The organism is Paenibacillus sp. FSL R5-0473 (assembly GCF_038004565.1).
GTDB classification, from domain to species: Bacteria; Bacillota; Bacilli; order Paenibacillales; family Paenibacillaceae; genus Paenibacillus; species Paenibacillus amylolyticus.
Genome location: NZ_JBBORL010000001.1, coordinates 5,709,470 through 5,767,140 on the forward strand (window position 1 = coordinate 5,709,470; position 57,671 = coordinate 5,767,140).

Consider the following 57,671-nt stretch of genomic DNA (forward strand, 5'->3'; position numbering starts at 1 on the left):
GTAGTTGCTCCACAGAAACGCTTTGGGCAACCCGGCCACATCACCGCTGAAAATCTCACTGTTATCCTTCAGGGAAAACAGCGCCAGCCAGATGAGCGGGTAGATCTGCACAATCGCGACGAGGATCAGAAACGCTTGCAGGAACACTTTCCCGATCGGTCCGGAGATGGACCTCGGCTTGGGCTTTTTATGCAACATGACTTCTACGGTACTCATGCCTTATGCCTCCCTCTACTCCGTTTTGAACAATGAATTAATGAGGATCGTACACACCAAACACTCCACAATAATAAAGACCGAGATCGCACTGCCATATCCATACCGGAACGTATCAAAAATGGTAGCGTACATCAGCGTGCTTGGCACTTCAGTAGTGTAAAATGGCCCGCCACCTGTCAGCACATAGATTAGGTCAAACACCTTGAATGCACCGATAACCGAAAAAACAAGGCTTACCTTCAGAATCGGCTTCATCAGCGGGATCATGATGGACCACGCCGTGCGAATACGGGAAGCACCATCCATTCGAGCCGCTTCGAGTACATCCTGAGACACGGACTTCGCACCTGCATACATCAGCAGCATGTGATACCCCACGTACTGCCACAAGGTTGGAATAAAAGATGCCGCCAGCGCGGTGTCCTTCTGCCCCAGCCAGTCCTGCGCCAGGCTGGATAAGCCGATACTTTGCAGCAGCACGTTCAGCAGGCCATAATCGGCATTGTAGATTTTTGACCACAACTGGGCAATAACCACCGTTGAGATCAACACCGGGATGAAATACACGGTCCGGTAGAAGCCTTCCCCCTTGACGTTGGACGCCAGAATCAGTGCGAGCACCAACGAGATCGGCAGTTGAATGAACACCGAAGCACCCGCGAATAACAGGGAGTTTTTGATCGAATTCAGCACTCGGGTATCCTTAAACATCTCTACATAGTTGTCCAGGCCGATAAATGTACCCCTGCCTACGCCGTTCCAGTCCAGCAGACTATAATAACTGGAGACAAAGATTGGAATGAGCACAATGCCGCAGAAGAGAATCAGTGTGGGTAGTACAAAGACGGCTATCGTGCCTTTATTGGAAAATACAGAGTTCATTATTGTTCTCCTCTCAAAGGCGTGACCGGGATACACCGGACCACGCCTTGTTTGGGTTCATCTTCATTGTTAGCAGGCTTCAGCTTGGCATGCTCACGAGCATACACGTGTAAGGATTGCGTGCATATTAGCCTGCGCGACCTATAGACTCAGCTCTGTTGGTTTGAGCTGTGCCATCTGTTTGCAGAACTCCTCAGGTGTTACATCGCCGGCAAGCAGCTGGGCAATCAGGTTTTTGTGCGCTTCGGCAGACTCCGCTGGCAGAATGTTATCCCACCACGCGATGAATGAGGTCGCCGTTTTCATAATATCTGCCGCAGACAGATCCAGGGAGGACAGGCTGGACGTGTCGAGTGCATCTGTTTTCCAGCTTGGCAGACCCGCTCCAGCCAGGAAACCTTGTGTACCAAGTTGCTCGCTCAGATACATGAGGAATTCCACGGCTTCCTTCGAATGTTTGGTATTCTGGTTGATGTAGAAACCATCGACGGCTCCGCCGAAGATTTCGGTATTTGTGCCTTTGCCATCCTCAAACACTGGGAACGGAATCACTTTCACTTTGCCTTTGACTGCGGAGGAAGGGTCCTCAATTCCTGCATTTACCCAGTTGGCCTGGAACATCATCGCCCCGTTGCCTGCATTAAATGCCCCAAGCATCTCGTCATAGCTCATGCTGAACATGCTGCTGTTGAACGCTCCTGCTTGCGCGAGCTGCTGCATCTTAGTCGCAGCGGCTACAAAGTCGGGCGAATCCCATTTCGACGGATCTTTAAAGGCTTCCATCACCGCAGCATTGCCTGCCTGACGCATCGCAATAATGTCGTACCAGTACATGCCCGGCCAGCGGTCCTTCTCTCCAATCACAGCCGGTGTGATTCCTGCCGCTTTCAGCTTGGAGACTGCATCCAGTAGTTCGTTATAGGTGGTCGGAATCTTGGCACCCGCCTGCTCGAACAGTTCTGTATTCACGTAAAGATTGGCGATATGTGTGTACACGGGCAATGTGTAGATTTTGCCGTCCATATTAATGGCCTCAGCCATTCCCGGGCCCATTCGTTCTTTGATATCGTCCGTCAGGTAACTTGAGATTTCCAGCACATTGCCGGATTTGATGTACGGCTGCATGAAGCTGCCGCCACCCATGCCATAGAACAGGTCTGGCGCCTCACCAGCCGCAATCGATGTTTTGACTTTGGTTTTATACTGTTCTCCTGTCGTGCCCGTACGTTCAACCTGGATGTCCGGATGCTCGCTGTTCCATTTCTCAACAATCTCGGGCAGCAGCTTGGCCGAAGGATCGGTATTGCCAACCGATTGATCCCATAGCGTCAGCTTGATCTTGCCATTACTTTCCCCCTGTGTACCACCGGACGAACCGGATGAACATGCCGCCAGACTGCTTACAATTCCCAGAGTCAGAATTAGACTTGCTGATTTTTTTAATAGCGCTTTCATCTCTATGGACCTCCCTATGTGTTTTAGTTCGTTCTAGCCCATATTTTAGGTGAACTGTGCGTTGTTCTCCATTTAGAAAACAGGCATCGATTTGTAATATTCGAACATATGTGGAATTGGAGAGGGGGTGCGCTCACACCTTCTCTGCACTCCCCCACACTCCCCATTTTTGCATTCTCGTTTTTCAGGTTTTTACATTCCGATACTCATTCATGGATCGGCCGATATGTTTTTTGAACAAGACGCTGAAATAATGTGGGTCCGGGATGCCTACCTGCTCCCCAATCTCATACCCTTTCATATCCGTCTGTTTCAGCAGCATTTCAGCCTTCTTCATGCGGAGTTGAGTCAGATATTCCACAAATGTCTGCCCGGTTTCTTTTTTCATCAGCCGCCCCAGATGGCCCGAACTTACGTAAAAAGCAGCCGCGGTGCTGGAAAGCCCCACTTCCGCATTGCCCATGTTCTCTTCAAGATAAGCGATCACCCGGTCGATCAGATTGCCTTCCTTGGCCTGTCGCTTGGCTTGTATGACATCCGATACGGTGCGGACATGCTGCTCCAGCATGCTTTTTAGTTCGGGCAAATGATCTGCTGTAAAAATGGCCGCAACGGCCTCTTTGTTCAATGCGTGCTCTCCCTCAAGCTGTTGCTCTATGGCAGCACGCTGGCACTCCGTAACCACATCCATGGCTGCCATCCGAAACTGTGAAACGTCCGAGAACGGCACAGACAGCATACGCTCCAGCAACAATACGGCTTCTTCCCCCGCACCAACACTGACGTAAAATTGCAGTTGTTGGAGCAGCTGAGCATCCGAGTGGTACCGGCTTTTTCCGCCTTCGATGACCAGATCCTCGAAGCAAATGACCTGATTTTTCCCCACAAACGCCTGATAATCGAGTGCACGACAAGCTTCCCGGTATCCCACACAGGCCCTTCCCCATCCTGATTGCCATTGGCCAATCCCTACGGTCACATCAACTTCACACCCTTCGAGCTTAAGTGTATGTTGAAGTTCTTCCTGAAGCTGCTGCACCTGATTGGCAAATTCCGTATCCTCACCAAATGAGAGCACAACTATCCGGTTATGCGGGTCCATGACGATAATGGTTTGCGAATCCTGCGGATAAAATGCCTGCACCTGCTTCATGCCTACCATTCGCAGCAAAATATGTATTTCCTCAGCGGGTTGTCGATGGGCTTCTGTTTGATGCTGGCTTAATTGGGGCTGACCATGTTGTTGTTGGGATCCTCGATGTGCTTCATGTGTTTGGTGTGCTTGGTGTGTTTGGAGTGTTTGGTGATATGGTTCGGACAGATGTGGATATACCTCTGGTGCAGCTATCTTCGCTTGCGGTACAGCAACCTCCACCTCCATTACTGCGATGCGTGATCCTGGTTCACCAGATGAGATAGGAATGCCAAAGAAACGCGCCTTCTCTTGTAGTTCGTCCTCAGGCATCACATCACTTAACCATTGATTCACAAACCTCTCCCTGAGATAAGGCAAGCTCTGCTTCATCTCCTCCCGCAGCTTCATCAGCTCGTACTCACGCCCCATCTCCTGCTCGATTGCCATTCGCAGCTTCGTCGTAACCTGTAATAACTCAGAAGCACGGATGGGTTTCAAAATAAAATCGGATATGCCCAGCTTCACACTCTGACGAGCATATTCAAATTCATCATGTCCCGTCACAACGACGATTTTTATGTTTGGGTAACGCTCCATGAGGATGCCGCTCAGTTCAATGCCGTCCATCTTTGGCATGTATATATCCGTGAACACAATGTCTGGACGCAACAGCTCAACCTGATTCAAAGCCTCTTCAGCATCGGAGGCCTCGCCAATGATGCTCATGCCTTGCTGCTTCCAATCGATACGCATACGCAGCAGATTTCGGATGAGGTACTCATCATCCACAATCAATACCTTTAATGGTTCCACAGTTAATTCCATGATTCATCGGCTCCCTTCAGGATCGTTATGATAATGGTGGTTCCTTTTCCAACTTCGCTCTGCAGCTTGAGTCCATCTTCTCTGTCATAGAAAATGCGAAGCCGCTCCATCGTTCCCCACAAGCCAAAGCTTGGATTGTGTTTAGAGTTATGAGTAGGATTAGAAGAGTTAGAAGTGTTAGATGGGTTAGATGAGTTCGAGCGATTAGACCTGTTCATTTCTGTTCGTTGAATCTGCTTCACTTCTTCCTCGGACATGCCGACTCCGTCGTCAGTGATCGTTAGAAGTACTCCCTCCTTGGATCGACGAGCTTGGATGCGTATCGTGCCCGGGCTGCCTTTGGGACGAATACCGTGATACAGCGAATTTTCCACCAACGGCTGGAGCACAAGCTTGGGAATCATCACTCGTTCACAGCCTGAATCGATATCGTACTGCACCTCAAATACACCGGGGTATCGCACCTGCTGGATCGTCAGATAATTGCGTACAATCTCAACCTCCTCGTGCAGTGTAATCAGTTCACGCCCTTTGCTGACACTCAGCCGATAATAACTTCCGAGCGCTTCTAACAGCTCACATACCTTTTCGTTCATACCCGACATTGCCAGGGAGGTAATGGAATCAAGTGTGTTATATAGAAAATGTGGCTTGATCTGCGCCTGAAGTGTATTCAGCTCTGCTCGGCGGATCGTCTGCTGCTCCTGAATGATGCGTTTCAGCATCTGGTCAATCTGCTCGATCATCTGGTTGTAACCTCCATATAGCTGTGCGAATTCGTAACTGTTCAGCTCAACCGTCACTTTGCGGAAGTTGCCACTTGGCGCTTTCTGCATGGAGCGAAGCAGCTTGTGAATCGGCTTAATGACGCTGCGCGAGATGATGAATGAACTGACAAAAAAGACAGTCCCGTTTACCGCCAGTAGGATCAGCGCAAGCAGCACCATGGATTTATTGCGGGTATCGGTAGCCTGGTATGGGCTCATGCTGATGAATTTCCACTGATCATCACCAGACGAACGATAGGTCACAGCATATTCCTGACCACCCGATTGCAAGGTGATGAAGCCGGAGGATTGCTCTTGAAATGTTTGTTTTAACTTGGCCTGATTGGCCTCTAACATCTCGTACATCCCTTCCTGTTCAGAAGCCACAGACATGGATTCGTCGGATACAGCAGGTACAGCCTTCTTTCCATCGGTTGCGTTCGTTGCGATCACCCGCTGATGCTCATCCAGAATGGCGACCTGAAATGAATCCGGTGCAGATAGGTTAGCATAGGCTTGAGCGATGGATTTGCCCTTGATGTTCATGACCAAAAACCCAAGCGGAGACGTATCATCCAAATCCCGAATGAGGCGAATAAACGAGACCACCTCTTGCCCATCATTCACCCCCGTCGCCGAAACTCCGCTGTCGTTGTTGCCACCATTCAGCCTGAGCAGATATCTTCCGTTGTGCTTCAGTGCCTGTTCGTACCACGGCGCTTCCTTCACATTTGCTTCCATAAACGTGGGCCATTCCTGTGTACCAACCGAGAATCGGTGCCCCGAATTATCGTAAATATATACTGAATCGATAATTGGAACCGCTTGCATAAGATTGGTCAAATACGCGCTGACCTTGGACTGTGTCTGTAAATTGGAGTACACATTGCCCTGCCGCAGCAGGTTCTGCAAGTTGGGATCAGAGAAAATCATTTTCGAATAATTGTTCACGTTCTCGATCATCAGATTAACGTTGGTCTCAATGGATGTAATTGTCTGCAGTGATGCTTCATTGATCTTTCGTTGCGCGTCATTTTCCGAGATTCGATTCAAAACCAACGCACTAAACGCCACCGTTAGCAGAATAATGACAAAGTAGGCAAACGGGATTTTAAAAGCCAGCGTCTTGGGCTTGCGTTGAATGAACGCTTTGAAACGGGGAGTCCAATTCGTCTTCATTGCGCTGGTGTTCGCTTTTGCATTTGCGTTTGCTTCTGCATCGCTCTCAATATCTGATTGGGCTGTTGCTTTCACTTCTATTTTTCATCCCCTTCTGTTACTTCTCTTGCTCCTTCATCTGTTGTTGCATCTTTGGCTCTTTGATTCAATGTGACCTCCTTTGGTTCCGATGTGTGATGGGTTTATCGGTTGTGATCGGATGACCTGTTGTGATATCCACCACTCTCTCGGATTTTATACAATTGTATATTATAGGACTGTGCATGGAGGAGGCTCAACTCTTTTTATCGCTTGGATATAGCTTGACTGAGTGAAGTGAAATGAGGCTTTGGGGATCTGATCGTGGTGAATGCTGCGGGTAGGGGCCCCTAATTGGAGCCGCAAGAAGTACTGCTTTATAAAATGTTGGAGGTACAGATAATAAGTTGGGGTTTGTGCCGGGTGGAGAGAGAAGCGGGGGAGAGACGGAGGATCTGAGTACACAAAAGAAGATGGTAAACGTCTACCTTGATATGGCATACTTTTGAGCAAGATTACAATATCTACGGGCATAATCTTACTACTTACAGAGTGTTGATCGAGTGGTTAAGGCTGGGAAGTCCAATTATGGTTTTCTCGTATGATGAATTTAAGTGGGAAAAATGTCGGGAGCATACTGCCCTAGTGCAGGACAAGCATAGCGTTCGTTATGGTAAGAAACAACGAAGCGTGATCAAAGCGAGAATTCGGTAACGCCTTTTTTGGAGGCATATTTCAGCGTGTAGCTTCCTTCTGTGCCATATGGCATCGTAGCGATTTGGATGCGGGTGTAATCCAGCCGACTCTCTCTCAGCACTTTTTTAACTAGCGCTATGCTCCGATCTTCGTCCGTTACCACACAGAAAATGTTCATTACATATTCCTTCGGATCAGCCACACGGCTGCCCAGGTCACATCCATCCACCTCTCCCAACTCCGCCTGGGTCAGAACGGTTTCCAGATATTCCATCACCTTTTCCTTCAACCAATGATCTCGTTTGCTGCCCTGCGCGCTCTTCAGTGGATATTGAACCACGAGCCAGTATTTTTCATTCATTCTGCTTCACCAACCAATCTATATATGATAGGACACTACGTTATGTGCGGGCACTTGAACGATAAGGTGCATATGTTATGCCTTACATCCCTTCAGCTCAAAATGGGCTAGATAATTGACCTTACTGCTTTTTGGAATTGTACTGCCCTTCCATTTGCAGGATGAGGAACATGGTGATGTTTAATGAGATGGTAGCTTAACGTGTCTGCTGACTTTCTGCCAATAGCCACGATCTGAGCATCAGGATTCAGTTGCATAAGCTGTCTGGCAAATGGCAAACCATCCCCCAACTCTGCCAAAGTCGGCGTACGATTCGTCATCTTGTTTTCAGAAGATTGATAAGGATGAAAGGGATAGATGTTCCAGAATATAAAGTCCGTTGGTTTCCACCTTGAACTGGATAACACTTCAGCCCATATGATGGATGCTGTTGGCTCTGCGAAACCAAACAGCGCCTGACTCCGGTTAGGTTTGGCGATATTGGGCAGGCTTGTTCGAACACCCGGCTCACCGGAAAAAATCATCTGGTGATTCACCAGCGAGTGATTCCCGGTAACCATTCGCTCGGACGTCAAGGGTACGCCGGAGAACCTCGCCCCTTGATATCCCACAGCTTCAGCAATAAAAATGTACCGAGCCTTGGACATTCTCGGTTCCAAATACCTGACCAAATGTTCCGAACGAATCTTCACCGCTTCGGGGCCGATATCATAGCCCGTCACATAATCTCTCCAAGGATTAATCACATTTACGGGCGAGACATATGATTGTATCCCTGCAACAAAATCGCGAATCTCTTGCTGCGTTTGGCTCATGCTTCTTTGCCTCCTTTGGGAGATACAGAGTATATCGGGCTAGCATCAACTTATGTTACAAAGATTATAGCATAAACAGAAAAACCACCAACCAGACCGCTGGTTGATGGTGGATAGAAACTGTAGAAAACTATTGCGGTATAACTTCTTCCCACTGACCATTGGTGGTTTCTTTGTAGGTAAGAAGGTTTCCATCATACTTTCCCTGAATAAAGTTAGAACCCGCTTCTTTCCATTCCTTAGTAACAGATATCACAACTTTAGAATCCTGTGAATTTATTGGAACATACTTTCCTCTTGATAAATTTATCTCAAAGGCTACTGGATAAAAATCGTACCAGAATAGTTTGTCTGATTTCTCTCCCAGTATACCCGCATCACCACCTTTAGAGAAATGAGGACTGATGACTCGAAACCTGAACTCTAACCACTTTCTGGGATCTAAAGGAAATTCATAATGACTATCGGGCTCCACTATAATGTATGACTTTTCAGGAACCGGGTGTTGAACTTGAACTTTATGCTCGATTATTTCTTTGGATATTATTCGAAAAACTAAATATACCAATATGAATAGTATCGAAGTAACTACGGGTAATTTAGGCTTGTTCCTCAAAAAAACACTCAATCCAAGACCAATAATTAATGGAAACCATATCCATGGATCTCCCAATGTAATGGCTCCCATAATATATGACTTATCGCTAAGGGGATAGAATGCTGGTAAATCATGTCCCATATAGTCTAAAAATAAGTGTCCAAACAAGACAGACAAAATAGAAGATCCCCAGATTAATTTGAAACTTGTCTTTTTATAGAACAGTTTTGTCAAATATGCTATTCCTAAAGCTAAAAGGGGTGTAAACAATATAGAATGAGACCACGGAGCTACACTTCTATCCCCAAAAATATCAGGAAATATTCCACACAGTGCACCCGAACATAGACATATCATAAGATTTTTCCATGTATCCCTTGGCAAAAAGCAGTATGCAATTACCGCCCCAAGAAGAGCATGTGATAGAACATGAAAAAACAAATATAAGTACGGATCCAAAATAACTACTCCTTTACTCTGTTATAGAATCAACATTGTGCTATGTAATGTTACACACTATAAAATTAGTTTTTCATAAAATAGACCCTGAGAGTCAAGCCTCTTCCAAAGATCTGCGGGGAGTAGTCTCAGTATGGATGTTACCTAATCTAATTTCTTAATACTAAATTCGAGCACAAATCAACGTAGGCTCCACAAAATAGAATCAACAAGCTATTAAAAATCCTCATAACAATGGATGGCCCGTATGTATTTTCTATTATCATAATTTGGTCTAGTTAAAGCAGGCTATAGATACCTATATACGTTTCAGAACCTAAATGTACCTGATATACTTTCTTAAAGCTTTTCGACCTACATATACCTCGATTCCCTCCATTTATATAATTTAGGTTATTATATCATAAAATAAAAATCCACCAACCAGAACAATGGTTGGTGGATTTTGCTTACTCTAATGGAGGTGAGGGGGTATCGAACCCATGTCCGAAGATAACGGAACAAAAGCTTCTACGGGTATAGTCACTGTTGTGATGTCCCGTGTATCAGTAACCCACAAGAACAGGATTAGCCCAAGCAGGTATGGACTCAACACAATAGATCAAATCACCCTGTATGATTTCAGCAACAATTAAAGGCTCGTATGTATTATCAATGATGATAACCCGATCTGCGATAGATAGAGCCGGTTTAAGGTTCTTCAAAGACTGACCATATCGATAACGAATGTCTTCTTCTGCAATCCAATGTCCACCTTGTTCAACACGAGAGGCAACACGATCTATATGCATTTGCACATCCTCAAGGCCGATATAGTATACGACAATTTCGTAACTGTTTTCTTTTGCAATTTCCATATGTTTTAAAACAAATGATCCGGACAATGTCGTTTCAATAGCGAAGTTTACACCACTTTTAATGAGAGATCGGATTCTTTTCACAGCTTCCCTGCCAGCAGACAGGTCAGCACTGCGCGGATTCTCTGGCTTCAACTCTCTTGCAATTTGATCCGGATCAACCAGTTCACCAAGCCACCCTCTCATTTGCATACTGAGTGTACTTTTCCCTGCTCCATTGGTTCCAGCAAATACCGTCATGACTGGTCTGATTTCACTCATGATACTCAAACTCCTGGCGTTTCCCAGTAACATCAAATATAATTTCAAACTTATTTCCTTCAGCATCTTCACGAACGCGTTTGTTATTCTTTATATAATATATAGAGGCACCTGATTCTTTAGCTTGTTTCCGTGCATGTTGATTTGCTTTATTTAAAATTTCTTGGAGCTGTTCTCGATTTGTAAACATTCTCAGTCCCCCTCCAGTTTAAATTATCCCTATTATAGCACAGACTGAATACCACCAATCAGAACACCGATTGATGGTGTTATATAGCTAAATAGTTATCCATTTTTTCTTTCATCTAATTCATATATCGTTCCATTCTCTTTTCGTGTAAATTTCGCTTGTATTTCCTCATTCTTTTTCCATTTTTTAATTAGCTCTTTTGAGTAATCCCAGTAATTTTTCACTTCCTCTGCTTGAAAAACTCGATGGCCATTAATCCATATTTCAGGGCGTATCTCTTTATTATCGTTTATAAAAAGAAGTGCCCTCTCAGGTAAACTACTAAGTCGATACCTTATAGTGAATCCCTAGATCGCTTCCTTAAATTATCTACTTCTCTCCATGCTTCAAAGTTAAAATAGGTGAAATGACTTCGCTCCTCAGAATGAGTGTAACAATCGCCACACCCTTCACAAATTAACTCAATTGCATTGTCTTTTTTATAACTTAGTCCGGTACAAATCCTAAATTTATATGTTTGATTGCACTTATTGCATAACAAGCAATCATCAGCTACTTCTTTTAATATACTCAAAAAGTCAACAATTCTCTGCTGTGTGAAGTCTGCTCCATTATCAGCAGTTAACTTTCGTATCATTTCAGTTTGAAATTTGAATAACGAAAACAACGATCCTCCCCTGACTATTTCTCTAACTAAATTCTTATAATCTGAAATGTGAATATGGTTTTCCTTCTTAATAGTCATTAAGGTCAATGTCCTCACTCCAAATCTATTAATATAGTAATTAGTATTACCAGAATAATAGATTGATATACAAAAACAGCCACCAAATGGTGGCTGTCACTGATACTACTAATGGAGGCGAGGGGAGTCGAACCCCTGTCCGAAGATAACGGCACATAAGCTTCTACGGGTGTAGTCACAGTTTTGATGTCACCCGAGTATCGCCCCGTAACCGGCTATACGTTGGGTCAGCCTGATTGTCTTCTTCAGCACACCCCAGGCGGAGATGTGACAGCGTATCCCACTACTAGTTAGCCCCTATCCCTGTCACATGGGCGATGCAGGGTAGAAGCACGCACACAGTTTCTTAGGCTGCGAAAGCGTAGTTTGTTTGTTGTTTGCCGTTTAATAGGCTTTAGCGTTGATAAAGCGGACGCGTCCCCACTACCCGCTACCCATGCTCGAACTATCCCCGTCGAATCCATAAACGCCCCCTCAATGAAGAAGGGCTCCAGGATTAATCCGTGAATACGGAGCAAAGGTGCTACACATCTTTTTCCTCCAAGGTAAAAAGATGCTTCTTTCAAACTCGGCATTCCTGTCTGCTATATGAGTAATCATAACACAGGACACATCACCGAAATAGTACAGATTGCTGGAAGACATTCCAGCAGGCTGAGCATGTGTACAAGGTTATCCAATACAACAAGCTCAATCGTCTACATATTATACCGCGTCACTAATCGGAAGTAAAGTTTCCCAGATCGGATCACGAACAACTGCACCTAAGTATTTTACCCACGTTTCAGGCAAACTACGCAAAGGTTAAAAATTTAGATTCATCAACGCGCCAAGCGCCAAGCTCCATGCTCCTACCAATTTCCCTTCAACTATCAAAGGAAATCACCAAATAGTACACTTGAGCTATTCGCATCACATCCCCTCTCCACTAAAAATAAAAAAGCCCCAAGCTTGCCCATTGCAGGACAAACCTTGAGACTCCTTAACTCATACATCAAAGCTTCATCACAAAAACTAACTTATACACCTAAAGTAAAGCCGCCCAGCGCTCCACTTAACGCGCAACCTTCTGCTTCTCGCGCAGTACCCGTTGGATATCACGTTGTGCATCGCGCTTCGCGGCAGTTTCACGTTTATCATACTGCTTCTTACCTTTACCCAGTCCGAGCAAAAGCTTTGCATAACCATTGCGGATATAGATTTTCAGCGGAACAATGCTGTACCCATCCTGTTTCGACAGCCCGAGCAGCTTGTGAATCTGCACTTTATGCATCAACAACTTGCGCGTACGTGTTGGATCAAGCGGATTATTTCGGTTCCCTTGTTCAAAAGGACTAATATGCATATTGTGAATATGAATCTCACCGTTCCGAATCGTGGCAAATGCATCACCAATATTCGCACGGCCGTTACGAAGAGATTTGATCTCCGTTCCGGTAAGCACCATGCCCGCTTCATACGTATCTTCAATGAAGTAGTCATGGGAAGCCTTTTTATTCTGTGCGAGCACTTTACTCTGTCCATCATTCTTACCCATGTCCTCACTCCTTCTCCGTAAAATAAGCCGGTACCATGCTCTATAGCAGCGCACCCAATGTTGCACCAAGGTACCACGTGCCAGACCCTAATTGTAGCAAGTACGGCTGTTAAAATCAAGAAAAGAGGCGACCTCTGCCGCCCCTCCTCATTACACCACTTTCAGACAATGCGAAACAACACACCGGCTGAAGTGACTATTTCTCTAACACTTAACCGGAGGAACCAATTGTAATCCATCTCTCCAAAGTTACGTTAGCTTTATTTTTTCTTTTTCCGTACAAAAGCTGCCGTGCCGTTACCAGCTGCACCTTTGCTCTTCTTCCGCTTGCGTCGTGGTGCTCCGCCTTCCTGAGCGCCACCAGGAGTTGCATTCTCTCCAATAAATACGCCGCTTGGCGAAGTGTTTTTGCGTCCACTTCCGCCTTTGCCACCTTTATTGCCGCCCTTGCCGGACTTAAAGCTTCCTTCACCGCGACCGCTGCCGCTGTTCAGGTCACTTCCTTGTCCACCGGTTGAATTACTATCCGATCCACCCGATGTAGAGCTATATCCGCCTTTACCGGAGCCAAAACCAAAGCTCACCGCGCCTTTGCCCCGGCCAGTTGATCCTCCAGCATCACCAGCACGACGCTCACCTTTTGGTTTGCCGCTGCCTTTACCTGCGTAGCCACCAGATGAGCCTGCGCCCGCGCCTGAACTCGCTGCTCCACCGCGACCGCCACGTCCACCTTTGCTGCTTTCTTCCGTTGATCTGCCACCACGGCTGGCTCCAGCAGCGGATGAGCCTCCTTTGCCGCCACGTGAACCGCTGAAACCACCCGGTCCACCCTTGGCACCGCCGCGACCGCCACCACTTGCTGGGCGTCCACCTTTACCGCCACGTCCGCCACCGAAGCCGCCAGGACGTTCACCGCGAGGTTTCATATCGACCATTTCAAAATCAATCGTATACTCTTCCATGCTTACACGTGCCACACGGATCTTCACTTCATCACCGATGCGGAAGACTTTCGAGGTACGTTCACCAATCAGAGCCATATGCTGATCGTCAAAATGGTAATAGTCGTCCGTGAGTGCGCTCAGGCGAATCAGGCCTTCAACCGTGTTTTCCAGTTCAATGAACATACCAAAGCTGGTCACACTGCTGATCATGCCTTCGAACTCTTCGCCTACTTTGTCGAGCATGTACTCGGCTTTTTTCATTTTCTCCGTATCCCGCTCAGCTTCTACCGCCACACGTTCACGTTCAGAAGACTGCTGCGCAATATCGGACATACGTGCTGCCAAATACTCCTGACGGTTCTCCGGCAATGCACCATTATTTTCAATGACTTCGCGAATCACCCGGTGAATGACAAGATCGGGATAACGACGAATTGGAGACGTAAAGTGACTATAGAATTCTGCCGCGAGGCCAAAGTGACCCGACATTTCAGAATCATACTTCGCCTGTTTCATCGAACGGAGCATCATCGTACTAATCACAGTTTGTTCTTTCGTTTCTTTAATATCCTCAAGCAACGATTGAAGCGCCCGTGGATGAATCGCATTGCCACGTCCTTTGACCTGGTGTCCAAAATTCGCCGCAAAGGCGAGGAAATTTTGCAGTTTTTCCTGATCCGGGTCTTCGTGCACACGATAAATGAAAGGAACCTTCAACCAGTGGAAATGCTCTGCCACTGTTTCGTTCGCTGCCAACATGAATTCCTCAATAATTTGCTCCGCAATCGAACGCTCCCGTTTCACGATATCTACCGGTTTGCATTCTGCGTCCACAATGATTTTGGATTCTTCAAAATCAAAGTCAACCGCACCACGGCGCATACGCATAGCACGCAGCTTCAAAGCGATCTCTTTCATCAGATGGAAATCATCTACCAGATCCTTATAACGCTCGAGCAATTCCGGCTCTTCACCTTCAAGGATTTTACGGACGTTGGAATACGTCATCCGCTCTTTGGTTTTGATTACACTTGTGAAAATGTCATGTTTTACAACCTTCATCTGGTCGTTAAACTCCATCTCACAAGACAGTGTCAAGCGGTCTACCTGCGGGTTCAAACTACAAATCCCGTTGGACAGACGCTGTGGCAGCATCGGAATAACCCTGTCCACCAGATACACACTGCATCCACGGTTGTAGGCTTCCTGATCAAGCTTGGAATTCTCCTGCACATAATAGCCAACGTCGGCAATATGAACACCCAGACGGTAGTTCCCGTTAGGCAGTTTCTCTACATTTACAGCATCATCCAGATCCTTGGCATCTTCGCCATCAATCGTGACAATGTTAAGTCCGCGCAGATCACGGCGACCCTGTTGTACAATCTCTTCATCCGTGATGGAGTCGGGTGCTTTTTCCGCCTCTTCTACCACTTCATCAGGGAAAGCTTCAGGCAACTGATGCTTGCGAATGACGGACAAAATATCAATACCCGGCTCATCCTTATGACCGAGAATCTCGATCACTTCACCTTCGGCAGCCGCACGGCCCTCCGGATAGCTGACGATCTTGGCTACGACCTTCTGTCCATCAACCGCCCCAGCAAAGTTGGTACGTGGGATGAAAATATCGCGATTAATCCGTTTATCATCCGGAATGACAAATCCGTACACCTCATGGCTCTGGAACACACCAACGACTTGTGTCACAGCACGAGTAACAATACGGACGATCTCACCCTCCAAACGACCACCTGAAGGTCCTTGAGATGTGACTTTAACCAATACCGTATCACCATTCATCGCACTTTTCATATCATTGGCGTGAATGTACACATCCGGGTGCTCCCGATCCTCAGGGATAAGGAAAGCGAAACCTTTGGCGTGAGCCTGTAAACGTCCACGTACCAAATCCATGCGCTCTGGCATGCCATAGCGATTGTTACGGGTCAGCAAAACTTTACCGGATTCCTCCAGCGTATTAAGCATAATCAAAAAGGCTTTGAAATCAGCTGCATCTTCAATAGCGAAGTGCTGTTCCAACTCCTGATAAGTCATCGGTTTATAAGCGGTTTCCCGCATGAAGTCGAGCAATTGTTGTTCTGTTATCATTAATATATTCACCTCGGGAAACATAAAAGTGTAAGCAAGTCTCATCTCTTTATGTATCGGAATTCTTACCATTTTCATGCAATACAATATCACTGTTGTGAAGAGTGTAGTAGTGCAACCATACTATCTCATACCCTAGTATACACGAATTCAATCCGGCCCATCCGTACTACGCAAAAAAACCGCGGTCGCCGGGCGCTCCTCTAATATCACGCTTTCACATATCTCTACAGACATTTTATGCGATACACGTGCTGTGCGCATCTGGAAAAGGACTACATCCGGAAATTTTCTGTACACATGACATTCATTATAGGGAGTGAGTTCGCGTAACGAATAAGCGAGGGACATACCATACATGATAGGGGTGTGTTGCATGTTAAGGAAGGAAAACCAAACAGAAGTGAGAAGAAGACCTAAAATCATGGAGTCTATAGATTAAATTCTTGGAAAAGTTTGGACGCGTAAGAATTTATTAAAAAACCCCCGTTTCTTCACGAAACGAAGGTTCATCAATTAAGCCATTAGCTTAAGCTATTCATTGAACAGCAGTTCCAATTCTTACTTGGAAGCCACCGTAACAACAATAGACAAAATCATAAATCCTGCACCCAGTACCACCGTTGCACGTTGCAGGAAGAGATCCAATCCGCGCGCTTTCGTTTTACCGAAAAGATGTTCCGCACCACCGGAGATGGCACCCGCCAAACCAGCGCTTTTCCCGTGCTGCAGTAATACTACAGTGATTAGACCGATCGAGAAAACAACGAGCAGCAATTTCAAAGCAATATCCATTCTTTCCACCTCCTACCCATGTGGGCATACATCTCACCATAAAAACAGTTACTTTAATTGTAACATAGCTATGGTTGTACTACAAGTAGTACAGTTTATACAATGCCCTAAATTTCACCATTTGCTTGAACCTTACGTTATACCATTACTTCGTTGCAATAAAAAAGACAAGCCGGTTACCCGGCTTGCCCGTAAAAGCTGGATATCCAGCTTATTTTTTAAGGTTGTAGAATCCTTTAAGACCATTGTATTGAGCCAGTTCACCCAGTTGATCCTCAATGCGGAGCAATTGGTTGTACTTCGCGATACGGTCTGTACGGGAAGGAGCACCCGTTTTGATTTGACCAGCGTTAGTTGCAACAGCGATATCAGCGATAGTGCTGTCTTCGGACTCACCGGAACGGTGAGATATTACAGCTGTGTATCCTGCGCGTTTAGCCATTTCGATTGCATCAAATGTTTCAGTCAATGTACCGATTTGGTTAACTTTGATCAGGATGGAGTTACCGATACCTTCGTTGATACCTCTGCCCAGACGCTCAGTGTTTGTTACGAACAGGTCATCACCAACGAGTTGTACTTTGTCTCCCAATTTCTCAGTGAGCAATTTCCAACCATCCCAGTCATCTTCGGACATACCGTCTTCGATTGTGATGATTGGGTATTTCTCAACCCATGAAGCCAGAAGGTCAACATACTCAGCGGAAGTGTAAGATTTACCTTCGCCAGCAAGTGTGTACTTACCATCTTTGTAGAACTCAGTGGAAGCAACGTCCATACCCAAGAATACGTCAACGCCTGGTTTGTAACCAGCTTTTTCAATTGCTTCGATGATTGTAGTGATTGCTTCTTCGTTCGAACCAAGGTTCGGTGCGAAACCACCTTCGTCACCTACAGCTGTGTTCAAGCCTTTGGAGCTCAATACGGATTTCAAGTTGTGGAAGATCTCTGCACCTACGCGAAGAGCTTCTTTGAAGCTTGGTGCTCCAACTGGAAGAACCATGAACTCTTGAACGTCGATGTTGTTGTCAGCATGCTCACCACCGTTGATGATGTTCATCATTGGTACTGGCAATGCTTTAGCGTTGAATCCGCCCAGGTAAACATACAATGGCAGGTCCAGAGCGTCAGCAGCTGCGCGAGCTACTGCCATGGATACAGCCAGGATTGCGTTAGCGCCCAGTTTACCTTTGTTTGGCGTACCATCCAAAGTGATCATCAATTTGTCGATACCCAGTTGATCCAATGCATCCATACCGATAACTTCTGGAGCGATTGTTTCGTTTACGTTTTTAACAGCTTGCAGAACGCCTTTACCGAGGTAACGGGATTTGTCACCATCGCGAAGCTCAACAGCTTCGTGGGCACCAGTGGATGCACCAGATGGAACGATTGCGCGTCCGATTGCGCCGGACTCCAGGTATACTTCAACTTCTACTGTAGGGTTACCGCGGGAGTCGAGGACTTCGCGAGCGTACACGTCAGAAATAATAGTCATTTGTGATAATCTCCTTTAAATTTGAAATTTTATTTTAATACGTTCAGAACAAACATGTTTCACCAAGCCACTCCGCGTGCAGTACCGTCCTTCGATCGCTGTTATCCCCAAATTCTTTGAACTCCTTATAAAAGGTGAGAATTAGGGGATAAAGGCGAGCGCTTCGCTTCTCCAGATCGGTTCTGCCCGCTTCGTTAAGGTGTAACTTAGGTCTTATTCGACAACCTATTAAAATTATATTATTTACGAGTAGCGATGACGGATGTACCTGTCATCTCAGCCGGTTTAGGCAATTGCATCAGGTCAAGGATCGTTGGCGCGATATCCGCCAGGATTCCGCCTTCACGCAAGGTTACATTGGCATCCGTAACGATGAATGGAACCGGGTTCGTAGTATGAGCTGTGAACGGACGTCCTTTCTCATCGAACACCATATCCGCGTTACCATGATCCGCCGTGATCAGTACAACGCCGCCTTTGGCAAGTACTGCATCCACAACACGGCCCATGCACTCATCTGTTACTTCAACCGCTTTGATGGTAGGCTCCAGCATGCCGGAGTGTCCAACCATATCAGGGTTAGCAAAGTTCAGAATGATGGCGTCATGTTTGTCTGCTTCGATCTCGCGAACACATGCGTCAGCTACTTCATAAGCGCTCATCTCTGGTTGCAGATCATACGTTGCAACTTTTGGTGAGTTGATCAGTACACGAGTTTCGCCCGGAAGCTCCACATCACGACCGCCGCTGAAGAAGAAGGTAACGTGCGGGTATTTCTCAGTTTCTGCAATACGCAGTTGTTTTTTATTGTTCTGTACCAGAACTTCACCCAGGGTGTTGTCGAGGTTCTTCGGCGAATAAGCCACATAACCTTCAACCGTCTCGCTGAACAAAGTCAAGCATACAAAGTGCAAGCCCACAGGGAACTTCGGACCACGATCAAAACCGCGGAAATCCTGGTTCGTGAATACTTGCGACAACTGGATCGCACGGTCAGGACGGAAGTTGAGGAAGATAACGGAATCGCCGCTCTCAACCAAACCTACCGGCTCACCATCCGCTTTAACGATAACCGTTGGTTCAACGAATTCATCAAATACGGATTTATCATACGATTCTTCAACCGCTTTGAGTGGGTCAGTGTATTTTGGTCCATCTCCATAAACGATGGCACGGTATGATTTCTCAACCCGTTCCCAACGTTTGTCACGGTCCATCGCGTAATAGCGACCTTGAACCGTTGCGATTTTACCTACACCGACTTCTTCAATCTTAGCGATCAGTTTCTGCATGAAGTCTTTACCACTGTCTGGCATAACATCACGGCCATCCATGAAAGCATGAATATATACATCATTCATTCCTTCTTTTTTGGCCAGATCCAGCATAGCAAACAGGTGGTCGATGTGACTATGTACGCCGCCATCAGACAACAAGCCGTAGAGATGAAGTTTTTTGCCGCTTTGTTTCGCTTCGCGAACGGCTTTGACAAGTGTTTCATTGTCGTAGAACTCGCCGTCACGAATGGATTTGGAGATACGGGTCAAATCCTGGTATACGATCCGGCCGGCACCAATGTTCAGGTGACCTACCTCGGAATTTCCCATTTGCCCTTCTGGCAAACCTACAGCTTCACCGCAAGCAGTGAGCGTTGTATGTGGAAATTGGCTCATGAAACGGTCGTAGTTCGGTTTCTTGGCTTGCGCTACCGCATTGCCTTCCACCGTGTTACGCAGACCAAAGCCATCCATGATGATCAGTGCTACAGGTTTTGGAGCTGTCATCTTACTTCGCCCCCTCAACAAGCGCGATGAACGAAGCCGGCTGCAAGCTGGCACCGCCAACAAGTGCGCCGTCGATGTCGCTTTGTCCGAGGTATTCTGTTACGTTCTCTGGTTTAACACTGCCGCCGTATTGAATACGAACTGCATTCGCAACCGTCTCGTTGTACAGATCCTTCACCAGCGTACGAATGTAAGCAATAACTTCATTCGCATCTTGGGAAGTGGAGGATTTGCCTGTACCAATCGCCCAGATTGGCTCATAAGCGATAACAACTTGTGCCGCTTGCTCTGCAGACAGACCTGCAAAAGCAGCTACTGTTTGCACTTTGCATACGTCTTTTGTTTGGTTCGCTTCACGCTCTTCAAGCGTCTCACCAAGGCAGAAGATTGGAGTCAATCCGTGACGGAATGCTGCATGCAACTTTTTATTGACAGTCTCATCGGTTTCCGCAAAATATTGACGGCGCTCCGAGTGACCAATAATGACATAATCCACACCCAGGTCTTTCAGCATCACGCCGCTGATTTCACCTGTGAATGCACCGTTATCTTCAAAATGAAGATTTTGTGCACCAATTTTGATGTTTGTGCCTTTAACAGCTTCTACCAGGGATGGCAGATTTGTAAACGGTGCGCAGATTACAGTTTCCACGCCTTCAACTTCCGCTTTTCCTTTAACTTCCTGAATGAAGTCATTGGATTCGGAAACCGTTTTGAACATTTTCCAGTTACCTGCGATAATCGGTGTTCTCATGGGTTTCAACTCCTTCATGCTATAGGCTACTAAAACTTACTTGTCGTTCAATGCCACTACGCCTGGAAGTACTTTACCTTCCATGAACTCGAGCGATGCACCGCCACCTGTAGAGATGTGGTTCATCTTGTCAGCCAATTTGAACTTCTCAGCTGCTGCTGCGGAGTCACCGCCACCAATTACAGTGTAAGCTTCTGTCTCAGCGCAAGCTTCCGCTACTGCACGAGTACCGTGGGAGAATGGCTCGATTTCAAATACGCCCATTGGTCCGTTCCACACAACCAATTTGGAGTTTTTGATTACATCAGCATAGATCTCACGTGTTTTAGGACCGATGTCGATACCTTCCCAATCTGCTGGGATACCATCGATGTCAACGATTTGTGTGTTTGCTTTCGCACTGAAATCGTCAGATACTACGATATCTACCGGCAGGTAGAAGTTTTTGCCCAATTTTTTCGCTTTTTCGATAAAACCGAGAGCAACATCAAGTTTGGAATCATCCAGCAAGGATTGTCCAATTTCATGTCCTTGTGCTTTGAAGAACGTGTAAGTCAGACCGCCACCGATGATTACGTTGTCTGCAATGTTCAGCAGGTTGTCGATTACATCGATTTTGTCCTTAACTTTGGATCCACCAATGATAGCTGTGAAAGGACGCTCAGGGTTGGAGATTGCTTTACCCAACACTTCAAGTTCTTTCTCCATCAACAAACCGGACACTGCTGGAAGCAAGTGAGCGATTCCTTCAGTCGAAGCGTGTGCTCTGTGAGCCGCGCCAAACGCATCGTTAACGAAAACGTCAGCCAGTTCAGCGAATTGTTTTGCCAGTTCCGGATCGTTTTTCTCTTCGCCTGCGTGGAAACGAACGTTTTCAAGCAACAATACGTCGCCGTTGTTCAGTTCAGCGATTTGAGCTTTAACAGCGTCACCAACAGAACCGTCAGCTTTAACAACTGTTTTACCAAGCAATTCAGACAAACGCTCAGCTGCTGGAGTCAAACGCAAAGATTCAACCACTTCGCCGTTAGGACGACCCATGTGGCTTGCCAAAATGACTTTAGCGCCTTTTTCAATCAAGAAGTTGATTGTAGGAAGCGTTGCACGAATACGTTTGTCATCTGTAATTTTACCATCTTCGAGCGGCACATTGAAATCTACACGGACAAAAGCCCGTTTTCCTGTCAATTCGATATCGCGTACACTTTTTTTGTTCATCTGTATTTCCTCCGCACCCATGTATTTGGTGGACCAATCAAGAGCTAAAATCCCTCGTCAATCCTGGTGTTTTTGAGAAATTTGCAAAATGTAGATATATAAAGAGCGGAAACAATATAGCATCTGTTTCCGCTCTATGTTATTACAGATATTACTTAATCATTTTTGCAAAGTGCTCCAAAGTGCGAACCAATTGTGCAGTGTAGGACATTTCATTGTCATACCAAGCTACAGTCTTAACCAATTGTTGGTCGCCAACAGTCAGAACTTTAGTTTGAGTTGCATCAAACAGGGAACCGAAAGTGATTCCTTGGATATCGGAAGATACGATTTCGTCTTCTGTGTATCCGAAAGTTTCTGGATCGGAAGCTTCTTGCATAGCTGCGTTAACTTCTTCAGCCGTTACTTTTTTGTTCAGAACAGTTACGAGCTCAGTCAGGGAACCAGTAGCTACTGGTACACGTTGAGCTGCACCATCAAGGATGCCTTGCAGTTCTGGGATTACCAGACCGATTGCTTTAGCAGCACCAGTTGTGTTAGGGATGATGTTTTCAGCTGCTGCGCGAGCACGACGGAAGTCACCTTTAGGGTGTGGAGCATCCAACGTGTTTTGGTCGCCAGTGTAAGCGTGAATTGTAGTCATCAAACCTTGAACGATTCCGAATTTGTCTTGCAGTGTTTTTGCCATAGGTGCCAGGCAGTTTGTTGTGCAAGATGCACCGGAGATTACAGTTTCAGTACCGTCGAGGATTTCATGGTTTACGTTGTAAACGATGGTTTTCATGTCGCCAGTAGCTGGTGCGGAGATAACAACTTTCTTAGCTCCACCTTTCAAGTGTTTCTCAGCTGCTTCTTTAGTTGTGAAGAAACCAGTACATTCCAGAACGATATCTACGCCCAGGTCGCCCCAAGGAAGTTCTTCCGGGTTACGGTTAGCCAATACTTTAACTTCTTTGCCGTTCACTTTGAAGAAGCCATCGTGTACTTCAACATCGCCATCGAAGCGACCTTGAGTTGTATCATATTTGAGCAAATGAGCGAGCATTTTAGCGTCAGTCAAGTCGTTGATTGCTACTACCTCGATGCCTGCTACATTTTGAATACGGCGGAATGCCAAGCGTCCAATACGTCCAAAACCGTTAATACCTACTTTAATCATGAGTAAGTTCCTCCCAAGTTTTGATTAATTTTTTATGAAACTTATATATTCAAGACAGACGGTGAAGTCCGTCAAGACAACAATAGTTGTGATGCAAAGTAAAACCTTATTCCATTTCAGCAACAATGACTTCGGCAGCAGCCTCATCAATAATCAGAATATCTTCCTGACCAAATCGTAACACGGAATGTATAGCAGCAGCTTTGCTTTTGCCACCTGCAATTCCAATCACAACATCGGTTCGTTCAATATCCTGAAGTCGCATACCCAGTGTAAGCATGGTATGTACCACCTTACCCTGATCATTAAAGTAATAACCGAAAGATTCAGATACGGCCCCTTGCTCCTGAAGTTCATCTATAATCTCCGTCGCAAGTTTGCGTCTTTTGGCCATCTCTACGGCATCACCAATTCCATGAATAACAATCCGTGATTGCCTGATCAGCTGCAGAATCTCCTGAACACTAGGGTCCTGGATTAATGATTCATAGGCATGATCACTGAGCAAATCCGGTACATGCAGGAGTTTGTATTGCGCCCCTACCCGTTTTGCCATTGTGGATGCGATCGTATTAGCCTGAATTTCAAGGCTTTCTCCAAGTCCACCGCGTGCCGGTACGAACCAGACACCTTTGAGCGATGTTGGCGGATTTAGTTGTTCTGCGACTTCGGCCGTTGTTGAACCGCCAGTAACGGCGACAACGTCGTTGTCACTCATGATATTGCCGAGAGCCTTCGCTCCGGCTCTGCCCAGTTCCCTTTTGGCAAATGGAGAAACGTCCGAATCGCCAGGAACCACAACTACCTTTTGCAGACCGTAGGCTTGCTTGATGCGCTCTTCCAGCTCGGATAATCCGAACAGCTCTTTGGCTACGGGCTCTAACTGCTGCAGCAAATCATACCCTGCCTCACTGATCTTCATTCCTGCACTGTCAATTTCAATAAGTCCCTGAGCCTTTAACAGATCGGTCTCAGCCCTCAGAACCCGCTCGGTCATCTGCATGGAATTAGCTAACGTTCTCCGTCCGATCACATCCGATAACATGATCTGTTGCAGAATCGTATACCTCTTTTTCAAGATATCCATGAGATCAGGCAGAAGCTGCTTTTGTACTTCTAAAATCGTTCGCATGCTTTCCACTCCCGCAAGTTCTCGTTCTAAGCTCTCTTTCGTGGCCCTAAAACGTCCCGGGTTAACTTTTTAAGTCCCACGTCTATTCTACCTAAAACTGACGCGACATGCAAGTGTTTCAACGTGTTATTTCGACACGCATTCAGCGTTTGTACGCGCCTATTTTCACAATCTTAGACTTCCATGATCTAGGACTAGCTCACGCATACCATATATAGAAGAAACAAATGAATTCCATCTACATATCGCTTAGAATCACATTTCATACGGCATGTCCAAAACCTCTAATAGCATTTACTTAAATGCACTCTTTATCCACTCTTCTTCATCATGATCATTTTTAGCTCAATCCAAACCAACATACATAACGAACTGCTTGCAATTAAATATTCCATGAGCTATAATCATTATTGCTGTCACATAATGTGCGCCCGTGGTCCAATGGATATGACGTAGGCCTCCGAAGCCTGAGATCCAAGTTCGATTCTTGGCGGGCGCGCCATTTTTATTTAACAGCTCATAACCCATTTAACCAATGAAACCGGAAAGGTTTCTTTTTTTTGCAAGTTAGTTTGACTTTCTTTGACTTTTTGTTTGGAATTGTTTATTATGTGGGTAATACGGTAACAGTTTAAGTATAAACACCAATAACATTTACATTCCAAGGAGGTTTTTCACGTGAGTTTTATTCCAATGGTCGTTGAACAGAGCAACCGGGGTGAGCGCGCCTACGACATCTACTCCAGATTGCTGAAGGATCGTATTATTTTCCTTGGTAGCGATGTTAATGACGTAGTGGCTAATGCCATTATGGCACAGATGTTGTTCCTGGCTGCGGAAGATCCGGAGAAAGACATTCACTTATACATCAACAGCCCAGGCGGATCGATTACAGCCGGTATGGCCATTTACGATACAATGCAATTCATCAAACCGGATGTATCTACCATCTGTGTAGGTATGGCGGCTTCCATGGGTGCATTCTTGCTGAATGCCGGTGCAAAAGGTAAACGTTTTGCATTACCAAACAGTGAAATTATGATTCACCAACCACTTGGTGGTGCACAAGGTCAGGCTTCTGACATCGAAATCCGTGCTCGTCGCATCCTGAAAATGCGTGATACGTTGAACCGCATCATCTCTGAGCGTTCAGGTCAACCGCTGGAGCGGATTGAGAAAGATACAGATCGTGACTACTTCATGAGTGCTGCTGAAGCCGCCGATTACGGTATCATTGATAAAGTCATCGAAAACGTAGGATCACAAGGCATCTAAGTGTGACGTAGACCACGGTCTATGCGTTAACATAATCAACACCTAACGTAATCAGCAACATATAATTGTGTTGTCTATACGAGAAGAAGCCCTCATCATAATTATGATGGGGGCTTCTTTTTTCATTTTATAAGGAAGAAAACTTAAGAGTGCATAATAATGATTCTTTATTTGGTTCCATTTACATTATTGAAAGGTTCCGTGCCTTTAGGGAGAAGCTCTTTGTACGTAAATGGCATTTCAGGGAATCCCTCTGCGTACGCCGTATACTCATACAACTGGAAGAACACAACTACACCCGTTGGTGTCACATAGAAATCTTGATCTTTATTTAACCCTTTATAACCGTCGAGGTATCCACCGCGGGCTTTCAGTTGTTCACCCACTTTTTTACTCAACGTCTCGCGCATGGTTTTGTTATTTTGCAGCACATCATCTAACGTAAGCTCCTTACCTGTGTCCAGTGCAAAGGTGTGGCCCGTACGGTACGTCATACCATGAGCGCCAGCATAATCTTCGTATCGTTGTGTAATGAGTCCCAGCACGCCTTTTTCGTTGTACGTCACTACATAGGAGCTCTCAAATGCATATGGACGGTTGGCTGTTGCACCGCCGAATTCAGATGTCTGTTTCTTGAAGTCAGCTACATACGCATCCACTTCGTCTTTCAACACTTTGTTGATCGCCGCTTCAGCTTCTTTGCTGGCAAGTCCACTCACTTGCGGATATTGAACATCTACTTCAGCATTTTTTACAGTAACATTAACTGTTGCCGCTTTAATTTTAACGTTATTTTGTTTCACTTTGCTGAGTGTCAACGTTTTGGTTTTGCTATCCCAATTCCCCTGTACACCCAGATAATCTCTCATTGCCGAGAATGGGATATATAATCTGCCGTTGATCAGCTTTGCGTCCACTTGAGGATAATAGTTGTTAATTCGAACACTCGGCTCGCCATCCAATAGGCTGATCGTCATTGTGTTATTGGCTGCTGTCAAAGCGTACTCTTTGGTTTTCGCATCATATTTCAGCGTTCCACCTGCCACATCTTTAACTGCCGTAAGAGATACCCAAGTTGAACCACCTTGAAGAAGTCCTTTTTGAGTCAGTGTTTTTCCACCCGACTTCAGGGTCACCTCAGCTGTGGTTGTCACTTTCGAGGATACCGATGCCGCCTGAACCGAACTGTCCTGCCACACCGAACCGCTACCTACAATAATTCCTGCTGCGAGCAATGCACTTGTCCATTTTTTCCATGATGTCATATATAAAACTCCTCTCCGAATTCACAATTAGGGATCATTGCGTATGTAATCCTGACCTGATCGCATATCTCATACGCTCACCTCTCTATTATAATTAACCCGATTTCGGAAAGGTTTACAGCTCGAGTTACAATGTTGATGAATATCAGTAGGAAAATATATGGGGATATGACCTTTTTGTCACGAACAACTATACAAAAAAGATACCAATATACAACATTTCATGTTGCTTCGAATAAAGTTCCCTCCTATCTAACTTCATCAAAGTTTGCTTTTCCAACAAAAAAAGACTCTGTCCACAGGACAAAGTCTTTGTCATTATTTCGTTGTACCCTTCAAATGACACTTATAAAGGTTACTTGAGCTTACAATCCTTAGTTCACTCTTGTTTATTTCATTTCATACGTGATATTCAGGATTGTGCTTACTTTAACCTGGCCTGTTTCAATCTCAGTGCCACCTGCTGTATCTTGTGCTTTGGACATCAACGCCTCGCTTGCATAGAATACAGGCACATTGGCATCACCTTGGCTCACGGAAAGAACAGCACCCAGTTGACGTTTAACTGCTTTTGCAATGGCGCCCGCTTTCACATCTGCATTGGCAACAGCTTTTTCAATCACTTGGGACTCATAACTTTCCGGATTTTCTACAGTAAAGCGCACGTTTTCAATATTGTTGGCACCCGCACCCGAAGCAGCATCGAGCAACTCGCCAATCTTATCCATCTGACGATATGTGACTGTCAGCGTATGATGCGCTGTATATCCTTTAATTTGTTGTCCGTCTTTTTCGCTATACGTATAGTTGGGTTGTACAGAGAACTGACTCGTTTGAATGTCGTCTGCACTGATCTTCCACGTATTCTTCAGCAAGTTGGATACCTTTTGAACTTTGGCAGCATTCGCTTTTTGAGCAGATGCAGCTGTCTCTGCAGTACTGTTCACACCAATGGACAGATAAGCGATATCAGGCTTCACCTGAATCTCACCTTTACCCACAACATTAATCACATTCTGTTGTACACCCTGAACCTCTGCAGCGTAAGCATAGTTACCTGGTGCAACCCATGCTGTTCCTCCAATAAGCAACGTACTTGCCACCAGCACCGCACCAAACGGTTTCATCCATTGTTTACCCATCACAATAGCCTCCTTATGTGTTAACATCTCAAACTTTAAACGATTTGATACCTTAACAGACGGGACAAATTCCATAATGTTGCACTTGACGATAGCAAATACGTCAATAACGCAAAAAAGCCCCTTTCGGGACTTCTTCATTGGATTGATCATATCTTATTGGTTTTCGAGCTCTTCCTTGCTTACCAGACTAACTAAAGCGTTTACAGCCTGTTCGGCATCCGCGCCTTCTGCACTAATCTGGATTTCCGTACCTGTGCTAATTGCAAGGCTCATGATCCCCATGATACTTTTTGCATTAACTTTTTTGTCGTCCTTCTCGACGAACACTTCAGACGAGTACTTATTCGCTTCTTGAACGAACAGTGCCGCAGGTCTGGCATGGAGACCCGTTTTCAAACGGACAACTACCGGGTGCTTTGTCATGGAAACTTACCCCCTATTATGAAATCTGGACATTAAATACACAATTATATTTAAACAACATTATACCATTAACCCGTGCAGGACACTAGAAGAAAAAACTCAGGGTGCTTTGGAGGACCTTATCTTGCCCTAATTTCATCTTTTGCACAGCGCATCCAATGACCTAAGTAAGTCCCCTAGTTCCTTAACGGTTGACTTTCCCGACTTTTCTGTTCAGCAGAAACAGCCGACCTTGTTACTTTACCCTACTCCGTCTCAACCATAACGTTCTGTGCGTACTTTCTCAGCCAGCTCATCAATTTTACGAAGCCGATGGTTCACTCCCGACTTGCTGACTGTACCTTTAAGGAGCTCGCCAACTTCCTTCAAGTTGATATCCGGATGAGCGAGTCGAACTTCCGCCACTTCGCGAAGCTTCTCAGGCAAAGATTCCAGACCAACTTCCTTTTGTAACAACCGGATATTATCGATTTGCCTCACCGCCGCTCCGATGGTCTTATTCAGGTTGGCGGTCTCACAATTGACAATCCGATTAACGGAGTTACGCATGTCGCGCATAATCCGTACGTCTTCAAACTTGAACAAGGCCTGATGAGCACCAATGATGCTGAGCAGCTCAATGATTTTCTCGCCTTCCTTAATGTATAGGATGAATCCTTTTTTCCGTTCTATACACCGGGCATTCAGATGAAATTCATTGGCCAGGTCAACCAGTGCCTGACAGTGCTCTTCATACATGGACGCAATCTCCAGATGGTACGAGGAACCTTCCGGATTATTAACCGATCCACCGGCCAGAAATGCACCGCGAAGATAGGCCCGTTTACAACAGTTTTGTTGAAACAATTCCGTACTGATCCCTGGGGTAAAGAGAAAGCCCTCAGATACAATATGAAGACTATTGAGAATCTCCTGTACCATGGTTGGAATACGAACAATATATACATTGTTCTTTTTCAGCCGCATTTTTTTGCGGACCAGTAATTCCGTATGCACTTGAAAATGCTTTTTAAGCAGAGAGTATGCCCGTCTTGCAATCGCGGCATTCTCCGTCGAAATATCCAAGATCACTTTTTTATTCGATAACTGCACTGCACCAAGCATACGGATGAGGGCTGAAAGTTCCGCCTTTTCGCAGCACGGTTCGCTCTCGATCATGGTTAATTCTTTTTTGGTCTGTGCTGCAAACGACATGGGACTTCACCTCTTCCGTAACATCCAATTTTGTACCAGTTGGTAGATGTGATGACTTAACTTGTCAGCATCATGACGCAGATAGGTTTTGAACAGAACAAGGGTATCTGCAACCACCTGATAACCGGCACTTTCGAGTACATTCATATCCAGTACAACCGGTTTTGCTCCTTTTTCCGCATACTTATTTTGCACTTGCAGCGGAATATCACCATTATTTACGATAACATAGTCGAAGAGCTGATGACCTATATGCTCGTGTACCGCCTTAAGGTGGTCACTTACCGTATAGTTATCTGTTTCTCCCGGCTGTGTCATCACATTACAGATAAACATCTTCACCGCATCAGCCTCTACCACAGCTTCTGCAAGCTTAGGTACGAGTAAATTGGGAAGGATGCTTGTATAGAGGCTGCCTGGCCCGATCAGAATAGCATCAGCTTGACGAATGGCCTCTACTGCCTCTGGCAACGGCTCCACGTGATCCGGTTCAAGGAAAACACGTTTGATGCGTCCACCCGCCTCAGGGATTTTGGACTCACCTGTAATAATTGTCCCATCTTCCATCTCGGCATGCAACACAACGGCCTGGCCTGCGGCTGGCAATACCTCACCTCGAACGGCAAACACGCGGCTAAGCTCCCGCACTGCGGTCACAAAGTCGCCCGAAATATCCGTCATTGCAGCCAAAATCAAATTTCCCAAGCTGTGGCCTGCAAGCCCCGCGCCTGTATTGAAACGGTACTTCAACATATCTGAAAGCAATGGTTCTACATCAGCCAGTGCCGTAAGCACGTTGCGAATGTCGCCCGGAGGCGGCATCTGTAGCTCATTGCGCAGGATGCCTGAACTTCCACCGTCATCTGCAACTGTGACGATGGCCGTGATATCCAGCGGCTTCTCTTTCAAACCGCGCAGCATCACGGATAATCCGGTTCCGCCGCCCATTACAACTATTCTCGGACGTTCTCTTCGTGGTCCGGCCTCTTTCATCCCTTCACCCTCTTCAATGACGGTCCCGGTCAGCGTCGCGATGGCTCACGGTAACAGCTTCTGTCTCGCTGCTTCCCAACATCTTGCCCAAATATTCCGATATTGCTACCGAACGATGCTTGCCTCCGGTACAGCCGATTCCAATAATAACCTGGCTTTTGCCTTCCTTCCGGTATTGCGGAATCAGGAAATGCAGCATATCCAGCAGCTTGGTCAGAAACGCCTGTGTCTCTGGCCACTTCATAACATATTCGTACACATCACTATTCTGTCCCGTATTCGGTCGCAAATGATCAATATAATGTGGATTCGGTAAAAAACGTACATCAAACACCAGATCAGCATCAATCGGAATCCCATACTTGAATCCAAACGATGTAATATTCACCGACAGCATTTGGCTCTCGAGATGAGAAAAACGGGATATGATACGTTCTTTCAGTTGAGCAGGCTTCATTGTACTTGTATTCAGTACCTGAGTCGCAGAGTTTTTGAGTTCCTCCAACATCTTGCGTTCCAGTCGGATGCCATCCAGCGGCATGCCCTCAGGAGCCAGAGGATGTCTGCGCCTGCTTTCTTTGTAACGCTGAACAAGTACAGAATCTGTAGCATCCAGGAATAAAATCTCGCAATGAATGGTAAAATGATCTTTAATATAGTTCAAAGACTCGGACAGAGCCGTAAAGAATTCACGCCCGCGCAGATCGATAACCAATGCAACCTTACCAATCTTGCCGTTTGACTGTTCAATTAGTTCCGCAAATTTTGGAATCAATACCGGCGGCAGATTATCCACACAGAAGAAACCCAGATCCTCCAGGCTTTGTACTGCAATGGTTTTACCTGCTCCGGACATGCCCGTAATGATAATGAGCGTGGCGCCTGTGCCTGGTGATCCTTCACCTTCAAGCATAAATGTCCCCTCCTTATCATATTGCTGTCTTCATATATTGTTACGAGGATACTAGGAACGCAAGAGAAGACCTGCTGCACCCACAATACCTGCATTATTACCAAGTGTAGCTTCCAGAATCTGAACCCCATCTTGCAACGGTTCTGGCGTCAGCTTAGCAAACACAGTACGGATTTCATCAAACAAGAAATTGCCCGCTTTGGATACGCCGCCACCGATGATGAACATCTCCGGGTTAATGACAGCTGCTACAGTAGCCATGGACTTGCCCAGGTAAAAGGCCGCACGATTCACAATGCGCTGTGCCACTTCATCGCCTGCCTTGGCAGCATCAAATACTTCTTTGGCTGCAATCTTGTCGACGAGTGCCAGTAACGTATGATCCCCGCGCTCTACGGCATCCTTTGCCATACGGATAATACCCGTTGCAGACGATACTGTTTCTACACATCCCATTTTACCACAACCACACTTGATGGCTTCCAGATCAGGTACAACACTGATATGACCCAGTTCTCCCGCCATACCGGAGAAACCCTGATAAATGTTACCATTCAGGATCAAACCTCCGCCAACACCCGTACCGAGTGTATAACATACGCAGTTGTCTACGCCTTTACCGGCACCTGCCCAGACTTCACCCAGTGCAGCCACGTTTGCATCGTTATCTATTTTGATTGGCTTGCCCAGACGTTCTTCCAGAATCGAACGAATGGCCACATTCCGAAATCCGATGTTAGGGGCATGAACGATAATTCCCTCGCGTACATTCGTGAAACCGGCCACTCCAGCACCTACACCCTCAAGCTGTTCCCAACTGTAAGGTGATTCGGCTACGATATGTCGGACATACTTCTCGATGTTGGCGATGACCGTGTCTACGCCCTTATCCACTTCAGTCGGTCCTTCATACGTATGCATTAGCTGACCTTGTTCATCGCATATACCGACCTTGATTGCTGTTCCGCCGAGATCGACCCCAACGTAGATTTTCTCAGACATGCTGCAAGCCACCTTTATCTATCTAAAATAGTTTAAGTCCTACGTACCAACTATAATTGAAGGATACGCCTGGGTCAAGACGAGAAGACCTCTAGTACCTCCTGCTCCGCCGGGGTTGTGAACCACATCACGCACCGTTTTTGAATACGTATACATCCTCATTACCTTCATTTATAAACGCACGCTTTATTCCTTCCTCCCCATAACAGAGGAAGCCTCAACTCATGATATTGCATCTTCACTCGTTCCATTCATAAAAGATCAACATCGTCCCCTCAGAGTGGTGACTCGTCTTATGCACCCCGCCACCTGCCATTCTCATGAGAAAGTTATCTAATGACGATATTGCCAACAAAAAAAGAGCCTTCCATCCACAGGAAGGCTCCCTTACTTTTATGAAAATCAGAAATTGTAGAAATTGGGCTGACTCAGTTGATTTTTCTACGTTATAACTTCGTTTCCACACGTACCGGCTCTTCCGTCTTCTCCATCTTGTTCACATCCAGAATATCGAGCAGGAAGACAAAGATCGGAATACCAATGATCAGTCCCCAGATCCCCAGGAAGTGTTGCGACAGAATTAGTACGATAAAGGTGTAGAACATTGGCAATTTGGTCTTGTGTGCCATCAGTTTTGGATTCAGGAAGTACGTCTCCAAAGCATGAATAACAATAATCATGATGATCACAATAATGCTTAATTTCAGTCCACCCATCTGATACCCAATCAGACAGAGCGGTACAAGTGAGATGATAACCCCCGCAACGGGAACCAGACTGAGCATGAACACCAGAATGGTCAGAGCGAACAGATACGGGAAACCCAGAATCCATAAGCCCAGTATCGTCAGTACCGTATTAAACACCGCAATAAGAAGCTGTGCCTCAATGACTTTACCAAAAGAAGATACGAACTTGTCTCCCAGATAAGCAACTTCATTGTAGAACCATCCAATTTTACTTGTTTTGAACTTGGACGTGAACTTGGATATCTCCTGCTTCTGCAACAAGAAGAACAGACTCAGAATGATGACGAGCAGAATAAACTCCAGCCATTTGCTCAAAGCGAAAATATATTTCAATGCATCATTGGTGTAATTTTTAATATCGAAGGATTGAAGATAACCCGCAATTTTGGACGCAAAATTATCACCGTCTGCACTATCCAGAAATTTCATAATCTCGTTCGTCAACTGAACGACCTGATCCACGATCCGTGGTGAATATCTGGAAATGCCAAGCACAATGACTGCGATCACAATCATATAGAGTAGGATGACTACAACTTTATAATTGATTGGAAACAACCGATTTAAACCACCTGTAATGAAATGCTGTAACCTGTTCATGACATACGTCACCAGGAACAACAGCAGAATCATATGCAGCATACTCCCCATACTGAACAAAATTAAACAGAACAAGAGCAGGATCAAAAATCGTCTCACTGTCGCATTCTGTAACCAATCTTTTATCATTTCCCCCAAAATCTTCACCTCACAGCTAATATGCCCTATATGTATACGATCTCATGCCCACTGTAGTTTCAAAAAAAGAGAAGCCCTCCGGCTTCTCTCATTTCATGAGACTTCCCGTTGTCTCTTATTCCCAGCATATGCCTAACCTCACGCATGTAATGCTTATTTATCCAACGTTTCGCTCCAATCATGGACAATGCTTCCTTCAAGGAACTTCTCACAATCCATCGCCGCCATACATCCTGATCCTGCAGCCGTAATAGCTTGACGATATTTCGTATCCTGAACATCACCACAGGCGAATACACCCGGAATATTAGTCTCCGTTGTTCCCGGTTTAACGACAACATAGCCATGTTCGTCCAGTGCGATCGCATTACCCAGGAATCCGGTATTCGGTGTGTGACCAATGGCAACGAATACGCCATCTGCTTCAAGCAACTCTTCCTGCCCCGTCTCGTTGTTGCGCACTTTCAGCCCTTTGACACCCAAAGCTTCTGGTACGACTTCGAGTGGAGTACGGTTCAGCGCCCACTTCACCTTTTCATTGCTGCGAGCCCGATCCTGCATAATCTTGGATGCACGCAATTCATCCCGGCGGTGAACCAATGTCACGTCTGTTGCAAAACGAGTCAGGAAACTCGCTTCCTCCATCGCGGAGTCTCCACCGCCCACGACCACGATTTTTTTGCCACGGAAGAAGAAACCGTCACATGTCGCGCATGTACTTACACCACGTCCCACATTTTCCTGCTCGCCCGGAATACCGAGATAACGAGCGGAAGCACCTGTGGAGATAATGATCGATTCAGCTTCCAGTTCACCGATTCCTCCAACTTTGACCTTGAAGGGCGGTTTGCTGAAATCAACCTCTTCCACCCAACCGTTTTTGAATTCCGCTCCAAAACGTTCAGCTTGCTTACGCATGTTGTCCATCAGTTCCGGACCCATGATACCTTGCGGGAAACCGGGGAAATTCTCAACTTCCGTTGTCGTCGTTAATTGACCACCCGGCTGAAGACCTTCGATAACCAGTGGTTTCAGATTAGCACGAGCCAGATATATCGCTGCTGTCAGACCCGCAGGTCCCGTTCCGATCACAATCGTTCTGTATTTAGACATATAGATACAGCCTCCTTAATTAAGGTGAGAATGTGTTGTACTAGCGATGAACTTGCCAAGATGATATCCTACAGGCGTTTACGAAGCCCATTCGTTAAGTTTACCCGTTTTCCCGGTTGTTGTATCCTTCACCTGATGATGTCTTTCTGAAAACGAGTTGAAGCGAACTTTCTATACAAGTGGTGGCTTGCTGTTACAAACCGAATGAATCTGTTTAGCATACTTGCTAACCGTTGATGCCGATATCCCATACCGCTCAGCAATGCTTTGATAGGTAACGGGCCGACTGTGATTCTTCGCTGCCAAATATTCAAGTCCTGCAGCCCAACCCTCAATCTGCTTCGTACCCGGAACCTCCGGATGTACCCGGGATACATAATCCGTCCAGAGCCGTTCCATCTCTTGCTGCAACTCAGCCTTTGCTTCAGACATCTGTAACGCACGATCAACAACAGCCTGCCAATGGGAAGTTGAACCAGTGTCCAATTGCTCTGATGTGGATGGAACCTTCCCAATGGACTTCAAGGCTACAGGAGAAAAGGGTCGAACCACCTGAGAATTCCGATCCTCATGTTCAGCCGATTTCAATCCGTTCAGTACAGTTTGTGCTGCCTCAAGCAGATCCTTTTCTTCTCCAGTCTCTTCAATAAAGGATTGCAGAGCCTGCTGCACCTCATAGTCACCGATCATCCCAAGCGCATGAATAACCTGTAGCTTGGTTGCCCGATCACCATGACGCAATGCCCAGAAGAAGGATGAGCGAATCAGTGGATCATTCTTCATTTCTTCAGGTATGCCACTACCATAGTTCTCCCACTGTCTGAACTGCTCATCAAATGGCAGATGATAGTGATAACTCAGCTTCTCTGGCTCTTGCTCGCCTTGTTTTACAGCCTCAAGACCTGACAGATAATACCGGGATACTTCGGAACCCGGATCAAGCTTGGACACATGATGCCATAAACGCTCAGCAGCATCATAACGTTCTGTATTATAAGCCGCCACGGCTGCATAGTGAGCAAGTGCCGGATCAGCAGCTGTCTCTTCGTCCTTGAGCAAACGCCGGAAGTGAACATAAGCCGTATCGTGTTGGCCCAGAATCCCCATCGTTGTCGCCAGTTTGTAGACTTGTTCGTGCTGGAATGGCACGATGACCCGCAATTTTTTGATCAGAAGCAGCACTTGATCAGCCCGGTTCTCATTTTGATGGAAAATGGCCAGATTACAGAGTGCATGCAGATTACCTGGTTCCTGTTCAAGCACTTCGGCAATAGTCTCTTTTGCTTTGGGAAACAGACCCATATAATAGTAGGCGAGTGCCAGATTGTTACGGGCAGCCAAGTAATCAGGATAATCAGAAGACATGCCTTCGAGCAATTCAGCAGCCTGTGCAAATTTCCCTTCTTCCAGCAGTTCCCGTGCCTGATCGTGCTCCACTACACCTTTGCGTGATTTGATTCGATTCAGTTTAGTCGGACGATCCAGCTCATAATACAGAAGCTCCATCATCTCTTCGGCTTCCGTCATGAACTGACCTTGAGTGTCCTCCTCCAGATAGGTAACAAGTGCTTGCTCGGCTTCCTCAAACCGATCCATATTTGCATAATTGTTCGCCATATAAAAATAACATTCCGTCATCGACGGATCTACCACTTCCAGCACGTTAGCCAGAATGGCATTGGAGGCTTCGTAATCCCCCTTCTCCGATAATATACCCGCCATATTACAATGATTTACCGGATTTTCCGGTTCGTATTCAACAGCTTTGCGAAAATATTTTAATGCCTTGTCGACATGATTACGGTCCAGCGAGCGGACAGCTCTTTCAAAGAAGAAAGAAGCATCCAAGTGAATCGGTATAATATTGGCAAGGTGTCCCTCAGCCCGCACTAGCTTGCCCTTCATCTTCCAAGGCACCTCCTCTTTGCATTTCATTCATACTCTTCAGTATACCACATCTTAAGGCCCACTTCTCAATATGTAGTTTCATGTCGTTTATGAAAAAAATGCAAAAGAAGATGATATTCCATTTTGCGGAAACCTATCACCTTGGAGCGTTGTTTATTCAAAGGAAAACCATGTTTACCTAGAGACTCCTACACTCACTTGCCCTAGACTCTCTTTGTAGTATTGCATTAGTACATTCTTGTCGGTTACGCGGCGTCTAACTGGATTCTGACCGGTTATAATGAGATGAGTGGCCTATGGTATTATTATCCTTATTGTCCTTTTTAGTAGTTTATCTCCATTAAAAATCAAACAACGTATATTAGCTCTGACGGTCAGCCTCTTTTTCGCGTATGTAATAAAAAATAAATATTTTAAGGGGATGCTATATTGAGGATCTCAAAGATAAAACCACTTATATTCATCTTAATCTGCTTGTTTGCTTTGAATGGATGTTCAAAAGATATAGAAAACATAGAAAATAAGTTCACATTAGAGGATGTACTGAGCGCGCTCGAGTCTCAAGAACTGGATTTAGTGTCCTTTGGTATCACCGGGTATCCTTTGAAATTAGATGATGTTATACCTGAGGTGTACTCCGTTGAAGTGCCCGTAGAAGAAGAACCATATAGCCCTGAATTTATACATTTTTATATTTTCAATTCTGAAAAGGATCGCATCAACGGGACAAAAGACTTCAATAAACACATGGAAAGCGCCCAATTTACAACATTCCCTTTTCTATATGAGAAAGGAAATGTTTTTATCGTTTACTGGAGCAAAACCAAAGATGATCCTCTGTTCACTAAACCAATCGAAACTGCGTTAGAGCAACTGAAATGATCATAGTTCATACATTACTGGACTGAGCTGGACAGTGGGAATATCATTTTAGAACGTTAATTGCAGTCATTCGTCGTTCGTAAAAAAAGAAGACCGAGCATTTGGGCTCGGTCTTCTAACTATTATGGCTTAAATATCTAATAAATCTAGATCTTCGACGCCATCGAAGGAGAAAGTGAAATTTGAAGGGTTTTATCAAACGGCGTCATGAAATTGACCAGCACAACCTTACACTTGTCCGGCAGTTTTGCCTCACGTACCGTTGCCGCCAGATGACCCAGTTCGCCCCCGGTGATCTCCAGCCAGTCTTCTCCGCAGGTATAGCGTAATGTACCGCCTTTCCACAAATAGTGACCCTCACTCGTTTCAATCGCGTCCTCACAGGTCAGCTCACCTTCGCTTCCGAATACAAAGGATAACTGCATCATAATGTGCTCCGGTTCCTGTCCAGATAGATGCATGTTCCATCCGTTTTCCGTTGGCTGTAATTCTGCTCCTACACGGAATGTCTGCTCATGAGTAAGCTGACGACTCTGATGAGGTAACAAATACCATGGACTTATATCTGATGCAGCCGATTCTGGCAGCAGGTTCGCAGGGATTGGGCCGTAATAACCTTTTTTCTGCTCACCAGTTAGTCGATAGCCTTCGGACAGCCTCGTCATTTGCTGCATAGGTACATACCCTGGATTAAAGTAAGAGGCCAGTTGCACAGCCAGCAGGCGCACCTTGCCATGACGAAGCGCGAAGAAAGAAGGAACTTCTGTCATCACAGTCACACTTGTAGCACCATCCCGAATTCGGGCTACCGGAGCACCAAAATCCGTATGCATCCGACTGTGCGAAATACGACCGTGATGCCCTACTGCGTCCATCTGCTCCAGATATTCTCCCCGTACAAAATGTTCATTCAGCATGACCTCATACTGTTCCGGTAATGCATCACGTGTGTCATTGGTCTGTTGAAGCTCCGGCTCAAGCATTAATCGAATGAGCGTATTCACCGAACATACTCCCGGATCTGTCAATGTATCTCCAGCCCAGGCTGCCATACCGGCTAAGAGTGAATCACCGTCCAGCCGAGCCAAAATGGCATAAGGCAGATAGTAAGGAGACAGATCATGAACACTGCCCAGATCCTGTCGCCCTGAATAATCCGTAACAATTTCACCCGTTGGATGGACCAGATACACCATCATGCGGAGATTAAGCCTCACTGGTTCCAGCAGTTCAGGACGATTGAGCAGGCGCGCAGCATGAATTAACATGATGTCGCTAACTGCGCTGTATATCCCATTGCTCCGTTCTGTCCACTCCCCATCAGGTGTAATATCCATGCCTTCATCCATCCACTGCTCTGCGCGCTGCACAGCTTCCTCCAGATCAAATATTTTATGCAGGAAACCAAGCGCCGCGCATAGCACCCAGCGATGATTGGGCGTATGACAACCTCCTGTAAGCATGGTTGGGATTGTCCGTTCCAGAAACAGCCTCATATTGTTTAATACGGGTTGAAGCGGCTCCCATTCTTGCTGCTGAAGAAGCTGATACAACTGTGAATACCCTACAACGACAAATGCAGTATCCGGAGGGGAATGGTAATTGGTCCAGCCAGGCGATATTGAACCGTCTTCATGCTGGAAACGGAGTACAAATTCCGTAGCTAACAGCAGTCGATTTAACAACGATTCATCCCGGTAATAGATAGAGTCCGGATTGGAGAGCGCAGCTCCCCAGTAACACATATCCGTGGGCGTTCCAGTCGTATGGTTGACCCAGGCAACACCTGTGAAGGGATCAATTGTCCCTCCATAGTAACGGCTTTCCGGGTCAAGCATCTGCCGGGATATGCCTCTTTCTACCGCTCTGTCATTACTGTCCACCAATTGTTTGTACATGTGCAGTCCCCTCCATACCAATGCATTCTCACGATGTGCGGAGTATATTGCTTCAGTGCCTTCAATTCAGACCGGAAGCTTACTCATACCGCCCGTAGGTGAGTTCATTTTTCTCGTCAGTATATATCATATTTCTACATAAGTCGCCAGAAAATCTGTGCTTGTTTTACTACATTATTTATGGGTCACTGTCACTGAGGAAACAGTCATTAAACACATACTGTGAACATGCAAACTGTTTCCCACATCACCGCGCCTACTCTGTCACTCCAAGCTTCTTCATAAGCAAGTCATGACTCTCATGGATCTCTTCTGCCTTACAGGCAGACTTCAACTCATATACCTTCACCTGTGCGCGGCGAATCATCGGCAGATAGGCATCATAGAAGTTCATATCCTTACTGTGTACATACGGGCACCAGTGGTCAGAGAGACCAAGTGTCTCATGAATATGGACCCCTACGATATCATCCATCAGGCCTTGCATTTCTCCCACACTGTCATAAAGGCCCATTCGGTCCATCATGATGGCATGACCTGTATCGTACCAGATACCAACCGGAGCCCCTTTGAGAGCTGTGATGATAGTCTTGGCTTCGGCAAGGGTAGGAATCTGTTGTGGTCGCGATCTTGTCTCGATGCCAAAACGAACATCCAGACCTTTAGCTGCCGCCCGATTGCATACCTCATCCAGACTGGCGATAATTTTCTCCACATACCCTGAACTGAGGGCTTCCCGCCGCTCCATCAATTCAGCCCATTTACTGCGATACTTCGGTGAGTCCGGACCTTCCTCGTTATAGATCTTTCCAAGGTCTTTGCTGATATCCTCAGGAAAAGGTACCTCTCCCGGGTGTACAACTACCGCTTCCCCACCATAACGATGAGCATACTCTGCCGATTCAACAAGCAACTCTATAGCCCGCTGACGTTTAACTTCATCCTCGAAGCCCAGCAGGACAGAATCCGTACCATAATCCGGGTCTGGATCATGTGGAAAAGTGTTATGAACACTCGAAACACCTATTTCTCCGCGCTCAATCATCGGCTCAATGGTCTTGAGCATTTCCTTCGTCACATTATAGTTGAGTTCAACCCGCCGAAAGCCAAGTTCCGCGATTTCCTGAATCATGTCTTCCCCTACGGTATGTTTCCTGATGTTCCAACATGTCGAGAATGAGTATTCGCCCTTGTCTATGTGCTGCATCTGTTTTCCTTCTCCTCCCTCTGGCTAAACTTTTTACATCAGCCTTAACTCAACCTTTTACCGCGCCAAGCATCGCACCACTGACAAAATACTTTTGCAGCCACGGATAGACGAGTAGAATCGGAACGGTTGCAAAAATAACGGTTGCGGCCTTGAGACTCTCGGGAGTCAATGGCGTACGGTTAGCACCCTCCATTTGGGTAAGCTCGCTGACCATATTGTTCTGTACCATTTGGAATAACTTCAGTTGAAGCGGGTACAGCTTCGGATCATTAATATACATCAGGGAATCCTGGAACCCATTCCAGCGTCCAACCGCATAGAAAAGAGCTAATGTAGCCAGTACAGGCATGGATAGTGGCAATATAATTTTGAATAGCGTGTGTACATGGGAACTGCCGTCAATCTCAGCGGATTCTTCCAGACTTTCAGGAATACCTCTGAAGAAAGAAATCAGGATAATCAGGTTAAACGGACTGACCAGTCCTGGCAGAATCAGTGCCCACACGGAATTAAGTAAGTTCAGGTCACGAATGAGCAAATACTCAGGAATGATCCCGCCACTGAAGAACATCGTAATGATGATGACATACATGAAGAGCTTGCGCCCTTTCAGTTTTTTCTTGGTTAACGGGTAAGCAGCTGCCAGTGTGAACACCATGCATAGCACAGTAGTAGCAATGGTCAGAACTGTCGTGTAACCCAGTGAATAGATCATCGACTGATCAGAGAACACCTGAATATACGCATCCCAATTGAATTCTTTCGGGAATATGGTCACTTCTCCTGACGTAATCGCACGGTTAGAACTGAATGAGATCGCGATCGTGTGCAGAAATGGAGCCAGGCAGAATATAACAAACAAGGTGATAAAGGAGATATTAACGATATCAAAAATCCGGTTTGAGGTGCGTTCACTCATATGCGCACAGCTCCTTTACTGATGGTCTATACAAACAAGCCGATTGGCGTCTCTTCCGTTCATCCACAACCTACAAAATACCTTCACCGGTTGCTTTCTTCGAAATATAGTTAGATCCTAGCACGAATATGAGTCCCACCACTGCTTGGAACAGTCCGACGACAGTTGCCAGCGTGTATTGTCCTGATTCAAGACCAACTCTGTATACAAAGGTACTGAGTACATCGGAATATTCACGCACGGCCGTATTACCAATGATATAAGGCCGATCAAAACCGATGCTGACCATATGTCCAAGATTAAGAATGAGCAGGGTCACAATGGTTGGTTTAATACTTGGCAATGTAATATGCCAGATTCTCTTCAGCCGCGATGCTCCATCGATCTCAGCTGCTTCAAACAATTCCTTGTTGACGCCGGTTAATGCGGCCAGATATAGAATGGTTCCCCATCCTGCACTTTGCCAGACACCTGTGAAGAGATACGTCACAAGCCATGGATTTTTTTCTGTCAAAAATGGTATTGAATTTAAGCCCATGCTTTCCAGTACACCGTTAACCATACCGGATTGATTACCGAACAATTGGTACACAATTCCCCCGATGATTACCCATGAGATAAAGTGAGGAATGTACAATATCGTTTGTGAGATTTTTTTGAACCATTTGAATCGAACTTCATAAAGCATGATCGCCAGAATAATAGGAGCTGGAAATGAAACGACCAGATCAAGAAAATTCAGCATAAAGGTGTTGCGCAATGTCGTGTAGAAGTCCCGCATTCCAAATACTTCGCGAAAAGCATCAAAACCGATCCACTCACTGCCGCTGATTCCCTGAAACAGGTTAAAGTCCTTAAAGGCGATCTGTACACCGTACATCGGTCCATAACGAAAGATTAAAAAGTAGATAATGGGCAGTGAAATCAGAGCGTATAATTGCCAATACCTCTTCAAGTATGTGGTGGTCAAGTCGGTTTCCTCCTATCAACAAGGAAACGGCTGTGCCGCCAGTCCGGCGGCACACGTTCCTTTCTAGTTAAGCAGTAGTATGGGTATCTGTCTTGGAGATTGAAATGTGGAGCTACTTAATTTGCAGGAAGTGCCTGAACTGCTTCTTCAAGTTCTTTTTTCAGTTCAGTACCACCCAGAGACATGAAATCAGCCATTTCTTTTTCATATACCGCATCGAATTCTGCTGGCTTAGCCATAGCTGTTTTTACGATAATGACATTTAATTTGTCTTTGAGAGCTGTGCTGTACTTCATCTCTGCCTCAATCGGTTTGTCGAAAATGATTGGTCCTACCGTATCGGTGTTAGCAATATCAATGGATTGCTTCAGCATCTCCTGATTATTTTGCGGGAAGCCCATAATCCATGCCTTTTCATTCGTCGCTTGATCACCAATGTTTTTACCGTTCGAGATAATGGCTGTATCCCCTGCGTTAAACAGACGATCCTGCGCTTCCTGGGATGCATCCTCTTTCACTACTGGAATGCCGTCTACCAAATCATAGTTCTCGCCTTCCACACCACTGTAGATATCAATCAGATTGTTGTCAGATGCCATCCAGTCGAGATATTTGATCGCTTCGACAGAACGTTTGCTGCTCTTCGGAATCATAATGTACATACCATTTGTTCCGTAGCGTGACTTGATGTGTTTGTTGTCTGCATTTGGATTGGTGTATACATCAACCGGCAACACTTCACTGCCACTCACATTTTTATGCAAATTATCCAGTGTGCCATCTCCGTAGAACATGGCATCCACATCTTCAGACCAGTAACCTACGTTACCGTTTTGAATGTCTTTCCCTAATTGCGTTTTGTCTTCATCCAAACTGAAGTCTTTGCTGATCAAACCTTCGTTGTACAGTTTGTTCAGGAACTGCATCGATTCTTTGAATCCTTCATGCAGCGGCAATTCATACCGTTGACCATAAGTCAGGTCGCCACTAACTGGCTTGATGAATGAGTAGATGAGTGTTTCGAATTGAGCTGGTGCAAGAGCCATACCCATAGGGATATTTTTGCTTCCAAGACCACCAGGATCTTTATCCTTGAACGCTTTCAAAGTTGTATATAATTCATCCGTAGTCTTCGGCGCTGGCAATCCCAGCTTATCGAGCCAATCCTGACGAATGTAAGAACTGTATCGGCCTGTGATAGCACGTTTACCCGGAACAGCAAACTGTTGTCCTTCCACTTGCCCAAACTTCAAAGTATCTTCACCCAGGAACTTCTTCAGGTTCGGACCGTGCTGATCAATCAACTCTCCAACATCAGTCAAACCACCCTGCTGGGCATACCGATAAAACACGCTTGAGTCATAAACAAAGACAATATCAGGGACATCCGTATTGCTAGCCATCAGGACGTTCAGCTTGGTAACTTCCTCAGAACGCTGAACGGGTACAAACTGCACATCAATATTGTTGGGATCACCGAACTTCTCCTGAATCATTTTAGATAGATAGTTGTTCGTAATTGTGTACGGTGAAGGACTGTTGCCACGGTCGAAAATCTCCACCTTTAAAGTAACGCGCTCGCCATTGCCTGATGTTCCGCCTTCAGCTGATTCTTCTGATGCCGATGAGCATCCCGCAAGTAAAGAAACGCCCATTACCATCGTAAGCGCCAAACCCATCCATTTCTTTAGACTCCCTTTGGTTGCTTTGCTTCTCATTTTGTCATCCCCTTTGGCTTTGCGTGAATGTTTAAAGCTTGCCCAGAGTATTTCACATTTTTCCGTCATCCTGCAATAAACCTCTTTCGGAAGCGCTTACAAACGGATTATGGTTTATATGCTAAGCCTATTTTCGCAGACCGATTCTTTTCCCAAAGCCACGCTGCTCTAGGCTTTGATGGCACTCTTCGCCTCAAGGATCGGAACTGCCTGTCCCAAGTCGGATAAACCATTTTCACACACTGCCTAAATTCGTAAACGGGAAAAACAGGAATATTAGCTTGCTATCCTGCGAAAACAGTTGCATCCGATCTCGGGCAGCAGAGAACTGTTCAACGAAAACAGGGCGAACCTCTGCAAGCCTCTCTCCTAAGTGGAAAGTGACTGCATGAAATTCACCCTGTGTTACCCTGATGTACAGATCTCAGAATATGTTCACTTCTGCATTACTCTTCGGGTTCTCGATGTTCACGTTTCAAACGACGATAATCTCCTGGTGTAATACCCTTTACCCGCTTAAATACACGTCCCAACGTAATTCCATTTGCATAACCAACCTTCAGGGCAATATCCTGCAAAGAGTAATCGGTATTGAGCAGAAGCTGCTCCGTCTCCTTCATGCGAAGCTCTGTAACAAAATCAACAAACTTCATGTTGAATTCTGTCTTGAACAAATAACTCGCATGTTTGCCCGTAATCTGGAATCGATCGCTCAGATGTTTCAATGAAAGATCAGGATTTGCAAACTGTTCTTCGATATAATTTTTCATTTCGTTGACCATGGCTTTGTAACTCTTGGTTTCCGTTACCGCTACATACGTTCTGAACAAGTCCGTCAGACCATCAAACAAAAGACTTTTCACATCCGCAAGCGTCTCTGCCTCTTCTACAGCACTCAACCATCTGTTGATGTTTTCTTCGGACAGCTCTTCCTGGAGTCCTTCCGACATCATGGCCACCTCTCGGCTGAGCATCTGTAACATGGCCTGAATCAGAGAACGAATCTCATCATCCGGCAGTTTGTTCTGTTCAAATGCTGTAAAGATCTCCTCCAACTGTTCCCGCCACTGTCCACTCGACATCCGGAACCGCTTAACAAAGTCCGCAATCATCTGCAGATAGGTATAGGTATCCAGCAAAGGATGCTGTGATTCACCGCAGTCGGCTTGGCCGACATCTCCATTCATTAACAGTTTACGTTGCATTACCGCTTCTGCGGCCGCATAGGAATCTCGTATTGTACCGATTCCCTGAGCAATAGGTCCAATGCCAAAGCTTAAGGAAATGCGTAGATTTTGTTCTACCCAAGATTTGCATTCCTCAGCTACAACACGAATCTGCCCAGACATATCCAAGTTGTTATTATTCTGTTCTTTGAACACAAAAAGGATTGCAATTCGATCCACACTAATCCATTCCGTCCAGCATTGGACTCCCGTATTACGTGACAGCTCTTGCAAAACGTTCATCAAGGCAAACTTCAGCGTATTTTGTTCACCTCTCGTGTACCTCTCCTGAAATCCCTTCTCATAACGGTTAATCTCTCCAACAACAACGACAAAACGCGACGAGTCATTCACGTCATTCAGTGGAGAGAGCTCTTTTAATTGCTCTGCTGCATTTTCCATGTGTTCACCATGCAACAGGGCATTGAACAACTTGCTGCGCTGCATGAGTACATTTTCCCTGCTTTTCTTGTCATAATCCATCATATGATTAATCAGATTCTCAAGCACACCATCAATCATCTTCATCTCATCCGTGCGAGCACCTGAGTGTTCGAACGCCCGAATCTGATGAGACTCAATCCGGTTCATGATGATCTGAATGGGTTTATAGTTACGACGAGTAATATACACGATATATACAATCGCACAGATGACAGTCACAATAGCAATGATTACCCATACATAAGATATGACCGATACCCAGCCAAATAAGTTGCCGGCCTTAATTCCACTGGATATTGTCCAGCCCAGTCTTTCTAGCGCTAGCCTATTCAGTTCCTGACCATCTATCGAGCCCTCTTGGTCCGAATGTGCATTATACACAGCCTTACCGTCCCGATCCGTAATCGTCAGGAATGAGAGCTGACCATTAACCATACTATCTACACTCTGTTCAATGCTGCTCATCTTGATATTAATGACCAATGTGCCCTGAGAGCCAAAAGGCAAAGGCATATCCTTGTTCACGGTTAATACGCGAATAGGGGTACGTTGAACAGAGTCTGCATCGAATTCCCGGACCGGTTGCCAGCCTGAACCGATAGACCCGGTACCCATCTGATCAATCCATGCCTCATCCGAGAAACCTTCCACTTCTCTGGAACCACTTACGGTCAGAACATGTTTATTTCGCTTGTCATATAGATAGATGGATTGAATCCATGAGGACGAATTGGATAGCTCACGTAAATTCTGCGCAATTGCATACACCGTGTCCGAGCTGGTCAGGTTTGTGTTATTAAAATAGAGTTTGTATGCCTGCTGACTCTGTACCGTTTCCAGGATGGATAGTTCAATATCCCTGATTGTACGATCCACCGTGTCTATCATATAACTGGAGGAAATCCGGTCTGCTTTTTTTGTTTCCTCTTTAGAGATGTCATTGATGAAAACAAACGCGATAAAAATGAGTATGGTCACCGTAAGAAAAAAAATTGGGAAGTACGAGAACAATAACCGGTAGTACCAATTACGAGACAATAGACCCCACTCCTCACTCCACGATGCCAATGTTCTCAGCCGTGGTTCTACTGTTCAGCATCCATCTCACCTTAGGGGCTGAATACTATATGATAACGCTATCATAACTGATTTTATGTTATTATAGCACAAGCCTCTGAGCAGCAAAGCAAGAATTGAATTCAAAGAGCCAAAACAAAAAAAACCGTGCTGAGCAGATAACAACTCAGACACGGAACAATTCATCTGGCAGCACACCGTTATATCTTCGATGCTCTAAATGCCAGAATCCTTAAACAATGTGGCCATGGAGCCACCATCCACAATAATGCGTACAGCGCGGGCCAGCATTGGCGCAACAGGTAACACTTTGAAGCATTCAGGGTGATCATCTGGCAGTGCGATCGAGTCCGTAACTACCACCTCTTCAATCGACGGGTGATTCAATTTACTTACTGCACCATCCGAGAACAATCCGTGTGTTGCACATACATATACATTTTTGGAGCCACGTTCCTTCAACCCTTCCACGACATTCAGAATGGTTGTTCCAGTGTCGATCAGATCCTCAATAATAATAGGTGTCCGTCCTTCTACATCACCAATGACATGGGTAATCACCGATTCATTATGGCTTGGACGTTTCTTGATCATAATGGCAAATGGAGAATCCAGACGGTTCGCCAGCTTCTCTGCCATCGATGCTCGTCCCGCATCCGGGGAGACGACAACAGGGTTCTCAATTCCTTTGCTTAACAGATAATCACTAATCAAATCCAGTGATGTCATATGGTCAACCGGAATGTTGAAGAATCCCTGAATGGCCGCTGCGTGCAGGTCGATCGTTACCACTCGATTGGCGCCAGCCGTAGTTAATACATCTGCTACCATCTTGGCCGAGATCGGTTCCCGTGGTGCGGATTTGCGCTCTTGACGAGCATAGCCGTAATACGGAACAATGATGTTAACAGTGCGCGCTGAAGCCCTCTTTGCAGCATCAATCATCACAAGCAACTCGACAAACAGCTCATTGATCGGATGAGACAACGACTGTACCAGAAACACATCACAATTACGGATCGTTTCTTCATAATGAACGTATATTTCTCCGCTCTTGAACCTGGACAGCTTGATCTTGCCCAGTTGTACACCCAGCTTGTCACATACCTGTTCTGCCAGCTTAGGGTTCGATGAACCGGAAAAAATACGTAACGAATGCTGCATAATGCCCTCCCGAGGGTTGAAATCCCTATATAATCCCTTATCTAAAGCGAGTGTTCAAAAAGACCGGTTTTCAGTACCGAGAAGATGGGATAAAGCTAGAAATGGAGTAGCGGAGCGTAGGCAAAACTACGTGAGCAACGGACATTTCGGCTGAATTCCAGCTTCGATGCTGAAGATGCCATTAGGCATCCTTCGTAATCAAAGGCGGAATTTTTGAACTACCTCTAAAAGGTTATTTCCTACCCTCATTATACTCTAATGGCTTATACATTTAAAGGAATGAACGAGCGATGACGGCCTTCAAAAACAGCGACTTCCGTACAGCCCAACTCATGTAAAAGTGCTTCAGCTTCAGGCAAATAATCGCCCAGCTTCAGTGGGTCATGTGCATCAGAGCCCATGGTTAATGGAATACCCAAGCGAATGGCTTCTGTCAGCATTCTGCGACTAGGGAACATCTCGGCACAAGGCTTCGATATCCCGGAAGCATTCAGCTCCATGGCGCAACCACTTTTGGCAATAGCCTGCAGCGCTGCGTTCTCCAGTGAGATACGTTCTTCTGTCTGCTCCGTTGAAGGAACAAAGCCAAACCGTTTAATGACATCCGTATGACCCATAATATCGTACATGCCCGTGGCGGCTGCCTTGCTTACGGCATCGTAGTACTGACGATATACCTCAAGGATGTCTTTGCCCTCCCAGTGATGGGTCTGGCGGAAATCCGTAATGTCCCATTCCCCGAGGAAATGAACAGAGCCAATCACATAATCCCATGGATAACGCTCAATGATCGCACGGATCTCTGTTTCCCAGCCTTCAATATAGTCACCTTCCAGACCAACACGTACGTCAATCTGCCCGCGGTAACGTTCTTTCAGGGAGAAACACTCCTCTACGTAACGCGGCAGCTCATCCATAGGCATCGCCATTTCCGGATAATATTGAGCCGGATCGACATGCAACAATGGCATGTGATCGGACAATCCAATCTGGGATAGTCCGATCTCCACACCACGTTGTACGTACTCTTCAAGTTTGCCAACGGCATGTCCACACCGCTCATGGTGTGTATGATAGTCTATACGCACGAAACTCGCCTCCTAATCGCGGCGAGGCCGTTCATGACGGCGGCTCAGCTCTGACATAATGTCGTCCAGCGGTAGCTTGCGCTCTTGTAACAGGACGAGCAGGTGATACATCAGGTCACTGACTTCCAGACGAAGCTCGTCATTATCTTTATTTTTGGCGGCGATGATCGTCTCGGACGCTTCTTCACCGATTTTTTTCAGTATTTTGTCTACACCTTTATCAAACAGATACGTTGTATATGCACCCTCAGGACGCTCACGTTCACGCTCTGCAATAACGGATTCCAGTTCAGCCAATACCTCAAAGCGACTTTCGGAACCGGAACTTGCAGAAGCAGATGCTGCACCCGCTTCATCCGAAGCCTTGTCTGCCAATTTCTCTGGCAAACCAATGATTTCATTATGGAAACAAGTTACCGTCCCTGTATGGCAAGCCGGACCGTTCGGTTTCACCTCAACCAACAAGGTATCGCCGTCACAATCATATTTTAGGGAAGTAATCGTCTGCACGTTGCCAGATGTTGCTCCTTTATGCCACAACTCCTGACGCGAGCGTGACCAGAACCACGTCTCACCGGATTCCAGCGACAACTTCAGGGATTCGCGATTCATATAAGCCATCATTAAAACTTCACGAGTATCTACATCCTGCACAATGGCAGGAACCAAACCGTCACTCCAACGAATGTGTTCCACAACCTGTTCCAAGGATAACTGTTCCTTGATTTCATCGCTCACTTTAGTCACGGATCTCCACCCCTTGTTCTCTCAAATGTTGTTTTAACGCCGGTACGGCGATTTCTTTGTAATGGAAAATCGTTGCGGCCAGCCCTGCGTCCGCTTTGCCTGTGGTAAATACATCATAGAAATGAGATTCCTTGCCCGCACCGCCCGATGCGATGACTGGAATATGCACAGATTCGGATACCGCTGCCGTCAGCTTCAGATCAAAACCGTCTTTTGTTCCGTCCGCGTCCATACTTGTGAGGAGAATTTCTCCCGCGCCCAAGCTCTCAGCCTGTTTAACCCATTCCAGTGCCTTGATCCCGGATGGTTTCCGTCCACCATGCGTGTAGACCTCCCATTCGCCCCAAGCTTCATTATATTTGGCATCAATCGCTACGACGATACATTGGGAGCCAAAGCGACGTGCCCCATCAGCAATCAACTGTGGATTAAGTACCGCGGCTGTATTCACTGCAATTTTATCCGCTCCTGCACGGAGAATCCGCTTCATATCCTCCACCTTGGAGATGCCACCGCCTACCGTAAAGGGAATAGCGATCTCGCCCGCCGTCTGACGCACGACTTCTTCCATCGTTTCGCGACCTTCTACCGAAGCGGAGATATCGAGAAACACCAATTCGTCCGCGCCCTCGCGGTCATATAGTGCCGCCAGCTCTACCGGATCACCCGCATCGCGGAGATTAACGAAGTTGACGCCTTTGACGACCCGGCCGTCCTTCACGTCCAGACAGGGGATGATTCTTTTTGCCAGCATGCTACCTCTTCCTCTCTATCCGAATATCCCTTACTTATTGACCGCACGTACTGCTTCAGACAGATCGATGCTTCCCGTATACAGTGCTTTACCCACAATTGCTCCACCAACACCATCATCCGCGTGGCGACTCAGACGAAGCAGATCATCCATTACACTCACACCGCCGGAAGCAATAACCGTCCGTCCGCTTGCCTTGGCTAGAGACACAATCGCTTCCACATTAGGACCCTGCATCATGCCATCACGGGAAATATCCGTAAAGATAAACGTTTCTGCCCCATATGCCGCCAATTCCTTTGCGAGTACCTCTGCTTGCACTTCCGATGTTTCAAGCCAACCGCGAGTTGCCACGTAACCGATACGAGCGTCGATGCCAATTGCCACTTTGTCGCCATAACGTCCCAGTACTTCCTCTGTAAAAGCACGATCCTCAATCGCTGCTGTTCCAATGATCAGCCGGCTAACACCCAGACCCAGCAAACGTTCTACATCCGCTACCGTACGAAGTCCGCCGCCCACCTGAACAGGTACGTTCACAGCCGAGGCAATCCGCCCGATCAGCTCATCGTTAACAGGATAACCCGCTTTCGCACCATCCAGATCCACCAGATGGACATATGTACCGCCTTGTTTCTCCCAGGATAAAGCCACTTGAACCGGGTCATCGTTATACACGGTCTCCTGATTATAATCTCCCTGCACCAGTCTTACACATTTGCCGTCCCGGATATCAATCGCCGGATATAGGATAAAAGATGACATACAAGGCCTCCTGAATATGAATTAGATTTGTACGCTTTCTATAGTTAAGAAGAGATGATGTTTTACCTTTGTACAGGTGCTCCTGTCAGAGCCAAAAAGTTGCCAAGCAGCTTCATACCGAGCTCTCCACTTTTCTCTGGGTGGAATTGCATGCCGAAGTTGGATCCTCTGCCTACAATGGCTGTCACCGGATGTCCGTAATCCGTTACCGCCAGCAGATCGTCCCTGTTTTCAGTAAGCGCATGATAGGAATGGACAAAATAGACGTGACCTGCTTCAAGCCCCGTAAATAGAGGATTTTCCGCGTGCAGAAATTCCAAACGGTTCCATCCCATATGAGGAACTTTCAGCTCTCCTGGTGCGAATCGCACCACTTTACCTGGAAAAATATCCAGTCCCTCATGCTCACCATGCTCTTCACTTGAGCTGAATAACAATTGCATGCCCAAACAGATACCGAGCAGTGGTTTGGTCCCGGCAGCGGCTTCCTTCACCACCTTATCCAGTCCACTCTCACGCAGATGAACCATCGCATCACCAAAAGCACCTACGCCTGGTAAAATGACACCATCTGCGCCAAGAATCTCTTCCCGGTCACCCGTGACCAGCGCTTCGTAGCCAAGACGTTCGACCGCTTTGCCGACGCTGTGCAGGTTACCCATACCGTAATCGACAATTGCAATCGCCATCGTCTACAGCACTCCCTTCGTGGAAGGCACACCCGTTACACGTGGATCAATCATCGTTGCTTCATCCAGTGCACGTCCCAGCGCCTTAAAGATCGCTTCAATCATGTGGTGGGTGTTCTGACCATAGTGCACAATGACATGTAACGTAATCCGAGCTTCCAGCGCTAATTTCCACAGGAATTCATGTACCAGCTCCGTGGAGAAACTGCCTACTTGTTGGGAAGGGTATTCTGCACGGTATTCAAAGTGAGGTCGGTTACTCACATCAATAATGACCTGAGCGAGTGCCTCGTCCATTGGTACAAAAACACTGGCGTAACGCTTAATTCCACGTTTGTCACCCAACGCTTCTCGCAACGTCTGTCCGAGACAGATTCCGATGTCTTCAACCGTGTGATGATCGTCGATATCAATATCTCCGCGGGCCTGCACGTTCAGGTCGAATTGTCCGTGCTTTGTGAACAGATCCAGCATATGATTCAGGAAAGGTACATCCGTTTCAATCGTGGATTGTCCTGTTCCATCTACATTAAAGGCCAACTGAATATTGGTCTCGTTTGTTTTGCGGTCAACCTCTGCTTGGCGCACCGCACCTTTGTTTTCAAGTTCCACACCATTATTTTGCTTATCCATTGTCCGATTCCGCCTTTCCTTCCTGTTCTAACCGTACAGCGATTGCACGGGCATGCCCTTCAAGACCCTCATGGCGGGCCAACTCTATAATAGCCGCTCCGTTCTTCAGCAGCGCTTCTTTACTATAATAGATCAGACTCGATTTCTTGATAAAATCATCCACGTCCACTGGTGAACTGAATCGCGCAGTTCCATTGGTCGGAATAATGTGATTGGGTCCTGCAAAATAATCCCCCACCGGCTCCGAGCTGTATGGGCCGAGGAAGATCGCGCCGGCATTTTCGATCCGGCCAGCGTAAGCCATCGGCTCCTGCACCATGATCTCCAGATGCTCCGGTGCGAGCCGGTTCACCACGTCAATTCCCTCATCGATGGAATCGACCACAATAATCGCGCCATACTGCTCCACGGAAGCAGCAGCGATATCCCGCCGCGGCAGCACTTCAAGCTGCCGCTGCACTTCGCCCTGCACGGCTTCCGCCAGCGTGGCCGAATTCGTGACGAGAATGGCCGATGCCATCTCGTCATGTTCCGCCTGCGACAACAGGTCGGCGGCGACGTACACTGGATTCGCCGTATCATCGGCGAGCACCACAATCTCACTCGGCCCGGCGATACTATCGATATCGACCGCACCGTACACCTCGCGCTTCGCGAGCGCCACGTAAATATTGCCCGGTCCACAGATCTTGTCAACCGGTGCAATACTCTCCGTGCCGTAAGCGAGGGCGGCGATGGCTTGAGCGCCGCCAACCCGGTACATCTCGCTCACGCCTGCTTCCGCAGCAGCAACGAGGATATACGGGTTAATACCTTCGCCACCGTTCGTTGACGGCGGCGTCACGAGAACAATCTCCGGCACGCCTGCCACCTGTGCCGGAATCACATTCATCAGCACAGACGATGGATACGCTGCTTTGCCGCCAGGTACATAGACGCCGACCCGCTTCAGCGGTCGGATGACCTGGCCCAGCAGGCTGCCGTCCGGCTGCCAATCCATCCACGAGTTGCGTTTCTGTTTCTCATGAAACGCACGAATGTTGGCGGCGGCTTGCCGGATCGCCGTCACAAAGGATGGCTCCACGGCTGCATAAGCCGCCTGCAGCTCTTCTTGCGGCACGCGCAACTCCGCGGCCGTCAGCTTTGTGCGGTCCAGCTGCTCCGTGTAACGCAGCAGTGCCGTATCACCCTCACGGCGAATGTCGCTGACAATACGCCGTACCGTTTCATTTTGCTCCGGCGTGCCATACTCCACTTCCCGCTTCAGATCAAACTCCCGTGCAGGTACAATTTTCATACGTACAACCTCCTCATCCTCTGTAATACCTGCCTTCTTGTGGCCGATTTGCTTCTTTATTGTGTCTCTTACTCTTGCTTTTGCTTCTGCTTTACATGTTTCTCATCTATATTTCTGACGCAGTAGTTTATCCCCGAAAGCTTCCCGCCGAAATCTCATTCGATGCTGGAATGACCTGCTGAAGTGCATCACACAAAGCCTGGATTCGTGCATTTTTCATCCGATAACTTACCCGATTGGCGATAAGACGGCTCGTGATATCCAGAATGCCTGTCATCTCCACTAATCCGTTCTCGCGCAGTGTCTGACCTGTCTCCACCAGATCGACAATCCGGTCTGCCAGACCAATCAAAGGCGCAAGCTCAATGGAACCATTCAGCTTGATCACCTCGACCTGCTGCCCCTGCTCCCGGAAATACTGTGAAGCAATCCTTGGATACTTCGTTGCAACACGTTGTTGGATGCCTGGCTTCCAGTCTGGAAGTCCGATCACAGACATACGGCACTGAGCGATTCCCAGATTCAACAGTTCGTACACATCCCGATCTTCCTCCAGCAGCACGTCTTTACCAACAATTCCGATATCGGCAACACCGTACTCCACATATGTTGGAACATCTACTGGCTTAGCCATAATGAATTCCATTCCCGCTTCCGGTACTTCAATGACCAATCTGCGTGTATCGTCTACGTCTTCTGGAATATCCAGCCCCGCTTCACGAAACAATTTGGAGGCTTTTTTGTAGATTCGGCCCTTCGGCATGGCCACCTTCAGAATATCCGACATCTCAGCGTCCTCCTTCTTCAGATCCGTAAGTAATAACCTGCTCAGCCTGAGCGGTTCTTGCTTCAACCGATACGGCACTTGCCCCAGCCCCATCTTCAGGAAGAAGGAGTGTCACTACATTTTGTCCCATACTGCGTAATCTTGCCGCTTCTGTTAGTGCCTCGGCCCGACGTTTCGGGGTATATTGGATAAGCACCGGTTTTTTCTCTTCAATCGTAATGCCATGAACACCATCAATAATACGGTTCGTTTTCAGTGCAAATCCTGTAGCTGGCAATGAACGACCAAACTGTTGTAACAGATTATCATACCGTCCGCCGCTACATACCGGAGATCCCAGTTCGGCTGCATACCCTTCAAAGGTCATGCCCGTATAATAGGAGAAATCACCGATCATCGTCAGATCAATCAGCACATGCTCGGATACACCGTACGCTTCCAACACTTCGAATACAGCACACAGATGTGCAATCGACTGTGCTGCTTCAGCACTTGAACTTAGCTCTACCGCATGTGTGCATACTTCCTTGCCGCCACGCAGACGAAGGATCGCTTCAAGCTGTTCTTTCAACTTAGGCTCCAGATTCAATGCTTCAATCGACTGGCGATAGCCGACATAATCACGTCCGAGCAGCCCTTCCTTCAATTGCTCCTGCTCAGCGGTCTGGCCTGGAATCACTTCCTCCAGTAATCCGTTCAGGAATCCCATATGGCCCATCGCAATTTTAAAAGAAGACACACCCGCTGCCTGCAAAGAGGCAATCGCAAGCGCAACAACTTCTGCATCCGCTTCAGGTGAGTCGTCTCCAACCAGCTCCACGCCCGTCTGGAAAAATTCAGCTTCACGTCCAGCTTCCTCTTCAATAGAACGGAATACGTTCGCATGATAGGATAAACGCAGTGGCAACTGCTCATCTTTGAGCATGGATGAAACTACGCGTGCAATTGGAGCCGTTAGATCCGATCTAAGTACCAGTGTAGTTCCCCTGCTGTTTAGCAATTTAAATAATTTACGATCTGATGTAGAGCTTGCCACACCTACCGTATCGTAATATTCAATCGTTGGTGTGATGATCTGACGGTAACCCCAGCGTTCCATACATTCCAGTACATTGCGTTCAATCGTCCGCAGCTTGGATACTACATGTGGTGTATAGTCGCGGAATCCAGTCGGTTTTTCAAAACCTTTTGGTTTGGACATTGGTAATATTCACCCCGAGTCAGTAATTTAAGAGTTGCACTCGTTCTATTTCAACAGGATTTATGTAGTGTAAATCCCCATTCTATCTTATAAACCTGAATCACAGTATTATCGCATAAGCCCTCAACTATTGGTTTATTTCAATCCTTATCATGCTTCATTTCTCCAAGAACACTTTCACATGGTAAAGTGCTAACAAACTAAAGGATATGGGATATGATAACATGAAATCCGCACTACCGTCAACAATACCAAAGCTTGATTGCCCTTGGATCGACATATCGTTTTATATGCACACCATTACGCTCGCCAATCGGTATTTATATACGAAAAAAGCTGCCATAAGCAGCTTTTTACTTCAACCCATCTTCATTCATTACTTTATTGACTCAATGCACACTACCCTGAGAAGAATCATCCGTGTTAAAGACAGTTTCTTCCGTAGAAGCTGCCGCGCGGGATAAATCACGAAGTGGATTGCCTCCAACAAAAGCTCCTGGTGCAACATCCTTATGTACGACAGCTCCAGCAGCCACAACAGCTCCATCTCCTATAGTTACCCCGGGCAGAATCGTTGTATTGGCACCTATCAGTACATTTTCCCCGATAATCACCTCACCGAGTCTGTACTCCTTAATGAGATACTCATGAGCGAGAATCGTTGTGTTGTAACCGATGACCGAGTTTTCGCCGACCGTTATTTTCTCCGGAAAAAACACATCCACCATCACCATCAGGCCAAAGGCCGTATGTTTTCCCACCTTCATACCGAGCATTCGGCGGTAAATCCAATTCTTCACCGATAGGATCGGACAATAGCGTGACAACTGGATCCAGATAAAATTACGAACGCCCTTCCACGGACTCACTGTCTTGTAGATATGCCAAAGTGCATTTTGGTCCTCTACCGGATAGCGGGTTACTTTTCTCATGAACGTCCCGTTTCAATACGGATGAGTTTCAACAAGTCTCTCATGTCATGCAACATATGATCGGGTCCATATCCGTTCAGGATTGTTTCTCCTTTAAGAGACCATGCAACCCCCGCCGAGAGTGCGCCCGCATTCTGTGCCGATTGGATATCCACTG

At 46.4% G+C, this 57,671-nt stretch carries 50 protein-coding genes, 1 tRNA gene and 1 other RNA gene (2 of these 52 running past the window's edge); 3 read left to right on the forward strand and 49 right to left on the reverse strand.

Annotated features, from left to right (window positions below; translation table 11 throughout):
* The 21 genes from MKY28_RS25110 to MKY28_RS25210 form a co-directional block, all read right to left on the reverse strand.
* Positions 1–216: the 5' portion of a carbohydrate ABC transporter permease gene (locus MKY28_RS25110; RefSeq protein WP_047841470.1), read on the reverse strand. Its footprint begins 660 nt before the window's first position; the window shows 216 of its 876 coding nt (coding positions 1–216); the start codon lies at positions 214–216; its stop codon lies off the left edge, out of view.
* Positions 217–231: 15 nt separating this feature from the next.
* Entirely contained in the window at positions 232–1,101 is an 870-nt protein-coding gene (locus MKY28_RS25115; RefSeq protein ID WP_076210184.1) for a carbohydrate ABC transporter permease, read from the reverse strand.
* Positions 1,102–1,242: 141 nt separating this feature from the next.
* Positions 1,243–2,556, reverse strand: a complete 1,314-nt coding sequence (locus MKY28_RS25120; RefSeq protein WP_036616255.1) for an extracellular solute-binding protein — start codon at positions 2,554–2,556, stop codon at positions 1,243–1,245.
* Positions 2,557–2,740: 184 nt separating this feature from the next.
* Positions 2,741–4,516 (reverse strand): response regulator, encoded by a 1,776-nt coding sequence (locus MKY28_RS25125; RefSeq protein ID WP_340937334.1) that lies wholly within the window; start codon positions 4,514–4,516, stop codon positions 2,741–2,743.
* Positions 4,507–6,537 (reverse strand): cache domain-containing sensor histidine kinase, encoded by a 2,031-nt coding sequence (locus tag MKY28_RS25130; RefSeq protein ID WP_340937335.1) that lies wholly within the window; start codon positions 6,535–6,537, stop codon positions 4,507–4,509. Before MKY28_RS25130 ends, MKY28_RS25125 begins: the two co-directional genes overlap by 10 nt.
* Positions 6,538–7,174: 637 nt before the next feature.
* Positions 7,175–7,537: a hypothetical protein gene (locus MKY28_RS25135; RefSeq protein WP_340937336.1), complete on the reverse strand. Its 363-nt coding sequence runs from the start codon at positions 7,535–7,537 to the stop codon at positions 7,175–7,177.
* 107 nt (positions 7,538–7,644) lie between these two features.
* Entirely contained in the window at positions 7,645–8,352 is a 708-nt protein-coding gene (locus MKY28_RS25140) for a uracil-DNA glycosylase (RefSeq protein WP_340937337.1), read from the reverse strand.
* A gap of 130 nt (positions 8,353–8,482) precedes the next feature.
* Positions 8,483–9,409, reverse strand: coding sequence for a metal-dependent hydrolase (locus MKY28_RS25145; protein ID WP_036674729.1), 927 nt, complete (start codon positions 9,407–9,409; stop codon positions 8,483–8,485).
* Between the two features lie 545 nt (positions 9,410–9,954).
* Positions 9,955–10,527: a zeta toxin family protein gene (locus tag MKY28_RS25150; RefSeq protein ID WP_340937339.1), complete on the reverse strand. Its 573-nt coding sequence runs from the start codon at positions 10,525–10,527 to the stop codon at positions 9,955–9,957.
* Positions 10,520–10,717 (reverse strand): hypothetical protein, encoded by a 198-nt coding sequence (locus MKY28_RS25155; RefSeq protein WP_340937340.1) that lies wholly within the window; start codon positions 10,715–10,717, stop codon positions 10,520–10,522. The genes MKY28_RS25150 and MKY28_RS25155 overlap by 8 nt, the downstream gene beginning before the upstream one ends.
* A gap of 334 nt (positions 10,718–11,051) precedes the next feature.
* Entirely contained in the window at positions 11,052–11,462 is a 411-nt protein-coding gene (locus MKY28_RS25160; protein WP_340937341.1) for a hypothetical protein, read from the reverse strand.
* 109 nt (positions 11,463–11,571) lie between these two features.
* Positions 11,572–11,936: a transfer-messenger RNA gene (gene ssrA, locus MKY28_RS25165) on the reverse strand.
* Positions 11,937–12,516: 580 nt separating this feature from the next.
* Complete coding sequence (smpB, locus tag MKY28_RS25170) at positions 12,517–12,999, reverse strand: SsrA-binding protein SmpB (protein WP_036674736.1); 483 nt, start codon at positions 12,997–12,999, stop codon at positions 12,517–12,519.
* Between the two features lie 260 nt (positions 13,000–13,259).
* Positions 13,260–16,055, reverse strand: coding sequence for a ribonuclease R (rnr, locus tag MKY28_RS25175; protein ID WP_340937342.1), 2,796 nt, complete (start codon positions 16,053–16,055; stop codon positions 13,260–13,262).
* Positions 16,056–16,616: 561 nt separating this feature from the next.
* The gene (secG, locus tag MKY28_RS25180) at positions 16,617–16,850 is read right to left on the reverse strand and encodes a preprotein translocase subunit SecG (protein WP_017691238.1); all 234 of its coding nucleotides are present in this window, start codon (positions 16,848–16,850) and stop codon (positions 16,617–16,619) included.
* A 211-nt stretch (positions 16,851–17,061) separates the two neighbouring features.
* The gene (eno, locus tag MKY28_RS25185; protein WP_036616228.1) at positions 17,062–18,348 is read right to left on the reverse strand and encodes a phosphopyruvate hydratase; all 1,287 of its coding nucleotides are present in this window, start codon (positions 18,346–18,348) and stop codon (positions 17,062–17,064) included.
* Positions 18,349–18,587: 239 nt separating this feature from the next.
* Positions 18,588–20,132, reverse strand: coding sequence for a 2,3-bisphosphoglycerate-independent phosphoglycerate mutase (gene gpmI, locus MKY28_RS25190; protein WP_340937343.1), 1,545 nt, complete (start codon positions 20,130–20,132; stop codon positions 18,588–18,590).
* 1 nt (position 20,133) lies between these two features.
* Entirely contained in the window at positions 20,134–20,886 is a 753-nt protein-coding gene (tpiA, locus tag MKY28_RS25195) for a triose-phosphate isomerase (protein WP_036616221.1), read from the reverse strand.
* A gap of 36 nt (positions 20,887–20,922) precedes the next feature.
* Positions 20,923–22,104, reverse strand: coding sequence for a phosphoglycerate kinase (locus MKY28_RS25200; protein WP_036616219.1), 1,182 nt, complete (start codon positions 22,102–22,104; stop codon positions 20,923–20,925).
* Positions 22,105–22,255: 151 nt separating this feature from the next.
* On the reverse strand, positions 22,256–23,263 hold the full coding sequence (gap, locus tag MKY28_RS25205; protein WP_017691243.1) for a type I glyceraldehyde-3-phosphate dehydrogenase: 1,008 nt from the start codon (positions 23,261–23,263) through the stop codon (positions 22,256–22,258).
* A 106-nt stretch (positions 23,264–23,369) separates the two neighbouring features.
* Positions 23,370–24,395, reverse strand: coding sequence for a sugar-binding transcriptional regulator (locus tag MKY28_RS25210; protein WP_036616216.1), 1,026 nt, complete (start codon positions 24,393–24,395; stop codon positions 23,370–23,372).
* A gap of 427 nt (positions 24,396–24,822) precedes the next feature.
* Here MKY28_RS25210 and MKY28_RS25215 point away from each other — a divergent pair.
* Positions 24,823–24,897: transfer RNA gene (locus MKY28_RS25215), tRNA-Arg, on the forward strand.
* Between the two features lie 176 nt (positions 24,898–25,073).
* On the forward strand, positions 25,074–25,670 hold the full coding sequence (gene clpP, locus MKY28_RS25220; protein ID WP_017691245.1) for an ATP-dependent Clp endopeptidase proteolytic subunit ClpP: 597 nt from the start codon (positions 25,074–25,076) through the stop codon (positions 25,668–25,670).
* 167 nt (positions 25,671–25,837) lie between these two features.
* Here the strand turns inward: clpP and MKY28_RS25225 are convergent, their stop codons facing one another.
* The 10 genes from MKY28_RS25225 to MKY28_RS25270 all read right to left on the reverse strand — a co-directional run bounded on the left by MKY28_RS25225 (position 25,838) and on the right by MKY28_RS25270 (position 37,110).
* Positions 25,838–26,935 (reverse strand): stalk domain-containing protein, encoded by a 1,098-nt coding sequence (locus tag MKY28_RS25225; protein ID WP_036616213.1) that lies wholly within the window; start codon positions 26,933–26,935, stop codon positions 25,838–25,840.
* A gap of 389 nt (positions 26,936–27,324) precedes the next feature.
* The gene (locus MKY28_RS25230; protein WP_051447418.1) at positions 27,325–28,077 is read right to left on the reverse strand and encodes an SIMPL domain-containing protein; all 753 of its coding nucleotides are present in this window, start codon (positions 28,075–28,077) and stop codon (positions 27,325–27,327) included.
* Between the two features lie 156 nt (positions 28,078–28,233).
* Complete coding sequence (locus MKY28_RS25235) at positions 28,234–28,503, reverse strand: HPr family phosphocarrier protein (RefSeq protein WP_017691248.1); 270 nt, start codon at positions 28,501–28,503, stop codon at positions 28,234–28,236.
* Between the two features lie 255 nt (positions 28,504–28,758).
* Positions 28,759–29,697 (reverse strand): DNA-binding protein WhiA, encoded by a 939-nt coding sequence (gene whiA / locus MKY28_RS25240; protein WP_036616210.1) that lies wholly within the window; start codon positions 29,695–29,697, stop codon positions 28,759–28,761.
* 6 nt (positions 29,698–29,703) lie between these two features.
* Complete coding sequence (locus tag MKY28_RS25245) at positions 29,704–30,690, reverse strand: gluconeogenesis factor YvcK family protein (RefSeq protein ID WP_017691250.1); 987 nt, start codon at positions 30,688–30,690, stop codon at positions 29,704–29,706.
* Positions 30,691–30,703: 13 nt separating this feature from the next.
* Complete coding sequence (gene rapZ / locus MKY28_RS25250) at positions 30,704–31,603, reverse strand: RNase adapter RapZ (RefSeq protein WP_017691251.1); 900 nt, start codon at positions 31,601–31,603, stop codon at positions 30,704–30,706.
* A 51-nt stretch (positions 31,604–31,654) separates the two neighbouring features.
* The gene (locus MKY28_RS25255; RefSeq protein ID WP_340937344.1) at positions 31,655–32,605 is read right to left on the reverse strand and encodes an ROK family glucokinase; all 951 of its coding nucleotides are present in this window, start codon (positions 32,603–32,605) and stop codon (positions 31,655–31,657) included.
* 446 nt (positions 32,606–33,051) lie between these two features.
* Entirely contained in the window at positions 33,052–34,083 is a 1,032-nt protein-coding gene (locus MKY28_RS25260) for an AI-2E family transporter (protein ID WP_036616412.1), read from the reverse strand.
* Between the two features lie 162 nt (positions 34,084–34,245).
* Positions 34,246–35,205 (reverse strand): thioredoxin-disulfide reductase, encoded by a 960-nt coding sequence (gene trxB, locus MKY28_RS25265; protein ID WP_036674745.1) that lies wholly within the window; start codon positions 35,203–35,205, stop codon positions 34,246–34,248.
* A gap of 171 nt (positions 35,206–35,376) precedes the next feature.
* Positions 35,377–37,110 (reverse strand): tetratricopeptide repeat protein, encoded by a 1,734-nt coding sequence (locus MKY28_RS25270; protein WP_340937345.1) that lies wholly within the window; start codon positions 37,108–37,110, stop codon positions 35,377–35,379.
* 432 nt (positions 37,111–37,542) lie between these two features.
* Between MKY28_RS25270 and MKY28_RS25275 the strand changes: the two genes are divergently transcribed.
* Positions 37,543–37,995, forward strand: a complete 453-nt coding sequence (locus MKY28_RS25275) for a hypothetical protein (protein WP_340937346.1) — start codon at positions 37,543–37,545, stop codon at positions 37,993–37,995.
* Between the two features lie 146 nt (positions 37,996–38,141).
* On the opposite strand, the gene MKY28_RS25280 is transcribed toward MKY28_RS25275, so the two are convergent.
* The 18 genes from MKY28_RS25280 to ppaX all read right to left on the reverse strand — a co-directional run.
* Positions 38,142–39,893 (reverse strand): hypothetical protein, encoded by a 1,752-nt coding sequence (locus MKY28_RS25280; protein WP_340937347.1) that lies wholly within the window; start codon positions 39,891–39,893, stop codon positions 38,142–38,144.
* 256 nt (positions 39,894–40,149) lie between these two features.
* Complete coding sequence (locus tag MKY28_RS25285; protein WP_340937348.1) at positions 40,150–41,100, reverse strand: sugar phosphate isomerase/epimerase family protein; 951 nt, start codon at positions 41,098–41,100, stop codon at positions 40,150–40,152.
* Positions 41,101–41,149: 49 nt separating this feature from the next.
* Positions 41,150–42,022: a carbohydrate ABC transporter permease gene (locus MKY28_RS25290; protein WP_036616194.1), complete on the reverse strand. Its 873-nt coding sequence runs from the start codon at positions 42,020–42,022 to the stop codon at positions 41,150–41,152.
* Between the two features lie 70 nt (positions 42,023–42,092).
* Complete coding sequence (locus tag MKY28_RS25295; protein ID WP_036616191.1) at positions 42,093–42,992, reverse strand: ABC transporter permease; 900 nt, start codon at positions 42,990–42,992, stop codon at positions 42,093–42,095.
* Positions 42,993–43,108: 116 nt separating this feature from the next.
* Entirely contained in the window at positions 43,109–44,710 is a 1,602-nt protein-coding gene (locus MKY28_RS25300; RefSeq protein WP_036674794.1) for an extracellular solute-binding protein, read from the reverse strand.
* Between the two features lie 446 nt (positions 44,711–45,156).
* Positions 45,157–47,418 carry a helix-turn-helix domain-containing protein gene (locus tag MKY28_RS25305; RefSeq protein ID WP_340937349.1) on the reverse strand — a complete coding sequence of 754 codons (2,262 nt, stop codon included), beginning with the start codon at positions 47,416–47,418 and terminating at the stop codon, positions 45,157–45,159.
* A gap of 255 nt (positions 47,419–47,673) precedes the next feature.
* Complete coding sequence (locus MKY28_RS25310; RefSeq protein WP_036616184.1) at positions 47,674–48,621, reverse strand: ribose-phosphate diphosphokinase; 948 nt, start codon at positions 48,619–48,621, stop codon at positions 47,674–47,676.
* A gap of 263 nt (positions 48,622–48,884) precedes the next feature.
* The gene (hisJ, locus tag MKY28_RS25315; protein ID WP_036674758.1) at positions 48,885–49,709 is read right to left on the reverse strand and encodes a histidinol-phosphatase HisJ; all 825 of its coding nucleotides are present in this window, start codon (positions 49,707–49,709) and stop codon (positions 48,885–48,887) included.
* Between the two features lie 12 nt (positions 49,710–49,721).
* A complete protein-coding gene (hisIE, locus tag MKY28_RS25320; protein ID WP_036674761.1) occupies positions 49,722–50,447 on the reverse strand; it encodes a bifunctional phosphoribosyl-AMP cyclohydrolase/phosphoribosyl-ATP diphosphatase HisIE in 726 nt (241 codons plus the stop codon).
* 1 nt (position 50,448) lies between these two features.
* Positions 50,449–51,210: an imidazole glycerol phosphate synthase subunit HisF gene (gene hisF / locus MKY28_RS25325; protein ID WP_036674763.1), complete on the reverse strand. Its 762-nt coding sequence runs from the start codon at positions 51,208–51,210 to the stop codon at positions 50,449–50,451.
* A gap of 30 nt (positions 51,211–51,240) precedes the next feature.
* Positions 51,241–51,975 carry a 1-(5-phosphoribosyl)-5-[(5-phosphoribosylamino)methylideneamino]imidazole-4-carboxamide isomerase gene (gene hisA, locus MKY28_RS25330; RefSeq protein ID WP_340937350.1) on the reverse strand — a complete coding sequence of 245 codons (735 nt, stop codon included), beginning with the start codon at positions 51,973–51,975 and terminating at the stop codon, positions 51,241–51,243.
* Positions 51,976–52,037: 62 nt separating this feature from the next.
* Positions 52,038–52,664 (reverse strand): imidazole glycerol phosphate synthase subunit HisH, encoded by a 627-nt coding sequence (gene hisH / locus MKY28_RS25335; protein WP_036616175.1) that lies wholly within the window; start codon positions 52,662–52,664, stop codon positions 52,038–52,040.
* A gap of 3 nt (positions 52,665–52,667) precedes the next feature.
* On the reverse strand, positions 52,668–53,297 hold the full coding sequence (gene hisB, locus MKY28_RS25340; protein WP_036674766.1) for an imidazoleglycerol-phosphate dehydratase HisB: 630 nt from the start codon (positions 53,295–53,297) through the stop codon (positions 52,668–52,670).
* The gene (gene hisD, locus MKY28_RS25345; RefSeq protein ID WP_340031597.1) at positions 53,290–54,594 is read right to left on the reverse strand and encodes a histidinol dehydrogenase; all 1,305 of its coding nucleotides are present in this window, start codon (positions 54,592–54,594) and stop codon (positions 53,290–53,292) included. Before hisD ends, hisB begins: the two co-directional genes overlap by 8 nt.
* A gap of 127 nt (positions 54,595–54,721) precedes the next feature.
* A complete protein-coding gene (hisG, locus tag MKY28_RS25350) occupies positions 54,722–55,381 on the reverse strand; it encodes an ATP phosphoribosyltransferase (RefSeq protein WP_036674770.1) in 660 nt (219 codons plus the stop codon).
* Position 55,382: 1 nt separating this feature from the next.
* Complete coding sequence (locus MKY28_RS25355) at positions 55,383–56,582, reverse strand: ATP phosphoribosyltransferase regulatory subunit (protein WP_076254314.1); 1,200 nt, start codon at positions 56,580–56,582, stop codon at positions 55,383–55,385.
* Between the two features lie 389 nt (positions 56,583–56,971).
* Positions 56,972–57,514, reverse strand: coding sequence for an acyltransferase (locus MKY28_RS25360; RefSeq protein ID WP_036616162.1), 543 nt, complete (start codon positions 57,512–57,514; stop codon positions 56,972–56,974).
* A protein-coding gene (gene ppaX, locus MKY28_RS25365) for a pyrophosphatase PpaX (protein WP_340937351.1) crosses the window boundary here: on the reverse strand, positions 57,511–57,671 show its 3' end. Its footprint extends 496 nt past the window's final position; 161 of the gene's 657 nt are visible here — the last part of the coding sequence; its start codon lies beyond the right edge, outside the window; its stop codon occupies positions 57,511–57,513. The genes MKY28_RS25360 and ppaX overlap by 4 nt, the downstream gene beginning before the upstream one ends.

Excerpts from the sequence above, each read along its gene's own strand:
- MKY28_RS25115 (WP_076210184.1), bottom strand. The coding sequence starts at position 1,101 with ATGAACTCTGTATTTTCCAATAAAGGCACGATAGCCGTCTTTGTACTA.
- MKY28_RS25120 (WP_036616255.1), bottom strand. The coding sequence starts at position 2,556 with ATGAAAGCGCTATTAAAAAAATCAGCAAGTCTAATTCTGACTCTGGGA.
- MKY28_RS25125 (WP_340937334.1), bottom strand. The coding sequence starts at position 4,516 with ATGGAATTAACTGTGGAACCATTAAAGGTATTGATTGTGGATGATGAG.
- MKY28_RS25135 (WP_340937336.1), bottom strand. The coding sequence starts at position 7,537 with ATGAATGAAAAATACTGGCTCGTGGTTCAATATCCACTGAAGAGCGCG.
- MKY28_RS25140 (WP_340937337.1), bottom strand. The coding sequence starts at position 8,352 with ATGAGCCAAACGCAGCAAGAGATTCGCGATTTTGTTGCAGGGATACAA.
- MKY28_RS25150 (WP_340937339.1), bottom strand. The coding sequence starts at position 10,527 with ATGAGTGAAATCAGACCAGTCATGACGGTATTTGCTGGAACCAATGGA.
- MKY28_RS25155 (WP_340937340.1), bottom strand. The coding sequence starts at position 10,717 with ATGTTTACAAATCGAGAACAGCTCCAAGAAATTTTAAATAAAGCAAAT.
- MKY28_RS25160 (WP_340937341.1), bottom strand. The coding sequence starts at position 11,462 with ATGACTATTAAGAAGGAAAACCATATTCACATTTCAGATTATAAGAAT.
- smpB (WP_036674736.1), bottom strand. The coding sequence starts at position 12,999 with ATGGGTAAGAATGATGGACAGAGTAAAGTGCTCGCACAGAATAAAAAG.
- rnr (WP_340937342.1), bottom strand. The coding sequence starts at position 16,055 with ATGATAACAGAACAACAATTGCTCGACTTCATGCGGGAAACCGCTTAT.
- secG (WP_017691238.1), bottom strand. The coding sequence starts at position 16,850 with ATGGATATTGCTTTGAAATTGCTGCTCGTTGTTTTCTCGATCGGTCTA.
- eno (WP_036616228.1), bottom strand. The coding sequence starts at position 18,348 with ATGACTATTATTTCTGACGTGTACGCTCGCGAAGTCCTCGACTCCCGC.
- gpmI (WP_340937343.1), bottom strand. The coding sequence starts at position 20,132 with ATGACAGCTCCAAAACCTGTAGCACTGATCATCATGGATGGCTTTGGT.
- tpiA (WP_036616221.1), bottom strand. The coding sequence starts at position 20,886 with ATGAGAACACCGATTATCGCAGGTAACTGGAAAATGTTCAAAACGGTT.
- MKY28_RS25200 (WP_036616219.1), bottom strand. The coding sequence starts at position 22,104 with ATGAACAAAAAAAGTGTACGCGATATCGAATTGACAGGAAAACGGGCT.
- gap (WP_017691243.1), bottom strand. The coding sequence starts at position 23,263 with ATGATTAAAGTAGGTATTAACGGTTTTGGACGTATTGGACGCTTGGCA.
- MKY28_RS25210 (WP_036616216.1), bottom strand. The coding sequence starts at position 24,395 with ATGCGAACGATTTTAGAAGTACAAAAGCAGCTTCTGCCTGATCTCATG.
- MKY28_RS25225 (WP_036616213.1), bottom strand. The coding sequence starts at position 26,935 with ATGACATCATGGAAAAAATGGACAAGTGCATTGCTCGCAGCAGGAATT.
- MKY28_RS25230 (WP_051447418.1), bottom strand. The coding sequence starts at position 28,077 with ATGGGTAAACAATGGATGAAACCGTTTGGTGCGGTGCTGGTGGCAAGT.
- MKY28_RS25235 (WP_017691248.1), bottom strand. The coding sequence starts at position 28,503 with ATGACAAAGCACCCGGTAGTTGTCCGTTTGAAAACGGGTCTCCATGCC.
- whiA (WP_036616210.1), bottom strand. The coding sequence starts at position 29,697 with ATGTCGTTTGCAGCACAGACCAAAAAAGAATTAACCATGATCGAGAGC.
- MKY28_RS25245 (WP_017691250.1), bottom strand. The coding sequence starts at position 30,690 with ATGAAAGAGGCCGGACCACGAAGAGAACGTCCGAGAATAGTTGTAATG.
- rapZ (WP_017691251.1), bottom strand. The coding sequence starts at position 31,603 with ATGCTTGAAGGTGAAGGATCACCAGGCACAGGCGCCACGCTCATTATC.
- MKY28_RS25255 (WP_340937344.1), bottom strand. The coding sequence starts at position 32,605 with ATGTCTGAGAAAATCTACGTTGGGGTCGATCTCGGCGGAACAGCAATC.
- MKY28_RS25260 (WP_036616412.1), bottom strand. The coding sequence starts at position 34,083 with ATGATAAAAGATTGGTTACAGAATGCGACAGTGAGACGATTTTTGATC.
- trxB (WP_036674745.1), bottom strand. The coding sequence starts at position 35,205 with ATGTCTAAATACAGAACGATTGTGATCGGAACGGGACCTGCGGGTCTG.
- MKY28_RS25270 (WP_340937345.1), bottom strand. The coding sequence starts at position 37,110 with ATGAAGGGCAAGCTAGTGCGGGCTGAGGGACACCTTGCCAATATTATA.
- MKY28_RS25280 (WP_340937347.1), bottom strand. The coding sequence starts at position 39,893 with ATGTACAAACAATTGGTGGACAGTAATGACAGAGCGGTAGAAAGAGGC.
- MKY28_RS25285 (WP_340937348.1), bottom strand. The coding sequence starts at position 41,100 with ATGCAGCACATAGACAAGGGCGAATACTCATTCTCGACATGTTGGAAC.
- MKY28_RS25290 (WP_036616194.1), bottom strand. The coding sequence starts at position 42,022 with ATGAGTGAACGCACCTCAAACCGGATTTTTGATATCGTTAATATCTCC.
- MKY28_RS25300 (WP_036674794.1), bottom strand. The coding sequence starts at position 44,710 with ATGAGAAGCAAAGCAACCAAAGGGAGTCTAAAGAAATGGATGGGTTTG.
- MKY28_RS25310 (WP_036616184.1), bottom strand. The coding sequence starts at position 48,621 with ATGCAGCATTCGTTACGTATTTTTTCCGGTTCATCGAACCCTAAGCTG.
- hisF (WP_036674763.1), bottom strand. The coding sequence starts at position 51,210 with ATGCTGGCAAAAAGAATCATCCCCTGTCTGGACGTGAAGGACGGCCGG.
- hisA (WP_340937350.1), bottom strand. The coding sequence starts at position 51,975 with ATGTCATCTTTTATCCTATATCCGGCGATTGATATCCGGGACGGCAAA.
- hisH (WP_036616175.1), bottom strand. The coding sequence starts at position 52,664 with ATGGCGATTGCAATTGTCGATTACGGTATGGGTAACCTGCACAGCGTC.
- hisB (WP_036674766.1), bottom strand. The coding sequence starts at position 53,297 with ATGGATAAGCAAAATAATGGTGTGGAACTTGAAAACAAAGGTGCGGTG.
- hisD (WP_340031597.1), bottom strand. The coding sequence starts at position 54,594 with ATGAAAATTGTACCTGCACGGGAGTTTGATCTGAAGCGGGAAGTGGAG.
- hisG (WP_036674770.1), bottom strand. The coding sequence starts at position 55,381 with ATGTCGGATATTCTGAAGGTGGCCATGCCGAAGGGCCGAATCTACAAA.
- MKY28_RS25355 (WP_076254314.1), bottom strand. The coding sequence starts at position 56,582 with ATGTCCAAACCAAAAGGTTTTGAAAAACCGACTGGATTCCGCGACTAT.
- MKY28_RS25360 (WP_036616162.1), bottom strand. The coding sequence starts at position 57,514 with ATGAGAAAAGTAACCCGCTATCCGGTAGAGGACCAAAATGCACTTTGG.